The following is a 55961-nucleotide window of genomic DNA, read 5'->3' as shown; positions in this document are numbered from 1 at the left end:
GCGCTCGCGGCTTCAGGGGTCTGCTTGCCATCCTTGATCGCATCGGCGAGCAGCATCAGTTCATTGGCGATGGTGGTACCGGCACTGGCTTCCTGCGCGATGCGGATGCCGCCATTGGCCTCGGCCACCGCATCCCACTTCTGGCGCACGGCGTCCCAATACCCCTTGGTCTTGGCCCAATAGGTCTCGGCCGCGGCGACGTTGTAGCCATTGAAGCGCTCGTAGGTGTTGAGGACATATTCCTGCACCACCGGCGCGGCCTCGCCGCCGTCCTTGGGGGTCGCCATCTTGGTGTTGTCCTGCCAGTGGATCCACCCGGTCGGGGTCAATTGGTGGCGGTTGATGCCCATGTAGTGGTCGTAGACCGGATTGCGGATCGCATCGCGCCGGGCGAGCGGGCGGGCCGTCCAGTTGGAGCGCCAGCGGCGGATGCCCTGGCTCGTCTCCCACTCGCCCCACCCGGCATAGCGCGGGCTGTCATCGACCTGATACACGGTCTGCGACCAGCGCCCGGCGCGCATCTTTTCGGGGACCGGAGTCAACTCCCACGTATCGCCGCCCTTGTAGCCGAGGATCTGCGCGGGCTGATATTCCCAGTCCTGCCGCCAGTGCTTGACGACATAGGGGTTGGCCTCGTCCCCCGTTACCAGCAGGTGCTGGAGCACGATGCGGGTGCCGGTGTCCTCGATCACGCGGACGCTTTCGTACCCGCCTGAAATCTTGCGCTCTAGGGGCGTGTAGCCTTCCATCCAGGGGGTCGATTCCTGCATGTCGAAGGTCACCTTGAAGTCCCCCGCCATCGCAAGGATCGTCTGCCGATCCTCCGCGAAGGCAGCTTTGGCGGCCTCGGCGGTTTGGACAATCGGGCCATCGGCGAGCGCCGGGGCGGGGACAGCCGCCAGCGCGAGCGCGGCGATCCCGGATGCGAACAGGGTTTTGGTCAGTCGGTTCATGGTGTCCTCCATTCAGGTTCAGAAGCGGTAGCTGGCCGAGAGGCTGAGATTGCGGCCCGGCCGGGTGAAGGCATCGGCAATCCGCGCGTCCGCGACGCTGAGCCCGCGCACATCGGACCACAGGGCGTAGGTCTCGTCGGTCAGATTGAAGAGGCCGGCGCGCAGCTTCAGCCGCTCGGTCACGGCATAGAAGGCGGTGAGATCGAGGATGGTGGAGGCATCGGGCCGGACGAACAGATCGGAGCCATTGGCCGCACGCTCCAGTTCATTGGCGCCCTTTCGGGCATTGTGGGTGAGGATCAACTCACCCCCGAACCTCCCCGAAGGAGCGCGGTAGCCAAGCCCTGCGATCATGTTGAACGGGTCAATCGTGTCGAGCGGCGTGCGGCTGCCATCGGGCGCGATCACATCGCTATTGGCATAGGCCAGCGCGACCCGCGCGTTCCAGCCGCTGTCCAGCTTCACCTCGCCGCGCGCTTCCAGCCCTTCGATCTCCACGGCGTCGAAATTGACGAACTGGTAATTCGCCGGATCCTGCGGAGTGAAACTGCCGCTGACCACCTGCTGGCTGATGAAGTTGTCGTAATCGCCCTTGAAACCTGTCAGCTGGAGCGAGAACACCTCCCCAACATAGCGCGCGCCAACCTCCCAGCTTTCGCTGGTTTCGGGCCTGAGATCGGGGTTGGGGATCGAGGTGTAGCCGCCCGCGATGAGCTCGAAGAAGTTGTTCACCTGGCTTGGCGTCGGCGCGAGGAAGCCTTGCGCGTAATTGCCGAACAGGATCACCTCTGGCGCAAGCTTTACGGTGACGCCCAGCTTGGGGGAGAGGCGGCTGTCGCTCTGCCCCGAGGCGGTGAAGGTCGGGAGCAGCGGATCGTCGGTCGGGTTGAGATCATAGAAGTCGAACCGCAGCGCCGGGAACAGCGTCACCGCACCGTCCCCCACGCTGATCTCGTCGGCGATGAACAACCCGCCCAGCGTGAAATCGGTCGCCGGGAAGGCGCGGGTGGGGAACGTCTCGCCCCGCCCCGGCACTGTGCCGCTGCGCAGCCCTTCTTGCCGGGTCCAGCTGACATCGCCGCCGATTGCAATGCGATGCGCCATGCCGCCAAGGTCGAAGCCGGAGCGCAGCTCGCCCGCCGCGCCGTAAACGCGGTTTTCGAAGGTGTTGAGCCGCTCGCGATCCGGCGCTGGGGTCGCGGTGAGCGCGGTCCGCTCCTCAAACGCAAACTGCCGGTCTTCCGCATCCTGCCAATAGGCCGAAAGGAAGGCGTATTCGATCGCGTCCTCGGGCGAACCGTCATAGGTCCAGTCAAGCGAGGCGCGCAGCCGTTCGGTCGTGTCGCGGGCGTTGAGGGCGTCCACGATCCACACCGGATTGGGGCCAAAGGTGAAAGCCGGGCCGAGGCCGGTCAGCACTTCGGTCTCCACCGCGCTGTCGAGGTATTCGCCCGTCAGACGGATGCGGTGGGGGCCATTGTCCCACACCAGCTTGGCGAGCACCGCATCGCTCCGCCCATCCTGCGGGTTGGGCGCCGTGCGGGTCGGGCCCGTGCCCCCGGTCGTGCCCTGATTATCGAGTTCGCTGAAATCGCGGCGGGTATAGGCCAGCATAGCCGACCAATTGCCGGTCTGTCCGGCCAGCGTTGCGGTCTGAGCGAATTCATTGTCGTCGCTGGAATATTGCGAGGTCACGAAACCGCCGATGCTGGCGCCCGCAATAATGTCGACCGGGTCAGAGGTGACAAAGCTGATCGCGCCCGCCAGCCCGTCCGACCCATAGAGAGCCGAGGCCGGACCGCGCAGGATTTCGACCTGTTTGACCAGGCTGACATCGGCAAAACCGCCGCGTCCGGCATCCTGCGGGCCGAAGCTGAAGCCCTGCGGTGCGCGAATGCCGTCGACCTGAACCAGCACCCGGTTGCCGCCGATCCCGCGCACCGTGAAGCCTTCGTTGCGGGCGCGACCGGTCGCTCCGATTGCCGCACCAAAGCGAGCGGGCGCGCGGCGGACCGAGACGCCGGGTTCGAACCGGATCAGGTCCTTGATGTCGGTCGCGAGCTGGTCGGCGATGTCCTGGTCGGTGATGATGGTGACGGTGGCGGGGGCTTCCTCCTGCAACACCGGCGTACGGGTCGCGGTGACCGTGATCCGCCCGGTTTGCTGCTGCGCCTCAGCCTCGGCTTCCGCGGAGAGATCCTCCGCCGCAGCGGGGACGGCGAGCAGAGCGAGGGGGGCGGTGGACAGGGCAAGTTTGTTGATAAAGTACACGCGAAGGGCATCCTGCTGGGGATTGAAGGAACCCGAGCCTGATGTCCTTATTGCGAATGAGAGTCAATAAGTATTGCGAATAAGAATCGTTCGCAAATCAGACAGGGAGCTTCGCTTCCCCGGATGTCCCGCTCTTAGCCCCGCAGCACCCCCTCCGCGAGCAACCGGTTCACCCCGGCCGCCACCTCATCGGGCGACATGTCCGCTCCGCCCCACACCACGTAGCGCAGGCCGACGAAGACGTTCATTCCCATCATCGCCCATGCCTCCAGCTCGCCCAACCCGTCGCGGAACTCGCCCCCGGCGGCACCCGCCCGCAAACGGTCTGCGATGCGGGCCGCGATAGTTTCGTAGTGCTCGCGGTAGCTGGCCGGATCGACGAATTCGGCTTCATCGATGATCCGATAGACTTCCTTGTGCTCGGCCGCGAAGCGCAGGAACGCCGCCAGCGCCGCACGTTCGATCTCAAGCGGGCCCATGCCGTCATGCAAGGCTGATCGCGCGCTGGTGCGCACCTTCTCGCTCATGTCGGCGACCAGTGCGCGGAACAATCCGTCCTTGCTGTCGAAATAGGTGTAGAAGCTCCCCAGCGCCACACCGGCCCGCCGCGTGATCGAGCTGACCGAAGCTTCGTGGAAGCCTTTCTCGCCAAACTCTTCCGCCGCCGCATCCAGCAGCTTGCGCAAGGTCCGCCGCCCGCGCTCGGTGCGCGGCGTCTTGGCGTCACCGCATGCGGCATCAGCCACCCCCGATGCGACTTTGGTCGCGCTGCTCTGAGTGTTGCTCATCAGCTACTCCCTCCACGCTTTCGGTAGGCGGCACAAGACTCGTGCACAAGTCTAAACTTGAAAGGTGGTTCAACTTTCAATATTGGTGGCAGCCACAAGAGGGCCAGGAGAGGAAACACCCCATGACCATTACGCTTTACACGCGCGCATTGCTGCTCGCCGGGACTGCCGGACTTGCCACTATCGCCGCGCCGCTCGCCGCGCAGGACAGCGCTGCGGACATTGCCGCCGAAGCCGAGGCTGCAGCCGCCGAAGAAGACAACACGATCTACGTCACGGCCCGTCGCCGCGAAGAACGCCTGATCGATGTGCCCCTGTCCGTCACCGCGCTTTCGGGCGAGGATCTGGTCAAGCAGGGCGTGCAGGATCTGACGCAGATTGCGCAGCAGGTGCCCAACATCACGCTCGAAGTCAGCCGCGGCACCAACACCACCCTCACCGCCTTCATCCGCGGCGTCGGCCAGCAGGATCCGGTTGCCGGGTTCGAAGCGGGCGTCGGCCTCTATGTCGATGACGTCTACCTCAACCGCCCGCAGGCCGCCGTGCTCGATATCTATGATGTCGAGCGCATCGAAGTGCTGCGCGGACCGCAGGGCACGCTCTATGGTCGCAACACCATCGGCGGCGCGATCAAGTATGTGACGGCCGAACTGCCGGACGACACCAGCGTGAAGATCCGCGGCACTTACGGCTCCTATGATCAGGCCGATCTGATCGTCACCGCCTCGACCCCGATCACCAGCAACCTCAAGATCGGTGCCAGCGGCGCACGGCTCTCGCGCGGCGGCTTTGGTGACAACCTGACGCTCGGCACCGAGAACTACAACAAGGACGTCTGGGCCGCGCGCGGCACGATTGAATTCGACAGCGGGCCCGTGTTCGTTCGCCTGTCGGGTGATTACGTCAAGGACAGCTCCGAAGCGCGTCAGGGCCACCGCCTCATTCCCAGCCTGCTCACCAGACAGCCTGTGCTCGACAATGTGTTCGACACCCGCGCCGGGCTCAACATCGTCGATCAGGAAGTCGAAGCATGGGGCGGCGCGCTGAATGTCGCGATCGAACTGAGCGACACGCTGACCTTCAAGTCGATCACCGGCTACCGCGAGGACAAATCGACCACCCCGATCGACTTCGACAGCCTTGCCGCCGTCGATCTGGATGTGCCGGCGATCTACAATAATGATCAGCTGAGCCAGGAATTCCAGCTGCTCTATGAAGGCGACAGCCTGTCGGGCGTCGTGGGCTTCTACTATCTCGATGCCAACGCCTTCACCGCGTTCGATGTGGCGCTCTTCACCACCCTCAACGGCTTGACCGCGCAGACGCTGGGCGATGTGAACACCAAGACCTGGTCGGTGTTCGGCGACTTCACCTATGACCTGTCGGACACGATCAGCGTCTCGGTCGGCGGGCGCTACACCAATGACAAGCGCACCAGCACGGTGCTGCGCACCAGCTTCCTTGGCGGGTTCTCGAACCTGTTCGGTGGCACTGGCGCGGCCTTTGCGGTCACCAGCAACTTCAACGGCAGCGCGACCTTCAAGGACTTCAACCCGCGCGCCTCGATCAGCTGGCAGCCGAATGCCGATCACAACCTCTATTTCACCTATTCGCAGGGCTTCAAGGGCGGCGGCTTTGACCCGCGCGGCCAGACGACCGCCTGCCGTAACCCGCGCGGCGGGGCCTGTACTGCGGACGAGGTGTTCGATTTCCTCGCCTTCGATCCCGAAACGGTCGACAGCTTCGAACTGGGCTGGAAGGCCTCGCTGCTCGACAACCGCCTGAACATCAGCCTGGCGGGCTTCCTCGCGCAGTACAAGGACGTCCAGATTCCCGGCTCGGTCGGCTTCGATGGCAATGGCGACGGGGTGAACGAGAGCTTCATCGGCATCACCTCGAACGCGGCGAGCGCCGACGTCAACGGGATCGAGTTTGAAGGCAACGCGCTGGTCGGGGAAGACTTCGCGGGCGAAGGCAGCCGTTTCAGCGTCAACTGGTCGCTCGGCGTGCTTGATGCCAAGTTCAACACCTTCATCGACGCCTTCGGCAATGATGTGGCGGATCAGCGGGTGTTCCAGAACACGCCGGACATCACCGCCCATATGGGCTTCAACATGGGTGTGCCGCTGGGCGGGGGCATGATGGATTTCATCGGCCTCGCCTCGCTCCGGTCGGACGCGAGCCAGTTCGAAGTGCCCAACCCGTTCCTTGATCAGGACGGCTTCGTGCTGGTCGATGCGAGCATCATCTACACCGCCGACAGCGGGCTCTATTCAATTGGGGTCCACGGCAAGAACCTGTTCGACAAGGAGTATATCGTTGCCGGTTACAACTTCGTCGCGGGCGGGGTTGGCGGTGCGCCGTTTATCCCGACCTTGGGCCGTGAAGGCACGCTGACCGGCTTCTACGGCGATCCGCGCCGCGTGTTCGTCACGGCGCAAATCAACTTCTGAAGGCTCTTTCCCCAGGGGGCGGCGGCCTCTGAATTGCCAACGCCGCCCCTGTCTCCATGATCGGGTTACTGCTGGACGGGAGCAGGCGGCGGGGTGGGCTTGGTGGCCTGCTCCGCCGCATTCTTGTCCATGAAACGCTTGGCGACATAGCCGCCGACACCCAAAGCGACCATCGCGGGCAGGCTGACCCGCGCGATGATGAAGGGAACCGCGGTCGCCAGCACGACCCCGGTCGCCCCGCCCACGGCCGGATGCTGCTTTGCCACACGCGCACCGACTGCGGCGCCAATCAATTTACGGATCATTTTGCGATACCTCCTGTGCGACCTACCCTCCGGCACACGGGGATGTTCCATGGCGATTGCGGCTTTTCTTGCCCAGCGTGAGCGGGCATAGCGCGCCCCATGCACGATATTCGCTTGATCCGAGACAATCCCGAAGCTTTTGACGCAGGCCTCTCCCGGCGCGGCCTTCCGCCACAGGCCGCATCGCTGATCGCCCTCGACGAGGAACGCCGCGCGGCGGTGACCGAGGTGCAGGTCGCCCAGTCGCGCCGCAACGAGGCGTCGAAGCTGATCGGCGCGGCGATGGCCAAGGGGGACAAGGACGGCGCCGAGGCGATCAAGGCCGAGGTTGCAGCGCTCAAGGATCAGATGCCCGCCATGGAGGCCCGCGCGGATGAGCTGGCGGGCAAGCTGAAGGCGGCGCTGGAGATCATCCCCAACCTGCCGGGCGCGGATGTCCCCGACGGCGGTGGCGAGGAGGAGAATGTCGAAGTCAGCCGCTGGGGTACGCCCCGGGCGTTCGACTTCGAGCCGAAAGAACACGCCGACATCGCCCCCGCCCTCGGCATGGATTTCGAGACTGGCGCAAGGCTCTCCGGCGCGCGCTTCACCTTCCTGCGTGGGGGTATGGCAAGGCTCCACCGCGCGCTCGGCCAGTTCATGCTCGACGTGCAGACCGGCGAGCACGGCTATGCGGAGTGCAACCCGCCGGTGCTGGTGGGCGACGATGCGATGTATGGCACCGACAAGCTGCCCAAGTTTGCTGGAGACAGCTTCGAGACGCATCTGAATATGCAGGAAATGTTGGAGAAGCTTGCTACTGATGGTGTTGAGCAACTGAAGAGGGACGCTGCTAACGAGCTTGCGCCAAACAGCGCCTCTTTCAATGATCAACTTTTCCTGACCCTCCGTGAAACCATGATACGTCAGGCTAAAGACAAGTTCCAAAGCAGAGGAATTACCCGCCGCTGGCTCATCCCCACCAGCGAAGTCTCCCTCACCGCCAGCGTCATGGGCGAACTGCTCGACGAGAGCGCCCTTCCCTTGCGCCTCACCGCGCTCACCCTGTGCTTCCGTTCCGAGGCCGGGGCGGCGGGCAAGGATACGCGCGGGTTCATTCGCCAGCACCAGTTCGAAAAGTGCGAGCTCGTCAGCATCGTGCGGCCGGAGGACTCCGAGGCGGAACACCAGCGCATGACCCGCGCCGCCGAGACCATCCTCGAGCGTCTGAACCTCCCCTACCGCAAGCTGCTGCTGTGCACCGGCGACATGGGGTTCGGCGCGCGCAAGACCTATGACCTCGAGGTCTGGCTGCCCGGCCAGGGTGCCTTCCGCGAGATCAGTTCGTGCTCCAACACCGGCGACTTCCAGGCCCGCCGCATGAACACCCGTTTCCGGGTGGCGGGCGAGAAGCGGACCGAGTTCGTCCACACCCTCAACGGCTCCGGCCTCGCCGTCGGACGCACATTGGTGGCGGTGATCGAGAATTATCAGAACGCCGATGGCTCGGTCACGGTGCCCGAGGCGCTGCGACCGTACATGGGCGGGCTCGAGGTCATCAGACCACAGTAAAGACCTCGTCATCCTGAACTTGGTTGACCTTCGGTCAGCTTCGCTTCCAGGCTCCATCGTGCCTCAAACGATGTGCGGCGACCAAATGACAAACGGATGCTGAAGCAAGTTCAGCATGACAAAGTTAGGACAAGAATGCGCATCCTCCTCACCAATGACGACGGCATCCACGCCCCCGGCCTCAAGGTGCTGGAGGAAATCGCGCGCCAGTTCTCCGACGATATCTGGATCTGCGCCCCGTCCGAGGAGCAGTCCGGCGCGGGCCATTCGCTGACGCTGACGCGGCCCGTGCGGCTCCAGCAGCTGGGCGAGCGGCGCTTTGCCGTCACCGGCACGCCGACCGACAGCGTGATGATGGCGCTGCGCACCGTGATGCCCGAGGCCCCCGACCTGATCCTCTCGGGCGTCAACCGCGGCGCGAACCTTGCGGACGACATCACCTATTCCGGCACCGTCTCGGCCGCGATCGAGGGCGCGCTGGCAGGCGTGCGCTCGATTGCCTTCAGCCAGGTCTATGCCCGCGAAGGCATGGGCGATGACGTGCCCTTCGGCGCAGCGCGCGAGTGGGGGGCGAAGGTGCTCGCGCCTCTGATCGACGCGCCGATGGCCGAGCGCACGCTCATCAACGTCAACTTCCCCGCCGGCGCGCCCGAAGACGTCAAGGGCATCCGCGTCGTCCGTCAGGGCTTTCACGATTACCAGCGCGGCACCATCGTCGAAGGGCGCGATCCGCGCGGCTACCGCTATTTCTGGTTCGGGCTCGACCCGATCGAGCACACCATGGATCACGGCACCGACCTTGAAGCGATCGAGGATGGCTACATCGCGGTGACGCCCTTGCAGCTCGACCTGACGCATTATTCGACCATCGGCATTCTGGCGGAGCGGTTCGGCGGCTGATGGCTGAAGCGCCCAGCCGCAATCCGTTCAAGCGCAAGGCGCTGCTGGCCGACCAGTTCCAACCACTGCGCCGTCAGGTGCGGATTCCGGTGTGGGGCGATCTCGGCATCCGCATGGGCGCGGCTTTCTTGCTGATCGCCTTTGTCATCGCAGTTCACTGGTTCGATCGCGCGGGGCTCAAGGACAATCACGACAACGTCATCAGCTTCCTCGACGTCGTCTATTTCACCATGATCAGCATCACGACCACGGGCTTTGGCGACATCGCCCCGATTTCGGACCGCGCGCGGCTGATCGAAGCGGTGATCGTCACCCCCGTCCGCATCGCGGTCCTGTTCATCTTCGTGGGCGCGGCCTACGATTTCGTCATCAAGCGCAGCTGGGAGAAGTTTCGCATGGCCCGCATCCAGGAACAGCTCACCGATCACGTGGTGGTGCTGGGCTTCGGCGTCTCCGGCTCGCAGAGCGTCGGCGAGCTGATCGCGCGCGGGGTCGATCCGCGGTGCATCGTGGTGATCGACCCGTCCGAGGAACGGCTGACCGAAGCCGAGAAGCTCGGCGTCAACGTCATGGCCGCCGATGCCACCCGTGACGAAACGCTCAAGGCCGTGCGCATTGCCGAAGCGCAAAGCGTGCTGGTGAGCGCCGGGCGTGACGATACCTCGATCCTGATGGTGCTGACCGTGCGCCACCTCGCCCCCAAAGTGCCGATCAGCGTGGTGGTGCGCGCCGAGGACAATGAACTGCTGGCGCGGCAGGCAGGGGCGAACAATGTCATCAACCCGGTGCGCTTCACCGGCCTGCTGCTGGCCGGCAGCGTCAAGGGCGCGCATATCGCCGATTACCTCGCCGATCTCGCCAGCGTCGGCGGGCGGGTGCAGCTGGTCGAACGCGAGGTGACCGAGGCAGAATGCGGCAAATCGATCAGACAGCTGGAGAGCGGTGGCACGGGCCTGCGCGTCTACCGCAACGGCCGCGCGATCGGCTTCTGGGAGGACGAATGCCAGAAGCTTCAGCCCGGCGACGTGGTGGTGGAAATCGTGCCCACCGCGCCGAGCGAGGGCGGGTAGGCCCACCTGCGAAGCCACCGGTAAGCGGACAAAGCGGACACCGTGTCCGCTTTGCTATGAAGCAATATTTTGATTATTTACAGTAGTTTGCACCCGCCTGAGCGAAGCGGACGGACAAGGAATCGGGGCCTTGTTTCACGCACCGTATAGCGAAACGGCCTCGCAGGCCGGGCAGAACGATGGGAAAGAGCCGCTCGGAATCTAGCGGTGCCCAGCGTTGTAGGAAAACCTCGGCTATCGGTGGCATTCTGACGAAAGCGGCCGTCGGGGAAACGACCCCATTGTGGCCCTCACCGTCACCCCAGCGAAAGCTGGGGCCTAGGGCCTCTTAGTGCAGCGCCTGCCGCCCTGGGTCCCAGCTTTCGCTGGGATGACAAGAGTGGCAAATTTCCACCCAATTCAACACGTGCAACCCATCCCCGGCGTTCGCCAAAAGCCGTCATTCACGGCCTCAAGCACCTCATCCCCGGAACCAGACGAACACACCGCCCATCGCTGCCATGCCGGTGAGGAAATGCCCCGCGTCGATCAGGAATAACGCCAGGGGCTTGCGCTGATGCAGGTAGTTGATCCCGATCGCCGGGATCATCACCCCGACCGCAAAGCCCACCGCCATCATCATCACCACATGGGCGGGCGGGTCGGTGCGGGCCAACAGGTGCCACAGCACCATCGCGATCAGCATTTCGAAGGCGAAGGTCAGCGCGAAGATCACGCCCATGTTGCCGCTGCGCAGCTGGGTGTTCGAAAGCCCCGCCGCGCGCTGCCACGGCTTGGCAAAGATCACGCCGTACCACAGCGCGCCGACGGCAAAAAACGCTGCCGATCCGGCCAGCACGGGCCACAGGGCAAAGTCACTCATTCTTGATCTCCTTCGCCCTCGGGCCATTCGAGTTCGAGCGTGGCATTGACGGCTGCGTCCCGCCATTCTTCCAGAAAGGCGTCGAGGGCTGCGCGGATGTCACCCAACTGGGCAGGCACACCGGCGGGCGGCGGCACGCGCGAGGCTGCCCAGGCGGGCTCGGCCATCGCCATGATCGCCGCATCATCAGCCCCGCCGCTCCAGCTGGCGGCCTCGAAACATTCGACCAGCCGCTCGGCCTGGAGGAGTTCAACGATTGCCGGATCGGGCTCAGCAGCGCGCTTGGCGCTGGCATGTCCGCCAGCAAGCGCCATCGCCTGCACCGCCTCCGGCTCCATCCCGCGCGCAACCAGACCCCAGAACCCCGCCTCCATCCCGAGGCCGCGCTCGATGAAGAAGTGGAAGGCGTCGTGCGGATAGGGGCCTTTCTTGGCGAAGGCGAAGCGGGTGCACGAACCGTCGGCCCGCGTGACCGCGACGTGATCCTGCGACGTCCCTTTGGTGATCGCGATACGCATGGGGGGCATGTAACCTAGTTAACGCCCCACGTGTAGGGCGCGCGCGCTAGATCACGTAAGCGAATTCCTCGGCCTCGGGCGTCGGCTTGCGGCCGCGCATCTCGGCGTCGAGTTGCACCACGGTGCGGCTCGCGGTCTTGACGAACAGACCGGGGACGATGGCGTGGACCATGCACGCGAGCCCGCCGACCACCATGCGCCAACCGAAGCTGAGGGCGGTGCGGGCGTGCTGGCCATAGGTTTCGCCGATGGCGCGCGGATGGTCGGTGAAGAGCTTGAAGATCATGATGTTTCATGATGCCCCGCTGAGCCTGCCTTCGTCAACCCTAGCGCTGGCCCCCCACACAGTGTAGGGGGCGCGCCGCAATGAACACCCCGACCTCCATCCCCGACCAGAAGAAGATCGGCATGGTCTCGCTCGGCTGCCCCAAGGCGCTGGTCGATTCCGAGCGCATCCTCACCCGCCTACGCGCCGATGGCTATGCCTTTGCCGAGGACTATGCGGGCGCGGACGTCGTGCTGGTGAACACCTGCGGCTTCCTCGATTCCGCCAAGGAGGAAAGCCTCGCCGCGATCGGGGAGGCTATTGCCGAGAATGGCCGCGTCATCGTCACCGGCTGCATGGGCGAGGAAGCTGACGCGATCCGCGCCGCGCATCCGCAGGTGCTGGCGGTGACGGGCGCGCATCAATACGAACAGGTCGTGGAGGCGGTCCACACCCATGCGCCGCCGAGCCAAGGGCCGTTCGTCGACCTCATCCCGCAGCCCGATATCAAGCTGACGCCCCGGCATTACAGCTACCTCAAGATTTCCGAGGGCTGCAATCACTCCTGCGCCTTCTGCATCATCCCCGATCTGCGCGGCAAACTGGCCAGCCGCCGGATCGATGCCGTGCTGCGCGAGGCGGAGAAGCTGGTCGCGGCGGGGACGAAGGAACTCCTCATCATCTCGCAGGACACCAGCGCCTACGGGGTCGATATCCGTCACGAGAGCCGGACATGGAAGGGCCGCGAGGTGCGCGCCCACATGACCGACATGGCGCGCGAACTCGGCGGCCTTCGCACTCCCGAGGGCCAGACGCCGTGGGTGCGGCTCCACTATGTCTACCCCTACCCCCATGTCGATCAGGTCATCCCGCTGATGGCCGAGGGGCTGCTGACGCCTTACCTCGACATTCCCTTCCAGCACGCCAGCCCCAAGGTTTTGAAGCTGATGCGCCGCCCGGCGAACGAGGCGAAGGTGCTCGAACGGCTCAAGGCGTGGCGGGCCATCTGCCCCGACATCGCGATCCGCTCCTCCTTCGTGGTCGGCTTTCCGGGGGAGACCGAGGAGGACTTCCAGTACCTGCTCGATTGGCTGGAGGAAGCCCAGCTCGACCGCGTCGGCGCCTTCCGCTTCGAACCCGTCGAAGGCGCGGCGGCCAACGCCCTGCCCGATCAGGTGCCCGAAGCGATCAAGGAAGAACGCTATGCCCGGATCATGGAAGTCACCGAGCGCATCTCCGCGGCCAAACTCGCCGCCAAGGTCGGCCGCACGCTCCCGGTCATCATCGACGAGGTGGGCGAGCCCGACGAGGACGGCGATATCGGCGCGACCGGCCGCTCGCAGGCCGATGCGCCCGAGATCGACGGGGCGGTGTATCTGCGCAACGTGCCGGAAACGCTGGCGCCGGGCGCCATCGTCGAAGTCACCATCGAGGATGCCGACGCGCACGACCTGTTCGGGGTCATTGCGCGTTAACGCCTCTCCCCCCGCGCCGTCCCCACGAGGGACGCGCTTGGGTTAAGCGCTGGCGTGGATCGGGCTAACGGGGCATAATCGGCCTCATGATGCGGAACCTTGCTCTCACCCTCGCCCTTGTCGCGCTTCCTTTTGCCGCGGCGGCACAACCCACCGCCGGTCAGACCGGCGATGCTGCCGAGGCGGTTGCGGCGGAGGCGACCGGCACTTTCGAGCGGGTTGATCCCGATAGCGACCTGCCTTCGGCTGACGCTGCGACGGCAGCCTATGCTGGCCTTCCGCCTCTTGCGGCAGACGACGCGCCCGAGATGGTGGCCGCGCCTTCCCTCAGGCCCGAGCCTCCCCGTGGTCCGGCGGTGCGGATGATCGCCAATGAGGTCGCACAGCCGCTCCCCGCAGCCGCGCCTGCGCCTGCGCCTGCGCTCACGCCGGCGGCGCTCACGCGCAATGATCCCTTCGTCATCAAGTCGATCCTGCCGATCGAGGGCAGCATCCGCTATGGCGACTGGTTCTGGGACGAAAGCGCCGCGCCGCGCACCGGCAAGCTGGTGATCACCGTCGACCTCGAAGCGCGCGTCATCAGCGCCTTTCGTGACGGGCACGAAATCGGCACCGCCGTCGTGCTGGTTGGCACGCAGGCGCACCCCACACCGCTCGGCAGTTTCCCGATCCTGACCAAGGAGAAGGACAATGTCTCGGAGAAGTACAACAACGCCCCGATGCCGCATACGCTGCGTCTGACGTGGGACGGGATCGCGATCCACGGTTCACCGGTGATGAACGGCTATGCCAGCCATGGCTGCATCGGCGTGCCGGACGAATTCGCCGCCAAGCTGTTCGCCGCCGCCAAGCGCGGGGACAAGGTCATCATCACGCGCGGGAAGATGATCGGGATTGGCGACAAGGTGATGTAAATATCGGCGTAAGCCCCTTTCCCCGCCCCGGACTTGATCCGGGGCCCGCTTTCTCGCATTCGGAAGGAAGATAGCTGGGCCCCAAGTCAGGCCCGGGACAGGGATTACGTCAATTCACACTGCCCCGCGCAGGCTCCGGCCGGAAGCGCCAGACTCGCATGGGGACGCCGACCTTCTCCACCCGCTCCACTCCCGGCACAGCCAGCACGCCGCCCAACGACGCGTTCTCACCCGCCCAAAGCCGGTCCCATGCCCGCGCCGCCTCTGAACGGGAGGCGTGCCCGCCCAGCGCGCGGATGATCTTGCAGATCGTCTCGATGGCAATGACGCGGGGAACATTCGCACAATAGGTGTAACCGACCCCGCCCGGAGCGGAGTCATCGCGCATCACCATTTCGTGCCAGTCAAGCTCCGCATACCATTCCAGCGCCTGCCACCCTTCAGCCAGATGAGCGGCACTTGTCGCCAGCGCGACCGGATCGAGCCAGTCAGCCTCGGCAAGCTGCGCCCGCAAGCGAGCCCGGTCGAACGCCGGGTTGGTGTTGGAAGGGTCGGCGGCAGGCGTGATCCCGGCAGCCGCAACCACCGCCCCCAGCTCTGCCTTGCGCCAACTCAGCAGCGGGCGCAGCAGCGTGATCTCGCTGTCCGCGATGGTTGACCGGCCGCGCACCCCTGCCAGCCCTGCCAGCCCGCTGCCCCGGTTGAGGCGCATCAGCAGGGTTTCCGCTTGATCATCGGCATGATGGGCCGTGGCAACGGCGCCCAGCCCCTTGGCCTCCGCCCATTTCGCCAAAGCTGCATAGCGCACCGCACGGGCCTGCGCCTGAAGGTTGCCGGGGGCAAGCGTAACGGCAAGCTGCGTGAAGGGAATGCCGCGTTCCGCCGCGATCCGTTCGACCAGCGCGATTTCTCCCGCAGCCTCGGGCCGCAAGCCGTGGTCGATGCTGCACACCGCGATGGCGCCCGGCAGGGCTTCATGCGCGAGCAGCAGCAGCGCCAGACTATCCGGCCCGCCCGAGACCGCGAGACCCAGAGGGCCGTTCCGCTCATCCTCGGGCCACAGCGCCGCCAGATCGGCCGCGAAGCGCCGGAGCGCTGGGGCGCTTAGCTGCACTTCACCTTGGCGAGGCTGTTCCGGTATTCGTCAGCCAAGCGCCCGGTCGCGACCAGCGGATAGGTCTCACCAAATTCGGCGAGCGCGATGCAGGCCTTGCGGGTGTCGTTCTTCGCGATCATCGCCTTGCCGAGATAGAGCAGGCTGTCGGGCGCGCGGTCGCCCGCTTTGTTGGCCTGATAATTCCTGAGGAACCAGCGCGCGGCCTCATCCGGCAGATTGTCGTCGAGGAACGCGCGGCCCAGCAGGTTGCGGCCAAAGCTGATGCGCGGATGGTTGGGATATTGTTCGACAAATTTGGTGAGCTGCTGGCGCGCTTCGGGGTAGAACCCGGCGCTCCACAGGCGGAACCCGTAAGAATATTCGTCATCCCCGGCATCGGCCGTCTGCGGCTTCGTGATGGCCTGAACGGCGGCAAGGCGCGAAGCGCTCGGCGCGGCGACGCTGGCAGCGGGCGCAGGCGTCGGCGCGGGAGCGGTCTGTACCGGCGGGCGCACGGTGGGGACGGTGGTGGCCGGCGCACTGGTCGGGGCGGGCTGAAACGCCGGCAGGCTCGCACCAGACGGCGGCGTGGTGGTGATCGGCATGTTCGCCGCTGTCTCCAGCGCAGCGAGCCGCAGTTCCATCTGCGAGAGCGCGTTGGCCTGCTCCTCGGAACGGGCGGTCAGCCCGCGCAGCTGCGTCTCCAGCGTGTCGAGCCGCACGAGGATATCGGTCACCGCCGTGCTGGACGGGGCAGCGGGGGACGACGTCGTCGTCGTTGGCGCAGCGGGATCGCCGCCAGGGCCAATCTGCGGCTCAAAGAAGCGACCGTCCCCGCCGGGGAAGACCTTGCGCTGCAATGCACGCACTTCGGCCTCGATCTTGCGGATACGAGCGTCCGCCGTACTGTCCTGCGCGAAGGCGGGCGCGGGCGCGGTCACCACCGTCGCGGTGCCAGCGGCAATCAGCATCGCACCGGCAAGGCGCAGAGCGGGGGTTCGCAGGAGGGGGGTCATGGCGCGTCAGGCTCCCTGTCTATGGCCGCGCATCGTGACGCGGCGCACATGAACGTGTTCCGAATCCCTGCCTTGTGCAGTCCCTCAAGTCGAGAGCGGCACAGGGCCTAATCAACGGGAAAAGGGTTAACCGCGCGGAGAAGGCGCCGTTTCGCCCGCTGGCGCGGGGTTACTGGCGGCAGCGGGCGCGGTTTGCCGCATTGCCGCGACTTCTGCCGTCGCCGCCGAAGGGCTCGCTGTCGCGCTGCGTTGCGGGGCGGTGCGCCGGGGCGGAGCAGCTGTGACCGCTTGCGGCAAGGCGGCGGTCTGATCCGCCGGAGCCGCCACGCGCGCCAGCAATGCGGCAGCGGAGACTGGCACGCCCGAGATCGTCTCGGCCCGGTCGGAAATCTTGGCGACCGCCTGTCCGCCGACCGTCACCGACAGCGCATCGGGACGTCCGGTGTTGATGCGAGGATCGCTCGCCGCAGCCGGAACCGTGACCGCCTCACCCTGCTTGAGCGTGCGTTCGAGCAGTCGCTCCCCGCCCTCTTCATAAAGGCGCACCCACACGCCATCCTCCAGCGCGGTCAACACCACCGGGCCGCTGGCCGCAGGGGTTTGGGATGGGGCAGGCTTGGCCGCAATCGCCGCGCCGCTCGCCGCCGGTTCGGGCGACAGCAGCGAGCCCGGCTGGGTCCCGGCAGCGAAATAGGTGTTGAAGAACGCGAAGGCGCCGATGGCCAGGATCAGCACCGCAGCGGCCGCAGCCCAGGCGAGCCCGGACGAGGGCAGGCGCGCCGGATCGCCCGGCTCCATGTCGCCCGAGGGGACCGAACGTCGCATCGAGCCATCGGCGAGTTCAGCCCGCACGGCATCGGTGATGACCGCGGGGTCCAGGCCGACGGCCTTGGCGAAGGTGCGCGAAAAGCCGATGGCATAGGCGCGGCTGGGCAGGCCTTCAAAATTATCGTCTTCGATCGCTTCCAGATGGCGCAGCGGGATGCGGGTTTCGGCAGCGACCTGCGACAGGTCGAGCCGCAAGGCCTCTCGCGCGGCGCGCAAGGTCGCACCCGGCCCGTGAAGGGGCAATTCCGGCGCATTGCTGGCGCTGGTGTGATTTTCGCTGTCCATGACCCGGGTCCGCGCCTTCTTCTCGAGGCGTTGAGTGCAAGAGTAAGAGTGAATTGTCCTTGAACGGGACTCACCCGCTCAGGGCAGTTCTGTCAAGCATCGCCATAACACGCCAGCGCGCTTGGCGCACGCTTCTCCGCAAGGCGGGTGTCAATCGTACTCGATGTCCCGCGCATCGGCCCAGGCCGACAATTCTTTGCGCAGGTTCACCGACGGATCGGCCAGCCAGCCGGTCATTGCCGCTGTCAGTTCAGCCAGATCGACCTTGCGCACCAGTTCCTTGATCGGGCCGACGGCGGCAGGGGTGATCGAGAGACGGCGATAGCCGATGCCCATCAGGGCCAGCGCTTCCAACCGGCGCCCGCCCATTTCGCCGCAGACGCCGATATCGACCCCGCTGCCGACCGCGTTCTGCATCACCCGCCGCAGGAACCGGAGGATCGAGGTGCTGAGCCAGTCATACCGCTCGGCGAGCTTGGGATTGGCACGGTCGGCGGCGAACAGGAACTGGGTGAGGTCGTTGGTTCCGATCGACAGGAAGCTCAGCTTGGGTAGCAGCAGATCGAGCACCTCGGCCAGCGCGGGCACTTCGAGCATCGCGCCAAACAGGATCCGCTCGGGCAGCAGCTTCTTCTGGGCGCGCAGGTAGGCGAGCTGTTCATCGAACACCGCCTTGGCCGCATCGAACTCCCACGGTTCGCTGACCATCGGGAACATCACATAGAGCGACCGTCCACCCGCCGCTTCGAGCAGCGACCGCGCCTGAATCTTCATCAGGCCTTCGCGTTCCAGCGCGAGGCGCAGGGCGCGCCAGCCCATCGCCGGGTTTTCGTCCTGCGCGGCGATCTCGCTGGCGAGATAGGGCACCGACTTGTCCCCGCCGATATCGACCGTGCGGAAGATCACCGGCTTGTCTCCGGCCGCGTCCAGCACATCGCGGTAAAGCCGCGTCTGGCGCTCACGCTGCGGCAGGGTGGCAGAGACGAGGAACTGGAACTCGGTGCGGAACAGGCCCACGCCGTCCGCGCCGGTCATCGCCAGCGCGCTCATGTCATCGCGCAGGCCCGCGTTCATCATCACCTGAATGCGCGTGCCGCAGCGGGTGAAGGGTTCGACATCCCGGAGCGAGGCATAGGCCGCCTGCTTTTCGCGGCTCTTGGCGAACCGCGCCTGAAACGCATCGGCGACCTGCGGCAAGGGACGAATAATGGCATTGCCGGCGGTGGCATCGAGCAGGATCTCGTCGCCTTCGCGGATCGTGGTGCGCACGCCCTTGGCCCGCCCGATCACCGGCACATTCATCGCCCGCGCCACAATCACCACATGCGCGGTGAGCGAGCCTTCCTCAAGGATCACGCCTTTCAGCCGCCGCTTGTCATATTCGAGCAGTTCGGCCGGGCCGAGATTGCGGGCGATCAGGATCGTGTCGCGCCTCAGGCCTTGCGAGGCGGCGGTGCCGACCTGTCCCGCGACAATCCGCACCAGCCGGTTCGCCAGATCCTCCAGATCGTGCATCCGGTCAGCGAGCAGCGGATCATCGATCTCGCGCATCCGCATCCGGGTGTGCTGCTGGACGCGCTCGATCGCGGCCTCGGCGGTCAGCCCGCTATCAATCGCCTCGTTGATCCGCCGCGACCACCCTTCGTCATAGGCGAACATCTTGTAGGTTTCGAGCACCTCCTCATGCTCGCCGCCTGCGCCGAATTCGGCCTGGCTGGCGAGCGTGTCGATCTGCTCGCGCATCTTGTCGAAGGCGCGGTACACCCGTTGGCGCTCGGCCTCCGTGTCTTCGGCCATGACCTGCGTGATTTCGACGCGTGGCTGGTGATAGACCGCATGGCCTGCGCCCAGACCTTTCACCAGCGTGAGGCCGGTCAGGGTCTGCGGCCCGGTCTGTTCCTGCGTCAACCCGCGCGCTTCTTCTTCGTCGACCAGTTCGGCGTTGGCGATCAGCTCGCTCAGCACCATAGCGGTGGTCTGGAGCGCTTCGATCTCGACCTCTTCATAGCGGCGCGGCTCGACATGCTGGACGCACAGCACGCCCACCGCGCGGGCACGGTAGACGATCGGCACACCGGCGAAGGAGTGGAATTTTTCCTCGCCCGTTTCGGGGCGGTACTGGAAGTCAGGATGGGCCTTGGCCTCGGCGAGGTTCAGCGTTTCGACCTTTTGCGCAATCGCGCCGGTCAGCCCTTCGCCAATCGCCATGCGGGTGACGTGGACCGCGCTCTGGTTCAGGCCGCGGGTCGCGAACAGCTCGAGCATGCCTTCGCGCAACAGGTAGATCGAGCAGACCTCGCTCGACAGGCATTCGCCGATGATCTCCACGACCTGATCAAGCTTGGCTTGCGCGTGCATACGCGAAGCCATCACCTCGGTCAGGCGGGTCAGAATCTGGCGAGCGGCGGCTGCGGCGGTCATCACCATGCGGGTCTATTCATTCCGCACCACAATTGCAAAAGGCCTGATCGCAGCACGCCGCCCGTCAGGGGCGTCAGGTGGATAATTCGCGCCGCTCAGCAGGCGGCGATCTCTTCCTTCAATCGCAGTTTCTGCTTCTTGAGGGCCTGGATCATCGCGGTGTCGGGCACGGGCCGGGCCATTTCTTCGCGCAACCGGGCTTCAAGGCCGGCATGTTTGCTCTGAAGGGCGTGGAGGTGTGACAACACTGCGGTCGATGCCATTATGCGTTCTCCTATCCAAGCGGGGGGCTGCCCCCGGAAAGGCGACTCGGCAATCGAAGCGGCCGAGCCGCAGGTTTCATTGAAACCACAGGCAGCCTCGCTTGCAAAGCCCTCACAAATCGTAAATCGGCGCAACTGCGCTTACACGCGATGAACCGCGCGGGCGGATCACCCCAAAGCGGGGTGAAATCTGCACCTGCCATCTACCAAATCGCCGCAGGAACGCGTAGCGCACGCCGTGCATTGGACGCAGGCCAGCATGTCGGCGGCAAAGTGGAAGGATCAGGGGCGACTATGACCGAGCAGGAGCTCAGGAAAAATCTTGAGTTGCTCAAGACCGAGCATCGCGACCTCGACGCCGCGATTGCCGCCTTGACCGAGGCAGCACGGGCCAGCGCATCGGCCGACATGCTCCAGATCGCCCGCCTCAAGAAGCGCAAGCTGCGGCTGAGGGACCAGATCGCCATCATCGAAGACACGCTGCTGCCGGATATCATTGCGTGATGTGACCGCAGGTCCCTCCCCCTTCGCAACGAATGGAAAGGGACTTTGCCGCCACGTTCATGGTTAACGCGGCGGCAATTCTGTGCCCTGCCGGGACGGCGGCAAAAATTGCCGGGAAAGTAACCATAGCGATATGGCGGGGAGCCGCGCGGCGACGTAGCTTGCGGCGCACTATGGCCCGCACTACCAATCTTTCGCGCCCGATTGTCGAGGCGCTCTACACCGAGGCGCTCGTTCTGGCGGATGATGTGCGCGCGGTGTTTGCCGCTGGCACGCGCGAGCCGCTGGCAGGCGAGGACGCCTTTGTGCGTCTGGCGCTCTCGACCGAGGGGCTGAAGACCACCACCCGGATGATGCATGTGCTCGCGTGGCTCTTGAACCAGCGCGCGCTGTTTCAGGGCGAACTCAGCGAAAATCAGGTGCGTCTGCACGGGGCGCTGCCGCCGGATCGCGGCTCGGACGAGGCGCAGCTGGCGCTGCTCGAACCGGAAACCCGCGAGCTTATCGCTGACACCGAAAAACTGCACCAGCGCATCGCGCGGCTCGACGAAGCGTGGCGCCAGCATTTCGAAATGGCCTCGCCCGCGCGGGCCTTTCAGGACCGGATCGGGCGCGAACTGGGGCGGTTTGGCTAGATAGTCTCCCTCCCTGTTCCACAGGAATGCACCGCGTAGCGGTGACGGAGGGGTAACCCCTCACGCCGCCCTTACCCCTCCGACCAAGGCCTGAAGGCCTCGCCCACCTCCCATCCTTCCAGGATGGGGAGGGACGTAATCGATCACGCCGCCGCCAGCGCCTTCTTCCACCGTCCCAGCCGCGCGTCGCGCACTTCGGACTCCATCTGCGGCTCGAACGTCACCAGCCGCCCGCGCATGGCCTGCGCGGCTGCGCTCAGATCGGCGTACATCCCCACCCCGCACGCCGCCAGCATCGCCGCCCCCAAGGCAGTCGTCTCGACAAAGCCGGGCCGCTCGACCGTGATGCCAAGCATGTCGGCCAGATCCTGCGCCATCCAGTCATTCGCCGCCATGCCGCCATCGATCCTGAGCGTGTGCCACGGTGCGCCATCCTTGGTGAAGGCCGCGCACAGATCATGCGTCTGATGCGCCATCGCCTCCAGCGCGGCGCGCGCCAGTTCGGCCTTGCCGCTGGAGAAACTGAGCCCTGCGATCACCCCGCGCGCGTCAGCCTGCCAATGTGGCGCGCCAAGGCCCGACAGCGCGGGCACGATCACCACCCCGCCGCTATCCGGGATCGAGCGGGCCAGCGCCTCGGTCTCCTCCGCCACCTGCACAATGCCGAGCGAGTCCCTAAGCCATTGCACCAGACTGCCTGCGACGAACACCGAACCCTCAATGGCATAGGTGCGCTGGCCTTCAAGCTGGGTGAGCACTGTGCCGAGCAGGCGGTTGGTCGAGCGCGGAATGGTGCGCCCCTGACAGGTCAGCACGAAAGCGCCCGTGCCATAGGTCGCCTTGGTCTGGCCCGGCGCAAGGCACGCCTGCCCGATGGTCGCCGCCTGCTGATCGCCCGCGAGGCCCGTGATCGGGATCGCCCGGCCCAGCAAGCTGCGATCGGTCATGGCCAGCGGCCCGGCCATGTCGACCACGCCCGGCAAGGCGGCGAGCGGCACGCCGAACAGGTCGCACAGCCCTTCATCGAACTGCGCGTCCTCCAACCCCATCAGCAGGGTGCGGCTGGCGTTCGAGGCATCAGTGATATGCGCTGCCCCGCCGGTGAGCTTGTAAACGAGCCAGCTTTCGACTGTGCCGAAGGCCAGCGTGCCGGCCTGCGCCGCTGCGCGCACTTCCGGCACATTGTCGAGCATCCAGCGCATCTTGGTGCCGGAGAAATAGGGATCCAGCAGCAAGCCAGTGCGTTCCTGCACGCCCGCTTCGTGGCCCGCCGCCCGCAGTTCAGCGCAAAACGGCTCGGTGCGGCGATCCTGCCAGACAATCGCATTGGTGAGCGGCTCGCCCGTGCTGCGTTCCCACGCCACCACGGTTTCGCGCTGGTTGGTGATGCCGATGGCAGCAATGCTCGCCGCTCCGCCCGCCTTGGGGATCACCTCCAGCGCGCAGGCCAGTGTCTTGTCCCAGATCTCGCGCGGATCATGCTCGACCCAGCCCGATTGCGGGTAATGCTGCTCCAGCGGTGCCTGCGCCGAGGCAACCAGCACCCCGTCGGAGGCAAACAGCATCGCGCGGGTGGAGGTCGTGCCTTCATCGAGCACGAGGATGTAGTCGGACATGAAGCTCTCCCGTTTGCCGCTTCCTAGCCGGAGCGCGCGCGGGAAGTCGAGAACCTCTTCCCCGTCCCGGGCCTGACCCGGGACCCCGCTATCTTCAAGCTTGCCCCATCCGGAAAGGCAGCGGGGCCCCGGATCAAGTCCGGGGCGGGGGTTGCCGATAAGCCAGCGCAGGCCCAAATGGGGCGCATGGTCACGATCCCCGAAAAGCCCTGGCCCACGGGCCTCGCCGAAGCCGTCGAGCCGCTGGTGCTGCGCGTGCTCGCCCCCAATCCCTCGCCCTACACCTTCACCGGCACCCAGACCTATGTTGTCGGCGACCCGCAGGGGCCCGACTGCGCGGTGATTGATCCGGGGCCGGACGAGCCCGATCACATCGCCGCGATCCTCGCCGCCGTGGGAACACGAAAAATCCTCGCGATCATGTGCACCCACACCCACCGCGACCACTCGCCCGCCGCCGCGCCGCTGGCGGAGCGGACCGGTGCGCCGATCGTCGGCTGCGCGCCGCTGGTGCTGGCGGTGGACGGCCCGCGTTCGGACGAGGCCTTCGATCCCACCTACGCCCCCGACCGCGTATTGCTCGATGGCGAGGGGATGCGCGGCACCGGCTGGACGCTCACCGCCGTGGCCACCCCGGGCCACACCTCGAACCACCTGTGCTTCGCACTGGAAGAGAGCGGCGCGCTGTTCACCGGCGATCATGTCATGGGCTGGTCAACCAGCGTCGTCATCCCGCCCGATGGCGACATGGGCGATTACATGGCGAGCCTCGAAAAGCTGATGGCGCGCGATGATACGCGCTACCACTCGGCCCATGGCGCGGCGATCGAGAAGCCCAAACAGCTGGTGCGCGGCATGATCGGCCACCGCCGCCAGCGCGAGGCGCAGATCCTGCGTCTGCTGGGCGAGGAAGCGCGCCCGGTCAGCGGCTTCATCCCCGAGATGTACAAGGGGTTGGACCCGCGCCTGATCGGGGCGGCTGAAATGAGCGTGACCGCGCATCTGCTCGATCTGGAGAAGCGCGGGATGGCTGCGCGTGACGGCGCGGTCTGGCGGGTCGTGTAAAGCGCGCTTGCACCCTCGCCCATTTTGGTGTTCCTCTGCGTCGGGGCGCGACAGTGGGGGGCGGGATGGCCACTTTAGCACAAGGCGGCGCGTCGACCGAAGGGCCGCGCTTTTATACCGTCATGGCGTTCGTCATGGCGCTGGTGATCGTGGCGGGCTTCTCGCTCAATCTGGCGATGGGGCGATCAAGCTTTGCGCTGCCGGCCGCGTTCCATGTCCATGGCATGATCTTCATGGGCTGGCTCGGGCTGTATCTTGCGCAGGCCGTGACCATCGCAAGCGGCAATCGCGCCTTGCATCGCCAGCTGGGCAAGCTCGCCTACATCTTGATCCCGGCGATGGTCGCGGCTGGGGTGATGATCATCGTCGTTTCGATCCGCGGGACGGGCGGGCCGTTCTTCTTTGCGCAGAACGAGTTTTTCATCAGCAATCTGGCCGGGCTGCTGGTGTTCGGCGGGCTCGCATGGTGGGCGCTGCGGGTGCGGCGTCACACCGGCTGGCACCGCCGCCTGATGCTGGTGGCGATGAGCGCGCTGACCGGGCCCGGGCTCGGACGCCTGCTGCCGATGCCGCTGCTGATCCCCTATGCCTGGCCGATCGCGGTCGGGGCGAGCTTTGTGTTCGGCGCGGTCGCCATGCTGGTCGATTGGCGGACCAATGGCCGGGTGCATCCCGCCTATTGGTGGGGCATGGGCATCAATGTCGGCGGTTTCCTCGCCTCGATGGCGCTGGCCTATTCGCCCATCGGCTATGCGATTACCGAAGCGGTGATTGCCGGCACACCGGGAGCCGAACGGCCGATGGGCCCGTTCCTGCCACCGGGCTTCGCGATGTAGGGCGGGGCCCAAGCTTTTCGCTCGAAAATCGGGGGCGAGCCCCTATATCGGCGGTTCCTGAGATAACGGGGACTGACCGATGAGCCTCTTGACCCGCAACCCCACCGGCACCGATCTGCTGGCCGAGATCGACCGCCTCCGCAAGGAGAAGAACGCGGTGATCCTCGCGCATTATTACCAGACGCCGGATATTCAGGACATCGCCGACTTCGTGGGCGATTCTCTGGAGCTGTCGCGCAAGGCGGCGGCGACTGACGCGGACGTGATCGCCTTCTGCGGGGTCAAGTTCATGGCCGACACGGCGAAAATCCTCTCGCCCCAGAAGACCGTGATCCTGCCCGACATGGACGCCGGGTGCAGCCTTGAAGACAGCTGCCCGCCCGAGAAGTTCCGCGCCTTCCGCGAGGCGCACTCGGATCACATCGCGCTGACCTACATCAACTGCTCGACCGAGGTGAAAGCGCTCAGCGACATCATCGTCACTTCTTCCAGTGCCGAGACCATCCTCGCCCAGATCCCGCCCGAGCAGAAGATCATCTTCGGTCCCGACCGCCACCTTGGCGGCTATCTGGCGCGCAAGTTCAACCGCGAGATGCTGCTGTGGCCCGGCGTGTGCATCGTGCACGAGGCCTTCTCCGAGACCGAATTGCTCAAGCTGAAAGAGCAATACCCCGGCGCGCCCATCGCAGCGCACCCGGAATGCCCGCCGACGATCATCGACCACGCGGATTATGTCGGCTCGACCAGCGGCATCCTCAGCTTCGCCAAGACCTTCCCCGGCGACACCCTGATCGTCGCCACCGAGCCGCACATCATCCACCAGATGCAGAAGGCCCTGCCCGAAAAGACCTTCATCGGTGCCCCCGGCGCGGACGGGAACTGCTCGTGCAACATCTGCCCCTACATGGCGCTGAACACGATGGAGAAGCTCTACGTGGCGCTGCGCGACCTCTCGCCCCAGATCGAGATCGAGGAAGGCATCCGCCTGAAGGCGAAGCGCAGCCTCGACCGGATGCTCGAGATGGCGAGCGGGACCGTGGGGATGGGAGACTTGGGGAAGGTGCGGTTCAGTAGGGATTGAAGCCTCTCCCGTCACCCCAGCGAAAGCTGGGGCCTAGAGCAACTATTTGCTAAGCCTCTGATATGGAACGCGGTGGCTACGTCTATATCGTGACCAACAGGCGCTATGGCGTGCTCTACACCGGCGTCACCAGCGACCTCGCTGCCCGCGCGATGCAGCATCGCGAGGGTAAGGGCGGCGCCTTCACGTCCACGTACAAGTGCACCCGCCTGGTCTACATCGAGCACTACCCCACCATTGAAGAAGCCATAGCCCGCGAGAAGGCGATCAAGGCATGGAGGCGGATGTGGAAGATCGAGGCGATCGAGAAGCTGAACCCGTCTTGGGACGATCTCTTCCTCACGATCACCGCTTGAGGCCCTAGGCCCCAGCTTTCGCTGGGGTGACGAATTACGCCCTCGCCCGCGCCACCGCCAGCGCCGCGCCCACCAGCATCATCCCGACAATATCCAGCCCCGACAGCACTTCGCCGAATGCCAGCCAGCCGTAGATCGAGGCCACCGCCGGCTGGGTCAGCAGCGCCAGGCCCACCACCAGTGGCGGGAAATACTTGAGCGCGAACACCATCAGCCCCTGCCCCACCAGCTGGCTGAGCACGAAGAGGCCCACAATCGGTCCCCATGCCTGCGGCCATACCGGCTCGCCCAGCGCCAGCGCGATCACCAGCAGCACCGGCGCGCCGAACAGGCTCACCCACACCAGCAGGCTCCACGATCCGAACTGCCCGCGCGCTCCCTGCAAGGTCAGCAGGTACACCGCGTAAAGCAGCCCGGCGGCGACGCTGAACAGGTCGCCGATCAGGGTTTCGTTCGAAATCTCGAGACTGCGCCCCATCAGGATCGCCGCGCCCGCCAGCGCGAAGATGATCGCCAGCCACTCCAGCCGACCCGGCAGCGTGCGCGCGACGAGGAAGCCCCAGAACAGCAGCACGATCGAGCCGGCATTGCCGAACAGCGTTGCATTGCCCAGCCGGGTCATGCCGATCCCGATGTGCCAGCTGGCGAGATCAAGCGCGAAAGTCACCGCCCCCAGCGCCACCAGCGCGAGCGTGGTCGCAGGCATCCCCGTCAGCCGCTGGCCGTTTGCCCGCGCCAGCAGCACCAGAAACGGCAACGCCAGAAACAGCCGCCAGAACCCGGCGGCCACGGGCCCGGTATCGGCCAGACGCACGAACCACGGCCCGATCGCCAGCGCCACGTTCCCGCCAAACAGCGCGAGCAGCAGCAACCACGCCGCCGGTCGCGGCGGTTCACCGACAAGTTCTACTTGGGGGCGCTGCTCATTTTCCATGCTTGCGCCCTAGCCCTGCGACCCCCAATTGGATAGCCAACCGCAACCGGCTCACAAGGATTACCCACATATGCACGACGCACTGTTCCAGCCGCTCCAGATGGGGGCGCTCCATGCCAAGAACCGCATCCACATGGCCCCGCTCACCCGCGGTCGCGCGGCCGATCCGATGTTCACGCCCAACGAATTGATGGCGACCTATTACCGCCAGCGCGCGGGGGCGGGCATGATCCTCACCGAAGCGACCGGGATCAGCCGCGAAGGCCTGGGTTGGCCGAGCGCGCCCGGCATCTGGAGCGACGAGCAGACCGAAGCGTGGAAGGCCACCACTGCGGCGGTCCACGAGGAAGGCGGCCTCATCGTCATGCAGCTGTGGCACATGGGCCGCATCGTCCACCCCGTGTTCCTCGATGGCCAGCCGCCCTTCTCGGCCAGCGCCACCACCGCGCCGGGCGAGGCGCACACGCCGACCGGCAAGCAACCCTATGCGCAGGCGCGCGAAATGACGCATGAGGACATCAAGCGCACGATCAGCGATTATCGCCGCGCGGCCGAGAACGCCAAGAAAGCGGGCTTTGACGGGGTCCAGCTTCACGGTGCGAATGGCTATCTCGTCGACCAGTTCCTGCGCGACAACACCAACCTGCGCACCGACGAATATGGCGGCAGCCCCGAAAACCGCACCCGCTTCATGCGCGAAGTGCTGGAAGCGCTGATCGACGTATGGGGTGCGGACCGCGTCGGTATCCGGCTCTCGCCCAATGGCGATTCGCAAGGGGCCGATGACAGCAACCCGCCCGCAACCTTCGGCGCGGCGGCGAAGGTGTGCGAGGAACTCGGCCTCGCCTTCGTCGAACTGCGCGAGCCGGGCCCGAACGGGACCTTCGGCCAGACCGATGTGCCCAAGCAGAGCCCGCTGATCCGTCAGATCTACACCGGCAAGCTGATCCTCAACTCGGATTACACCGCCGAGGAAGCCGTCGCCGATGTGACAAGCGGCAAGTGCGATGCGGTGAGCTTTGGCCGGCCCTATATCTCCAACCCCGATCTCGAAAAGCGGATCGCAGTGGGCGCGCACTGGAACCCGAACAAGGATGTGCCCAAGAGCTGGTACTTCCCGATTCCCCAAGGCTACACCGACTACCCCACTCTGGAAGAAGAACAGGCCGAAGCGGCGGAGTAAAACAACACTGGCGGAACACCCCTTCTTCCCCCCTCCCCTTGCGGGAGGGGCCGGGGGAGGGGTGCGAGGCCGCAGGCCCCGCCACGTTGACGCTGGCGTGGAAGCCCCTCCCCCCGACCCCCTCCCGCAAGGGGAGGGGGAGGATTAGCGTTGCGGCTGATCCGGCGCGGCCGCGGCAGGGGCGGCTTCGGCCCCTTCGCTTGGTTGAGCACCGTCGATCCCCGGTACCGGAGTCACTTCGGGCTGCTCGGCGTCGATATCACCGGTCGGGATGGCCTGCCGCGGCGCGAGCGGGGCCTGCGATTCGAGCTGCTCCAACGGGATCATCGCATCGCTGATCGAGCCTGCGAGCACCTCGCCCGATGCCTCTCCCCGCTGCTCACCAGACGTGGCTGCATCCTCGGTGCAGGCCGAAGCGAGGAGAGCAAGGACAAGGATCGCGGCGCGGGTCATCGGCACGCTCTTTTCGCCGCGGCGTCCAATGCGTCAAGGAAATCATCGCTCGCAGCGATCAGCGCTGCGTCCCATTCCGGCGCCGAAACCTGCAAACCCAGCTTCGCGAGACTGGTCACGCCATATTCGGCGATCCCGCAAGGCACAATCCCGCCGAAGTGCGACAGATCCGGGTCGAGATTGACCGAAAAGCCGTGCATCGTCACCCAGCGCCGCACCCGGACGCCGATCGCGCCGATCTTGGCTTCGCGCCCGTCAATGTCCCTGGTCCAGATGCCGACGCGGCCTTCGGCCCGCCAGCTTTCCACGCCAAAGCGGGCGAGCGTAGCGATCACCCAGCCTTCAATCGCATGGACGAAGCAGCGCACATCCTTGCCGCGCTTGGCGAGATCGAGCACGAGATAGCCCACCCGTTGACCCGGCCCATGGTAGGTGTAGCGCCCGCCGCGTCCGGCTTCGACCACTTCGAAGCGCGGATCGACCAGCTCTGCCGGATCTGCGCTGGTGCCGGCGGTGTAGACCGGGGGATGTTCGAGCAGCCACACCAGCTCCGCCGCCTCACCCGCGAAGACAGCTGCATTGCGCGCTTCCATCGCCGCCAGCGCAGCCGCGTAGGCCACAGGCGCGCTCTCACGGCGCCATTCAATCGGATATGCAACGCCGGGGACAGGAGCAGTGCTTGCCATGGCGCATCGGTGGGGGCATTGAGCGGCGAGATCAAGAGGCGATTGCGCTTTGCGCGGGCTTCGGAACTTCTGGGGATCGGAACAGCGCAGATGGCACATGGCAAGCTCGATATGGGGAAGGCCTGGACACAGGCGACAGCGCTGATTGGCCTGAACCGTGACACGATCGGCGCGATTGCGGGGCTGTTTTTCTTCCTGCCCTCGATGGCCAGTGCGCTGTTCGTGCCGGTCACCGCGATCACGCCCGCTCCGCCGGCAGGATCGGGCGGCGAGGACCCGGCTGTGGTGATGCATGCCGCGGTCGATCAGATGGCGGCGCTCTACGCCGATAACTGGCCGATCCTGCTCGCTGTCTTCGCCATGCAGTTCATCGGTTCGATGAGCCTGTTTGCCCTGCTGACCGACCGCGGCAATCCCACCGTGGGCGAAGCGCTGGCGACCGGGATCAAGGGCCTGCCAAGCTATATCGCGGCGCAATTGATCACGGTGATCGGCGCGTCGCTGGCCATCGGCCTGCCGCTTGGCCTGGTGTCGGCGCTGGGCGGCGAGGCGGTGGCGCTGCTGGCGATCCTGGCCGCGCTGGTGGCGATCATCTATCTCATGGTGAAGGTCTCGCTGGCAGCCCCCGTGATCGCCATCGAAGGCCAGCGCAATCCCTTCACCGCGCTGGTGCGGTCGTGGCAACTGACCAAGGGGAACAGCGTGCGCATAGCGGTCTTCATTGCGCTGCTGGTGGTGGTGATCGGGATCATTTCGGCTCTGGTTTCCGGGATCGTCACTCTGATCCTCGCAGCGGTGGGCGGCGGCGTGGCGACCATTGGCGGGGCGGCGGTCAACGCGCTGGTCAATGCGCTGCTGACCGCGCTGTTCGTGGTGGTGACGGTGGCGATCTACCGGCAGCTGAGCGACGATCTGCCCCAGCGCGCCGCCGACGTTTTCGAATAGCGCCGCTTTGCCAAGCCGATGGCCGACCCTGACCCCAAGCTGACCTCCACCGCCCCAACCAGCGCAATCCCGCCATCGCGCATGGTGTTGCTGTTCATGGTCATGCTGGTGACAGCGGCCGGCAACACCGCCATGCAATCGGTAATGCCGTCGATTGGCACGGCGTTGCGGGTCGATGATGTGTGGATCAGCTTGGCCTATAGCTGGTCGGCGCTGCTCTGGGTGGTGTGCGCACCCTTCTGGGCGCGGCGGTCGGACCAGCGTGGGCGCAAGGCGATGATGGCGCTGGGGCTGACCGGCTTTATCGTTTCCTTCGTGCTGTGCGGCGCGGCCTTGTGGGCGGGGCTTTCGGGCGTTTTGTCCGCGGTCTGGACACTGATCGCCTTTGCAGCCGCGCGGAGCCTGTATGGCGGGTTCGGCAGCGCCGCGCCGCCGGCGGTGCAGGCCTATGTCGCCTCACGCACCCCGCGCGCGGAACGCACGCAGGCGCTGTCCCTGATCGCATCAAGCTTTGGCCTTGGCACGGTGATCGGACCGGCGCTGGCGCCGCTGATGGTGGTGCCGTTTCTCGGGCTCGGGCTGACCGGCCCGTTCCTTGCCTTTGCAGCGATTGGGGCCGTCGCGCTCGTGCTGCTGCGGCTGCGCCTGCCCAATGACGAGCCCCAATATGCCGCGCGCGGACAGGCCGTCGCCTATTCGAGCGGAACGGGCGCACCCGTCGACCCGCAGGAGACGCCCGAGCTGGAAGACGCCGCCTCCTCCGAGCCGCCGCGCCTCAGCTGGCGCGACCCGCGGCTGCGGCCCTGGGTGTTCGCGGGGTTCTTCGGCGGCCACGCGCAGGCGATGGTGCTGGGAATTTCGGGCTTTCTGGTGCTCGATCGGCTGGGCCTGCGCGAGACGCCCACCGATGGCGCCGGGCCGGTCGGGCTGGTGCTGATGAGCGGAGCTATTGCCACGCTGCTGGCGCAATGGGGCCTGATCCCGCGCTTCGATCTCGGCCCGCGCGCGGCGACCTTGTGGGGGATCACGACGGCGGCGCTGGGCACGGTCATTCTGGCGATTGCGGGCGATCTGCATCTGATCGCGTTGGGCTATGCCATCGCCTCGTTGGGCTTCGGACTGTTCCGCCCCGGCACCACGGCGGGCACCTCTCTCGCGGTCACCCGCGCCGAGCAGGGACAGGCCAGCGGTATCGTCGCATCACTGGCGGGGGCGAGCTACATCTATGCACCTGCGCTGGGCGTATGGCTCTACGGCCACTCCGACTGGCTCGGTTTCGGGCTGATCGTCGCCCTGTGCGCCATCGTGCTGGCGCACGGATGGTTCGCGCTTCAGGCCGATAGAGAGCTTACGAGAGAGCGAAGCTAGCTGCTTTCCGTTCGCCTCGAGCGCAGTCGAGAGGCCGGTTAGAAGTGTCCCGACCTCGTTCGACACGAACGGAGATCAAAGAATCTCCAAAACCACATCCTGCGGGCGGCAGAGGCGCACGCCCTTGTCGGTCTCGACCAGCGGGCGTTCGATCAGTTTGGGGTCGGCCACCATCGCCGACAGCACCGTCGCGTCGTCAGCCTCGATCAGGCCGCGCTCGGCTGCATCCGTGCCGCGCAGACGCAGCCCTTGCTGAGGCGTGATCCCCGCGTCGCGATAGAGCTGCGCGAGCTTCTCGGCCGAAGGCGGGGTCTTGAGATACTCCACCACCGTCACCTCAACCTGGCTGAGGTTTTCGAGGATCGCCAAGGTCTTCCTCGACGTGCCGCAAGCCGGATTGTGCCAGATTGTCGCCTTCATTGCCGCCATTCCTGCGATTGAACCGCCCTGTTCCTAAGCGAGCCGCGACACGAATGCCACAGCGTGTTGAGAATCACTCTCGCAAGCTGCGAGCGCTTGCAGATGCGAGTAAGTTGCAATAGCTGGCCTTCCACATTGTCTGAAAGGTACCCCATGATTCTCCGCGCCGCGCGCTGTGCCCTGTTCCTCGGCTGCGCCAGCATTGCCTTCCCGGCGCTCGCCGACACGGCCCCGGACCTCAGCGCCACCGCTGCGGCGGACAGCGCGGAGGCCGACGACACCGGAGAGCGCGGCCCCAATATCATCGTCACCGGCACCGTGCTCTATGCCGACCAGATCAACGCCCTGCGCACCCCCACGCCGATCATCGACGTGCCGCAATCGCTTTCGATCACCACCGCCGACCAGATCGTGCGGCAGGGCTTCGACAGCATCGGCGATATCGTCAACTACACCCCCGGCGTCACCAACTCGCAGGGCGAAGGCCACCGCGATTCCGTGGTGTTCCGCGGTGTCCGCTCCACCGCCGACTTCTTTGTCGACGGAGTGCGCGACGATGTCGAATACTACCGCGGCCTCTACAATCTCGAACAGGTCGAGATCCTGCGCGGCCCCAATGCCCTGCTGTTCGGCCGGGGCGGAACCGGGGGCATTCTCAACCGCGTGACCAAGAAGGGCGTGGTGGGGGAGACCTTCGGCGGCGTGCGCGCCTCGGTCGATACCTTCGGCGCTCATGACATCTGGGCCGATCTCAATCTGGCGACCAGCGACACCTCGGCGCTGCGGATCAACGCCGCCTATGAGTATCTCGACAATCACCGCGACCTGTTCGATGGCGAGCAGATCAGCATCAATCCGACCTTCCGCGCCGAACTCGGCAGTGCGACCACGATCGACCTCAGCTACGAATATCTTGATCACGAACGCTTCATCGATCGCGGCATTCCGACGGACGACAATGGCGATCCCGTGCGGGCGCTGAAGCGCATCACCTTTGGCGATCCCGACAACAATTATGCGACTTTCAAGGCGCATGTGCTGCGCGGTACGGTGCAGCACAGCTTTTCGGACAACCTCAAGGGCAACTTCACCGCTTCGTGGGGTGACTATTCCAAGGTCTACGCCAACTATTTCCCCGTCGGCTACACGCCCGCGACCAACATCGTCGCGATGGACGGCTATATCGACACCAACCAGCGCCAGAACCTCGTGCTGTCGGGCAACCTGATCGGCGAGTTTGCCACGGGCGGAATCGGCCACACGCTGATCGTCGGCGGCGAATATATCGACACCAGCAACAACAATGACCGCTTCAACGCGGTGTTCGACACAGCGGTCGCCGATGGCCGCCGCGCCGATGTCGAGTTCTTCTCGGCGGTGCGGCCCTTCCCGCTGCGCGGCGGGGTCGGCACGCTGGCCAACGGCCGCACGACGCGGGTCGGGTTCACCGCGCTCAACGATGATACCGAGGCGGATCTGACCGTCTTCTCGGCCTATATCCAGGACGAGGTGAAGGTGGCCGATTGGCTGCGGGTGGTGCTCGGCGCGCGGTTTGACAGCTTTGAAATCACCGTGCTCGACAACCGCACCGGCGCGGTGCGCACCCGCAAGGACGAGGAAGTGACGCCCCGGGTCGGGGTGATCCTCAAGCCGCAGGACAACCTTTCGCTCTACGGCAGCTATTCGGAAACCTTCCTGCCGCGCTCGGGCGATCAGTTCGCCGACATCAATCCGCCCAATGATGCGCTCGATCCCGATACCTTCTCGAACCTTGAAGCGGGCGTGAAGTGGGACATCCGCCCGGACCTCGCGCTGACGGCGGCGGTGTTCCAGATCGAGCAATCCTCACCGCAGGTGGCGGACAACAATCCCGATACGCTGGACGTGATCGATTCCCGGATTCGCGGGTTCGAGGCGCAGTTCCAGGGGCAGGTGATCCCGGGCTGGTTCCTCACCGCAGGCTATTCCTATCTCGATGGCGAACAGCAGAGCCGCACGGGCCCCACCGGGCGCCGGGTGCGCGAATTGCCGGAGCATATGTTCTCGATCTGGAACAATGTGCAGGCGACCGATCAGCTCGGTTTCGGGTTGGGCCTGACAGCGCAGGACGAGACCTTTGCCGATAATGGCAACACCGCCACCCTGCCGGCCTATGCGCGGGTCGATATGGCGGCGTTCTACGATGTGAACCCGAACCTGCGGGTGCAGGTGAATGTCGAGAACCTGCTGGACACGCTCTATTTCCCGACGGCCCACTCGGCTGACGAACTGACTGTCGCCCCGCCGATCAACGCGCGGCTGACGGTGTCGGCACGCTTCTAGGACTCTATTCCGGGGTAGTCACCCGCAGCGCCGGGACGGCCTTGGCGGCGTCCTCGGGGCTGATGCCGGGGGCAGGCGCGGCGCTGATGCGCTCCTGCCGCTGGGCCACGCGGCCCGCCTGCTCCACGGCCTTGATCAGCCGCGGGTAGACCCCGCAGCGGCAGATATTGGGAACCGCGGCGTCGATATCCTCACGGGTCGGCGCCGGGTTGCGCTGGAGCAGCGCGGCAATCGCGATGGCGATGCCGGGGGTGCAATAGCCGCACTGGATCGCCTGCTGCGCCACCAACGCCTGCTGCACGGGATGCGCACGATCGCGCGACAACCCCTCGATGGTCGTGATCAAACGCCCCTCAGCCTCGGCCAGCGTGATCGCGCAGGACCGCAGCGCAACCCCGTCGACCAGCACCATGCACGCGCCCGAACACGCCGCCCCGCCACCACAGGCCTTGGTGCCAGTGAGGTTCATCGCCTCCCGCAGCGCGTAGAGCAACGGCATGCGGGGATCGAGGTCGAACTCGACCGGCCGCTCGTTGACGGTCATGCGGGACATGCGATGGGCCTAGAGCGGGCTTACTGCCGCCAGCTATCGTCGATCTTGTCGACCCGGCGCTTCCATGCCTCGAAATCGAACAGCCCGGCACCGCCCTGCCCCGCCATCACCGACAGGTCGCGCTGGTGAACGTCGATCACCTCTTGCGGGACGAGCACGGGGTTGCCCATGCCGAGCGTCGCCACCTGAATCTCGCAGGCGCGCTGGAGCGCCCACATCTTGACGAACATCCCCTGGATGGTGCGGTCCATCACCACCGGGCCGTGGTTGCGCAGCATCAGGATCGTGTGATTGCCGAGGTTCTTGACCAGCCGCTCACCTTCTTCCGGGCGGACGGTGACGCCCTCGAAGTCGTGATATCCGATCTGGCCCTGGAAATTGCAGGCGTAGAAATTGGTCGGCAGCAAGCCGTCCTTGTGGCTCGCCACAGCCATCGTCGCGGTGGTGTGGACGTGGCAGATCGCATCGGCGCGGCCGCCCAGATGCTTGTGGAAATAGCCGTGCTGGGTGAAGCCCGCCTTGTTCACCATATAGGGCGAGCCGCCGACATTATTGCCCTCAACATCGATCTTGACGAGGTTGCTCGCCGTCACTTCGCTATACAGCAGCCCGAAGGGGTTGATCAGGAAGGTATCTTTCTCCCCCGGCACCTTCAGGGAGATGTGGTTGTAGATTGATTCCGACCAACCGAGGTGGTCGAAGATCCGATAGCAGGCCGCCAGATCGAGCCGCGCCTGCCACTCTTCCTTGCTGCATTCGATTGTCGGTTTGAGCTGGGTAGCCATGGCTGATCCTCTCCGTCTGTCCTTCGCACCAGCTATCGCACGCTGAGGGAATGCTTTGCAAGCCGCGAGGCCTGCGGCTAGGCCTTGGCGACGATGAATGCACCCGCTCTATCTTCTGCGAAACTGGTCAGCGGCAGCATTCCCGGACATCTGGTCAGTCAGACCTTGCCCGCTGTCATCGGCGTCGCCGCGATCATGTCGATCGGGATCGTCGATGCCTATTTCATCGGGCAATTGGGCAGCGCACCGCTGGCCGCGATCAGCTTCATTTTCCCGGTCACCGTGGCGAGCACCTCGTTGGGTGTCGGGGTGATGGTCGGGATCAATTCGGTGGTCGCCCGCGCCCTGGGCGAAGGCGATTTCGACCGGGCCGCGCGGCGGGCCAATTTCGGGATCGTGTTCGCGGTCCTGTGCGGGCTGGTGATGGGCCTTGGCCTGTGGCTGCTGATCGATCCGATCTTCACGGCGATGAATGCGCCGCCCGCACTCATGCCGCTGATCCGCGCCTATATGACCCCCTATGCCTGCGGCTTCCCGCTGAGCCTCGCGATCATGGGCTTCAACGGCGTGCTGCGCGGACAGGGGGAGGCCAAGCGGACCAGCACCGTCAGCATCGCCTATGCGGCGGCCAACTGGGTGCTCAACCCGATCCTGATCATGGGCGGGTTCGGGTTCGAGGGCTTCGGGATTGCAGGCTCTGCCTGTGCGACCGTGATCGGCTGGGGCATCGGCGTGCTGACCGCGCTCGTGCTGCTGCGCGGAACGCCATTGCCCTTGAACCTTGCCTTGCTGCGCGATTGCAGCCTGATCGACCCGGCAAAAGCAATCATCCGCGTCGGGCTGCCGGCGGCGTTCTCCAATGCGATCAACCCGCTGGGCCTTGCCATTCTGACATCGCTGGTGGCGCTGGAAAGCGAAGCCGCAGTGGCGGGCTTTGGCGCGGCAGGGCGCTTGCAGAGCTTCGTGATCGTCCCCCTGCTCGGCCTGTCGGGCGCGATTGGCGCGATTGTCGGCCAGAACTGGGGCGCGGGCCGCCATGACCGGGCGCGCGAGGCGGCGCTCTATGCCGCAGGCTTCTGCGTCGTGTGGGGGCTGCTGATCGCGGTCGGAATGGTGGCCGCGGGCGAACGCTTCGCCAAGGTCTTCACCGACGATCCCGCCGTGATCGCCGAATTTGCGCTCTACCTGAAAATCGCCGCCTGGGGCTATGCCGGGTTCGGGCTGCTGATCGTCGGCAACGGGATCATGAATGCGGTCGACAAGGCGGGCTTTGCACTGGCCCAGTCGGTCGCTCGGGTGTTTCTGGTCATGCTGCCGGTGGCACTGGTTTTGCAGCCTTGGATGGGCAGCGCAGCGATCTACACCGCAGAGCTTGCCGCCAATCTCTTCGGGGCGGTTTCCGCCGTGATGCTGGTGCGGCATATCTTTGTCAGAAATTCCGCAGCTTGGGTGCGACGCTAGGCGCTTGTTAACCAACGCTGGCGCATAGCCCTGCCCATAAGGGCTAAGAGGTTGCGCACCTGATGGACGATCTGCTGGCGGATTTCATCGCCGAGACCCGCGAAATGTTGGAGGCTTCCGGCGGCGAGCTCGTCGCCTGGGAGGCGGATCCGGCTGACCGCGCGCGGCTCGATAGCATCTTCCGCTTCGTCCATACCGTGAAGGGCAATTGCGGCTTTTTCGACTTCCCGCGCCTCGCCAGCCTCAGCCATGCGGCCGAAGACGCGCTGGCCGATTGCCGCGCCGGACGGCGCGAGCCGGACCAGCAACTGGTCTCCGCTGTCCTCGCCATCATCGACCGGATCGCCCTGATGATCGACGCGATCGAAGCGGGCGACGAATTTCCCGAAGGCGGAGACGACGCGCTGATCGCTGCGGTCGATGGGTCCCATGAAGCGGCCTCCAGTGCCAGCCCGACAGAGGTCAGGGAGGGGGCCAACCCGCCGCTGCACGCACCGGCTGATGCGCTGCTTGCCACCGCAGAGGAGCAGATCGCGCCCTATCGCCGCGCCGATTCCGCCGCTGCCCAGCGCACCATCCGCTTACCGGTCGATCTGCTCGACCGGGTGATGAGCGGGGTTTCCGACATGGTGCTGGCGCGCAATGATCTGGCGCACCGGCTGCGGCAGGCGGGCAATCAGCCCACCATCGACGGCCCGTTCGAGCGGCTCACCACGATTCTGTCCGATGTGCGCGATGCGATCACCCGGATGCGGATGCAGCGGATCGAGACGCTGTTCGGCGCCTTGCCGCGGCTGGTGCGCGATCTCAGCGCCGAACTCGGCAAGCAGGTCATGGTCGATCTTGATGGCGGTGATGTCGAACTCGACCGCGAGATGATCGAGACGATCCGCGATCCGCTCACCCACCTGATCCGCAACGCCGTCGACCACGGGATCGAGCAGCCCTCTGCCCGCCTTGCCCATGGCAAGCGCGAGATCGGTCTGCTGGCCATCGCCGCGCGGCAATCGGGCAACACCATCAGCATCGCGATCTCCGACGACGGGCGCGGGCTGGACGAGGACCGCATCGCCGCCAAGGCGATCGCCACCGGCCTCATCACCGCGTCCGAGCGGCAGACGATGAGCCGGGACAAGATCCTCAACCTGATCTTCGAGCCCGGCTTCTCCACCGCCGAGACCGTCAGCAATGTCTCGGGCCGCGGCGTGGGCCTCGATGTGGTGCGCCAGAACCTCGAAAAGGTCGGCGGCAGCATCAAGGTCACCAGCGTTCCGGGACAGGGCACGCTGTTCAGCCTGCAAATCCCCCTCACCCTCAGCATCATTGCGGGCCTCACGGTCGAGGTCGGTGGGCATCGCTTCGCCATCCCGCAAAGCTATGTCGAGGAAATCGTCCAGGCCTCGGCCCGCGCGCTCGATTTTACCCGGATGGGCGAAACCGCGCTGGTCACCTTCCGTGGCGACCGGGTGCCCTGCCTGATGCTGGGCGAGGTGCTGGGCCTCAACACGTGCGAGATTACGGCGCGGGAACCGACGCTGGTGATGCTGCGACTCGCCAGCGGCGATCTGTTCGCGCTGGCGGTGGAAGGGATCCACAATCATGGCGATCTGGTGGTCAAGCCGCTTGCGCCTGCGGTGATGCGCTCGGGCCTTTATGCTGGATCGACCCTGCTCGATGATGGCCAGCCGGTGCTGTTGCTCGATGTCGCCAACATCGCCAGCCAGCACAACCTGATGTCCGATACCCGGGTGCGGGCGATAGGGCCGCTGGACGGCGAGACCACTGTCACCACCGAAGTGCCGCGCGCGATGCTGTTTACCGATTTTGCCGGACGCCGCTCTGCCGTTCGCCTCGAACTGGTGCAGCGGATCGAGACGGCGCCGGCCTCGGCCATTGATCGGTCCGCCGCCCGCCCGCGGGTGGTGATCGACGGGTTGATCCTGCCGTTGATCGGCCTACCCGAAGACGCCTTGACCCTGCCGCGTGTGCGCCTGCTGCGCCTGTCGGACGGAGCGTGCGAACTGCTCTATGCGGTGCGCGAAGTCGAAGACGCGGTCGAGCTCAAGGACGCGCTGCACCCGGTGCCAGAAGATCCGCTGGCCGAAGCCATGACGCTGATCGGGGAGCACCCGGTCACGCTGATCGATGCCCACGCGCTGTTTGCGCTGCATGGCGAGCCGCCGCAGGCCGCCGCCCGCCCACGCTGCGTGCTGCCCGAAGGCGAATGGGCGCGCACCATCCTCGCCCCGCTGGTCGCCAGCGCCGGGTACGACATCCTGCCCGAAGGCACCACTGACCCCGCCGCGATCGGGATCGTGTTCGATGATGTATTCGAAGTGGCCGAAGCGCTGGGCTTCGCCCTGCCGACGCGGGTGATTCGCCTGCGCGATCAGCCCGACGCACCGCCGGATTGCGAGACGATCTACCGCTATGACCGCGAAGGCCTGCTCGCGGCGCTGGCCGAAGCCAACCGCGCCGCCCGCGTCGAAGGAGTGGCTGCATGACCGGAGAATTACTCGTCATCGCCCAGATCGCGGGTCGCCGCTGCGCGCTCTCCGCGCTCGACGTGAAATCCGTGATCGAGATCGGCACCATTACCCCGATCCCGCGCGCGCCGGCCTGGATTGCGGGGATTACCGCGCTGCGCAGTCAGGCGCTGACGGTGATCGATTGCCGCCGCGCGCTCGGCTTTGGCGGCGGGGCCGACGACACGGACTGGCCGACCGACCACCGCGCTGCCGTGGTGGCGGATGGGGGCCATTCCTACGCGCTGATGGTCGATTCGATCGAAGACATCACCACGGCCGCAGACGAAGCGGGGCAGGTGCCGGGCGGGTTCGGGCCGGAATGGTCGCGCGTTGCCACCGGGATGATCGAGACCATGGCGGGGCCCGCCTTGATGCTCGATCTGGCCGCCCTGCTGGCCGGTCCTGAAACCGCAAGACACGAAATCGAAGCCGCAGCTTAATCCTATGCTTACCAAGTGCGCCTAGTTTCAGGGTTCAAACCGCAGGAACGCCCATGAAAACATGCCTCATCGTCGATGATTCCCGGGTCATCCGCAAGGTTTCGAGGCATATCCTCGAGACCCTCGGCTTTGCCGTGGAAGAAGCCGAAAACGGCAAGCTGGCCTTGGACGCCTGCGATGCGTCGATGCCCGATGTGGTTCTGCTGGACTGGAACATGCCGGTGATGACGGGGATCGAATTCCTCGTCCACCTGCGCCAGCGTCCCGGCGGTGAGCGGCCCAAGGTGGTGTTCTGCACCACGGAAAACGACGTAGCTCACATCCGCGAGGCCATTCAGGCGGGGGCGGACGAATATGTCATGAAGCCGTTTGATCACGAGACGCTCCAGATCAAGTTGCAGCTTGTCGGGTTTGCGTGAACCGCTCCTCATTCATTCCCCGGACGCCCCCGCCAGCCTCCGCTGACGGGAGCGGTCGCCGCCCCTTCGCCCGCGCCGGTGCAGCCGCCGCGATCCGGGTGATGATCGTCGACGATTCGCTGACAGTCCGCACGATCTTCAAGCGGATGGTGGACAGCGATCCCGCGCTGATGATTGTCGGCACCGCCAGCAGCGCCGAACGCGCCATCGCCCAGCTGGCCGCCGAGCCGGCCGATGTGGTGCTGCTCGATCTCGAAATGCCCGGCATCGGCGGATTGGACGCCCTCCCCGCAATCCTCGCCACGCCCGGCCGCCCGCAGGTGCTGGTCGTATCGTCGCTGACGATGGACGGGGCCGAACACACGCTCGCCGCCTTGCAGATGGGCGCGGCGGACACGCTGCTCAAACCGCGCCCCGGCGGCTTTACGGATGAGTACCGCGCGCAATTGCTTGGCAAGATCCGCGCGCTGGGTAGCCGCCTCGACGATAGTGACCGACTGCCCGCCCGCCTTGCCGAACCGAGCTTCGCACGCCCCGGTTATTCCCGCCGCAGCTTGCGGCCCGAGGCCATCGCGATCGGCGCGTCGACAGGCGGGATCCATGCCCTCGGCCTGATGCTGCGGCAGCTTGGCCCGGATTTCGATCTGCCGATCCTGATCACCCAGCACCTGCCCGCATCATTCATGCCGGTCTTCGCGCGGCAGATTGAGTCTGCATGTGGGCGTGCTGCCGATATTGCCGCTGATGGCCTGATCCTCAACCCAAGGCGGATTCTGATCGCGCCCGGCCATGGCCATATCGTGGTGCGCCGCAAGGGCACCGCCGGTCTCACGGTTCAGGTCAGCACGGCACCTGCGGCCAGCGGCTGTATGCCTTCGGTCGATCCGATGCTGACCAGTCTTGCCGAAGCTTGCGATGGCCGCGCGCTGGGCGTGATCCTGTCGGGCATGGGCCGCGACGGGGCGCTCGGCGCCAAGGACCTCGTCGATGCCGGCGGGATGATTTACGCGCAGGATGCCGATTCGAGCGCGGTATGGGGCATGCCGGGCGCCGTCGCGCGGGCCGGGCTGGCCAGCATGATTGCACCGCCCGACCAGCTTGGCGATGCAGTGATGGCTCAGGCCGCCACACCTGCTTCCTCGGCGCTGCGGTAGGCCGCGCGCGTGATTGAAGTCAGCGAAGCCTCCCATCAGATCATCGCCGATCTGCTCGAAGCACGTACCGGCCAGCACTTGACGGAAAGCCGTCGCTGGCGGGTCAATTCGGCGCTTGCGGGGATTTTCCGTGCGCACGGGATCAACAATGTCGATCAGCTGGTGTGCCTCCTCGCCGCGCCTCCGGGCGGCCCGGAGACCCCCGACCTGTCGCAGGAAGTGGTCGAGGCGCTGCTCAACAACGAGACCTATTTCTTCCGCGACAAGCCGACCTTTGACCAGCTGCCGGGTGAAATCCTTCCCGAGCTCGCCCACCGCCGCCGCGATGTGCGGCGCCTGTCGATCTGGTCGGCGGGCTGTTCGACAGGGCAGGAGGTCTATTCGCTCGCCATGCTGTTCAACGAACAGGCGGAACGGTGGCAGGGCTGGACGATCGATATTCTCGGCACCGACGTCTCGCACCGCGCGATCAACGCGGCGCGCAGCGGGTGCTACAGCCAGTTCGAAGTGCAGCGCGGGCTCGGCGTGACCCAGATGCTGCGCCACTTCGACGAGACCCCGCGCGGGTGGCAGGTGCGCGAGGATGTGCGCGGCAAAGTGCGGTTCCACCAGCACAATATCCTCGGCCCCTTCCCCGGACGGATGCCCTTCGATCTGGTGCTGTGCCGCAACGTGCTGCTCTATTTCGACCGACAGGTCCGCACGCAGGCCTTCGCCCGCCTATCAAGCGCGGTGATGCCAGACGGATTCCTGATGCTCGGCGCGGGCGAGACAGTGGTGGGCCAGACGGACCGCTTCGTTCCCTCCGCCCGGCGCGCGAGCTTTTTCGAGCCCGTCGGCTTGCCCGCGACACTTCAGAAGATCGCGTAACCCCGCGGCCGGCGCGGTCGCGGGCTTTACCCTTCCTTAGCCGCTTCTGTTTAGCATGATCGCATAACAGCACGCCACACGGCGTGCCTATCGGGAAACCTGATCGTGTTGACGGCGAAGCAACCCTTGCATCTGACCTCGGTCGGACTGGTGCTCATTCCTATCGGAGTGGCCAGCGTCATGACCGGCGCACTGGTGCTGGCGGTCAGCTTCAGCGATTACTGGGTCATCGGATCGCATAGCGGCCTGCTGATTGCCGCGATCCTGATCTATACCGCCACGCTGTTCTTCCTTGGCCGCAGCGGCATAGCCGGCGTCCGCGGATTGGAACTGCGCGCCAACACCGACGTGCTAACCGGCCTGCCCAACCGGCATGCGCTGCACGAGGACATTCTCCATATCTCCAACGGGAACGAAGAAGTCGCGCTGGCGATGATCGATCTCGACAGCTTCAAGCAGGTGAACGACCACTATGGCCATGCGGTCGGCGATCAGCTGATCGAGCTGTGCGCGCAGCTGATCCGCGACGTCTGCGGAGAGGAAGCGCGCTGTTACCGGCTTGGCGGAGACGAATTTGCGGCCGTGATGGCGGGCAAGGTCTCGGGCACAATCCTTGAGGGGATGTGCCGCACGCTGCTCGAACGGCTGGGCACGCCGGTCACGCTCGGTCACCGCCAGATCGCGGTCGGCGCAAGCATCGGTCTGACCCGCTCGACCGCCGATCATCGCGTGCCCTCATCCGAAATGCTGCGCCGCGCCGATGTGGCGATGGACATGTCCAAGCGCGGCGGAAAGATGCGCTGCACCTGGTTCAACGAGAGCTTCGACCGCCGCCGCGAACGCCTGCGCGAGATCGAGGACGAGATTCGCAGCGGTATCGCCACGGGCGAATTCAACCTGGCCTATCAGCCGCTGGTCAGTGCCGATGATGCGCGGATCGTCGCGGTCGAGGCGCTGCTGCGCTGGGATCGGGGCAATCGCCCGCCGCTTGGCCCCAATGTCTTCGTGCCGGTGGCCGAGGATTCGGGCCTGATCAACCCGCTCGGCCTGTGGGTGCTGCGTCAGGCGGTGTGCGATGCATTGCGGTGGGGCGACATCACGCTGTCGGTCAATATCTCCGCCGCCCAGCTGCGCAATGCCGAATTCCCGATCAAGCTCGGCGAAGTGCTGGAGGAAACCGGCTTCCCGCCCCACCGGCTCGAACTCGAGGTGACCGAAACCTGCCTGGTGCTCGACCCCGTCGTCGCCGAACGCACGCTTGATGTGATTCGCAGCTTCGGCGTGCGCATCGCACTGGACGATTTCGGCACCGGCTATGCCTCGATTGGCTTCCTGCGGCGCTTCCGCTTCGAAAAGCTGAAGCTTGACCGCAGCCTTGTGGAACTTGCGGGCGTCGATGAAGGCAGCCGCGCGATGATGCTGTCGAGCATTGCTCTGGCCCGCGCGCTCAACATGGGCGTCACGGCCGAAGGCGTCGAGACCGAAGAGCAGGCCGAACTGGTGCGCCTTGCCGGGTGCGACCAGATTCAGGGCTGGCTGTACTACCGCGCCCTGCCCGCCGCCGAAATCGACCGGCTGATGGCTGAACAGAACCGCGCCGACACACAGGTCACCGGGCCGGACAAGAAGGACGAACACGCGGCATGAGCGCGCTCCAGGATATTGCCCTCAACCTTGATGCCGAACAGGCCGCGCACGAGCACAGCGCGCCCGCGAGCCGGGTGGGCCGCGCGCAGCGCTGGTTCGCCACGCTTTCGATCGGCAGCAAGATCACCCTGTTCTTCAGCTGCAACCTCGCTTTCGCGCTGCTGGCCGGGCTGTTCGTTGTCGGCGGCTATGTTGAACTCGGTCAACGCGGGGAGCGGATTCGCACCACCCACGAAGCCGCGCTCAAGGCCGAACGGCTGCTGGTCCAGCTGACCGAAGGGCAGCGCCATGCCGAATTGCTGGTCGCCGATGGCGACGCGGCGCGCGCCCGCGCCGCACGCGAAGCCTTTGAACAGGCGGCGGCGAGCGTTGCGGCGCTGGCCGAACGAGCCGATGCAGCCGGGATCGACGCGCAGGACCGGCTCGCTCTGATCCGCGAAGGGGTGGCCGATCTGGGCGGTCAGGTCGCCGCCTTTGATGGTGACGCCGCCGATGCCACCACCCGCCGGAGCCAGGCCGCCGCGATTGCCGCCACCAGCAGCACCGTGCTCGAAGCGGCGCGCGCGATGACCGTGACGCTCGGCGACGAGGCCAACTCCATGGCTGATAACGGCGCGGCGCTGATTTCGCGCCTCTTGGTGATGTGGATTGCGCTCGCCACCATCCTCACGCTTATCACGCTGTTCGCCCAGCGCTATTTCAACCGCACCGTGGGCGCGACGCTGAATGCGATCGCCCAGCAGATGAGCCGCATCGCCGCCGGCGAGCGCGATGTCGCGATCAGCGGCAAAGACCGGCAGGATGAAATCGGCGAGATGGCGCGCGCCACCGAAGTGTTCCACCGCGCCGGAATCAGGCTCGAACGCCTGAGCCGCGAGCGCGCCGAGCGCGCCAAGGCCGAGCTTGACGAACAGGCCCGTCAGCAAGTGCTGCGTGAAGAAGCGCGGCTTGAGCGGGAACGGGTGCTGCAAGGCATCGCCGACCAGTTCGAACGCACGGTGGGCGAAGTCGTCACAGGAGTCGTCACCGCTTCCAGCCAATTGCAAGCGACCGCCACCCTGATGGCGACAACCGCTGAAGACGCCAGCGCCCGAACCGGCGAGGCATCCTCCGCCATGCAGGAGGCCAATCTCGGCGCAACGGCAGCCGCCGCCGCCAGCGATGAATTCGCCATGTCGATCGGGGAGATCAGCCGTCAGGCCGCCTCGTCTGCCGAGCTTGCCCGCGAGGCGAGCATTTCCGCGCGGCGGGCAGACAGCACCATCAGTGCCCTTTCGGCGTCCGCGCAGGAGGTCGGCCAGATTGTCGAACTGATCCAGACCATCGCCCAGCGCACCAATCTGCTCGCCCTCAATGCCAGCATCGAGGCGGCACGCGGCGGCGAGGCGGGCCGGGGGTTCGCGGTGGTGGCAAGCGAGGTCAAGGAACTCGCCAACCAGACCAGCCGCGCCACCGAAAAAGTGGCCGATCAAATCCGCGCGATGCAATCCACGACCGGCGCCAGCGTCAGTGCGCTGCGCGACATCGCGGCCCAGATCGAAAGTCTCGAAACCACGGCAGTGTCCATCGCCAGCGCGGTCGATCAACAATCGGTTGCCGGCCATGATCTGGCCCGCAGCATCGATCTTGCCGCGCGCGGGACCGAGAAGGTTGCCGGCCACGTCGAAAACGTTCGTGCCCTGTCGCTTTCAACCGGGGCTGCGGCGAGCCAGGTGCTTTCCAGCGCCACCAGCCTCGAATCGCAGGCCGCGACCCTGCGAACGCAGGTCCAGAGCTTCCTGTCGCGGGTTCGCGCAGGCTAATCGCCAATAAATCCACGTGACTCAAGCATTTGGAAAGGATTTTCCTTCACAATTGCTTGAAAGAGGACCCTGGGGAATTGCGGCATGAACATGATGAGCTTGCAGGAGCGACGCGAGGAACAGGCTGTTCCCGACTTCGTGCGCCAGATGATAATGGAAGAGAACTTCGACCCTAGCGATGTGGCTGGGACCGCACCTCCCGCCGCGCCACGCGCGACGCTGCTGGAGCGGATCGACTGGTTCCGCGACCTCTCGCTCTCGGGCAAGATCAACGCGATCTTCGGCACCTTTCTTGCCACCGGCGTGCTCATGGTGCTGGTGCTGGGCGCCGGCCTCGGTGAACTCTGGAACCGCTACAACGCTTCAGCGCGGGTGCAGGAAACGCTGGTCGCCGCCGGGCAGCTGCAATCGACCGCGGGCGAACTGCGCTATCATTCGGTGCGAGTGCTGTATGACCGCAATCCCGAACTTCGCGAACAGCAGCGCAAAGGCGAAAGCGCGCTGTTGTCGCAAGTGACCGCGATCGAGGCTGCGCTGGCGAAGGATGCTCCCGAACTCGCTCCGCGCGTGGTGACCCTGCGCGAAGAACTCAGCCAGTTCGAAAGCACCTTCGACAGCGCCAGTGAAGCCGTGCGCGGCGGGGCCGATACCAACGCCGCGGCCGAGAAGGTCTCGGCCCAGGGCAGCGCATTGATGGGTGCCAGCGCGCAGCTTTCCGCCGAACTGTCAGCCCGCAGTGAGACACAGGAAGCCACCGGCATCGGCTATTTCTTCAACATGATCCTGATTCTCGCCGCGTTGGCCTTTGTCGGCGGCGCGGTGCTGCTGCTGGGACTGGCCTATCTGTCGCGCGATTTCTCACGCAAGATCGTCGAGATCACCGACGCCATGACCCGGCTGGCCGATGGTGACCGCAACTTCGCCATCGAAGGCGAGGATCGCAAGGACGAGATCGGCGCAATGGTCCGCGCGCTCGAGCTGTTCAAACGCGCGAGCAAGCGGCTGGAAACCTGGGCGCGCGAACGCTCGGAGAAGGCCGAGCAGGAATTGCAGCTGCAACAGGATCGCGAGCGCGAGCGGCTTGAAGGCGAAGCGCGCAAGGCTGCGCTGCTTGATGAAGTCGCGCGTCAGTTCGAACGCACCGTCGGCGAAGTCGTGAATGGAGTCGCCGCCGCTTCGAGCCAGCTCCACACCACAGCGACCCGCATGGCATCCAGCGCCGAGGAAGCCAGCCGCCGCACCGGTGAGGTCGCCCTGTCGATGGAAGAAGCCAACGCCGGCGCCACAGCGGCTGCGGCTGCGAGCGATGAATTTGCGCTGTCGATCAGCGAGATCAGCCGTCAGGCGGCGTCTTCGAGCGAACTCGCACGGCTTGCCACGGTGGCCACCGGCGAAGCGGATGAGACCATCTCGGCCCTGGCTGCCTCCGCAGACGAAGTCGGCCAGATCGTCGAACTGATTCAGACCATCGCTCAGCGCACGAATTTGCTCGCCCTCAACGCCTCGATCGAAGCGGCGCGCGGCGGCGAGGCAGGGCGCGGCTTTGCCGTGGTCGCCAGCGAGGTCAAGGAACTCGCGATGCAGACCAGCCGCGCGACCGAGAAGGTCGCCGACCAGATCCGCGCCATGCAATCCACGACCGGTGCCAGCGTCAAGGCGCTGCGGGCAATCGCCGGACAGGTGAAGGAACTGGAGTCCACCGCCGTCTCGATCGCAACAGCGGTCGATCAGCAATCCGTCGCCGGGCGCGATCTGGCGCAGAGCATTGATCTGGCCGCACGCGGAACCGAGAAGGTTTCCGGCCATATCGAGGATGTTCGTCAGCTGTCGCTCTCGACCGGCGCCGCCGCCTCTCAGGTCCTGCTGAGCGCGAACGAGCTGGAGGCGCAGGCTTCGCACCTGGGCGAACAGGTTCGCGGGTTCTTGCGAACGGTGCGGATGGGATGATCCCCCTGTCGCGGCGGACCATGCCGCGGCCGTCACGGCTAATCGAACCGGCGTCGCAGGGCATCTGGGAGCAAAGCCAAGCCTGATCAGTATGTCGCAGGCGGGTTGCGCCAAAGGCGCCCTGCTTGGCGGCCTTGTGGGACCGAGCCGCGCGTGCAATAGGCGCCGCCCCTTCGGTCATGCGCAATTGGAAAGGCTCGGCCCCGTGACAGGAATTGCGCCGACAGCGCTCGGCCTCGACTTCGGCACAACGAATACCGTTGTTGCGCTCAGCGGCGGCGGAGACACGTCTCAGCTGATTGCCTTTGATGGTGAGGAGGCGACAGGCGAGATTTTTCGGTCGGCGCTATGTTTCTGGGAAGAAGGCAGTGGACCGAACGACATTGCCAGCGAGGCCGGTCCGTGGGCCATCGCCGAGTATCTTCAGTCGCCGCTCGACAGCCGCTTCGTGCAATCGTTCAAGACTGTTGCCGCCAGTGCGATCTTCGAACGGGCGCAAATCTTCGGACGGTCGTTCCGGTTCGAAGATTTCGGACAGCTGTTTCTGCAAAAGCTCCGCGATCATGCGGGCGGCCAGCTTGCAAGCTTGCCGCCGCGCATCGTTGTCGGCCGGCCGGTCGAATATGCCGGCGCGCGTCCTGATCCCGCCTTGGCGCGACAACGCTACGATCTGATGTTCGCGCAATGGGGTTCGCAGCTCCATTATGTGTACGAGCCGCTGGGTGCCGCCTTCAGCTTCGCCTCACGGCTTGATCGGCCGGCGACCTTGCTGGTCGCTGATTTCGGGGGCGGCACGACCGACTTTTCCGTGGTTCGCGTGGCAGAGCCCGGCAGCCGCCGCCGGTGCCAGCCCTTGGCCTCGTCCGGCGTCGGCATCGCGGGTGATCTGTTCGACAAGCGGATCGTCGACCATCTCGTCCTGCCGCTGCTCGGCAAGCGCGGGCTGTATCGGTCCTTCGACAAGATCCTCGAAATACCCGGTGGCTATTTCAACGACTTTGCCGATTGGTCCCGGCTGGCGCTGATGCGCAACAAGCGCACGCTGGAGGAGCTTCGCAAGCTGCAACGCAACGCGGTCGACCCTGCGCCGATCGGACGCATGATCGCTCTGATTGAGCATGAACAAGGCTTTCCGCTCTACGAAGCTGTTGGCCGGACAAAGCGCGCGCTATCGAGCGGTGACGAAGCGCAGTTCGTGTTTTCTGGCGGCGGCGTTGCCATCAATGCGGTCGTCAGCCGCCGAGAGTTCGAACAGTGGATCGCCGAGGATCTGCGCCGGATCGAGGCCGCCATGGATGCCGCACTGGCGCAAGCCGGACTGGAGCCTGCCGCCATCGACCGCGTTTTCCTCACTGGCGGATCGTCCCTTATCCCGGCGATCCGTGCCTTGTTCGAACGGCGATTCAGGCCTGAGCAAATTGCAACCGGCGGGGAGCTGACGTCGATTGCGCATGGTCTTGCGCTGATTGGCAATGATCCCAATCCGGCTGAATGGAGCGTGTGACGATTTTGCTCTCAGAGGTCGTCGGGATGAGCAATCGGCGGGGTCTTGCAGAGGATGTCGTGCAATACTCATCAGTGAAAGACGCATAAGGTCGGCACCCGACACTGGCCTGCATATTGAGACCCCAATGACTGAAATCTATTTGATCCGGCACGGAGAAACGGAATGGAATGTTCAGGGCCGTTTTCAGGGAAAGCTGGATTCAGCCCTTACTGACACTGGCGTCAGGCAAGCCGAGGCTATCGGCAGACGCCTCGCTGGATTGGACCTCTCAATCGATGCGTTCGTCTCTAGCCCGCTGAGAAGAACGCGTCAGACAGCAGCAATCATTGCTGGCAGCGCGAATCTTCCTGCCGTTCAGTGTGATGATCGTCTGGCCGAGGTGTCTTTGGGTTCATGGGATGGTTTGACCCACATCGATATCGACGCACAATGGCCGGGGTTGCTGGATGGCTCGACACCCTTCGATTGGTTTTTCAGGTCGCCTGACGGAGAGAGCTACGACGCCGCTTTCCTGAGAATTGAAAGCTGGTTGCGCGAACGGCAGGGTGTGACGGTCGCCGTATCTCACGGGCTGGTTAGCCGGATCATCAGAGCCGCATATAGCGGGCTGTCCAAAGCAGAAGCATTGAGCCTGCCCGTGCCCCAGGACGTTATCTGGAGACTTTCCAACGGTCGGATTGAGCCACTATCCGTCAGCTAAGCATCGGCGCAATTGGGCAAACAGGCTCTATCCCATTAGCCCTTGCACTCGCCTGTGCGCTCGCTGGTCAGACGCATTTCCATATTGGCCTTGCCGCCGGGCAACTTGTCGTCGGTGATCTCGCCCGCCAAGACCATTGTCACCTTGTCGGCGCTGTAGGTTCCGGTCATTGCCATTGTCGGCGCGCCGAAACCGCCGCCCGTGCCCTTGCACACCATCGTGCCCGACATGGTGCCGCCACCCTGCTGGAAATTGTCCATCGTGCAATCACCCTGCTGCATCGCGTTTGACATCGAGCGCACCCCGGCCTTGGCCTCGGCCTCGCTCATGCACGCCTCGGTGGTCTGGCTTTGGCCGAGCATGGCCTTGGCTCGCTCTGCGACTTCGGGGGGCGCGCCGGGGATCTCGAACTTGCTCATGGCCATCGTACTTTTCCAGTTGCCCGGATTAAGCTCTCCGTCGGCCTGCCCGCAGGCACTCAGAAGGGCGATCAGGGGCAAGGCAGCAAGCGATTGTTTCATAGCGGTTTCCTCCTTGAATTGAGCGGGCTTCAGTCGAGGCAGCCGCAGGGGATGTATCCGGGGGTGAAATTCACCGAGAGCCCGCCGGGCGCATAGGTGCCGCCGCCGGCATAGGATTCGGTCACGGTGTGACGGTGTGCCGCGCAATATTTCGCGCCGCGGGACATGATCGTCACGTCGGTCGCGCGTTCGATCGGCACGCTCGTCAGTTCATTGACGGTGATTTTCCATTCGCGCCCCACCGCGACCGCTTTGACCGGGGTTAGATCGGCCCAGTCCCAATAGCGCTTGGCTTCGCTCAGCGCGCGCGCCTCGGTCGCGGCGGTTCCGGCCCCGCCGCGCCCCGGACCGCAGACGGCGGTGTTGCCCGCCTTGAAGATGCCGGGCGGGACGCGCAACGTGAAGCTACCTTTGGCAACGACATCCGCCTTCAGCTTGGTCTGCGCCTCGGTATTTGTCTGGGGGATCACCTCCATGGTCACCGTGTGCGTTCCCGGATTCAGCACGCCGGCCATGGTCGCGCGCGAGAGCATTTCGAGAAAGGCGTCGGTCCCCGGGGTCAGCTGTGCGTTGCCGGGATTGACGAACTGTCCACGCCAGGTGGTCCAGGTCTCGTGATCCTTGCGATTACCCCAGGGGAAGATGTCGGTGTCGAAGGTCTGCCCGCCCACCGTGAAGCGGGCGATGTAGTGGACGCCGTCGGCATAGACATCGCGCGCGCCCATGCTGTTGGCGGCGGCGATGGCGTTGACGGCGGATGTCTCGGTGAAGACGCGGAAGTACATTGGCTCGCCCAGCGTGAAATCGCTGGCGATATCGCCCTCGGTGATTGCGCCGATGCCAAGATCGCGGCGGGTGAACACGATCTCGCTCTGATGGGCAGCGTGGACGGCATTGTGGACGCCCTGATCGGGAATGGTGCCGCTGCTTTGCGAGGACGACGCCTGCGCCGGACCAATGGCGGGCTGCGGGAGCGGGCGGCGCGTGGGCCTTTCCCGCGCGGGGGCGGCGGGCTTGCCGATCACGTCACGCAACCGCTTGAACGGATCCTGCCCAGCGGCTTGCGTCCCGGCCAGCGCCGTGCACCCCAATGATAAAGCTGCGATCCAGACCGTGCGCATGATGCCCTCCCCGTGTGGCTTTGACGCGCCCATGATGCGGCGATGACGGCGGGCGGGCGATCCCCTCATCTGGCGGGGATGAGATTGCGGCCGGGCAAGGCGATAGTGCCACCGGAGAGTGGACAAGGCCCGGACCTCAGGGCACCACGAGCAACACCATGGCGCAAGGCACCCAGCATCCCGCCCCCGAGGCACCGCCGCGTCCGGCCCGCGTCATCATCGTCGAGGATGACGAGCGGCTGCGGAGCTATGCCAAAGGGGCGCTGGCGGCGGCCCCGGATATCGCGGTGGTGGGCGATGCGGGCACGCTGGCCGATGGCTTGCTGCTGGTCGATCTGATGCCCGATCTGGCGCTGCTTGACCTGGGCCTGCCCGATGGCAACGGAATCGCTGTGATCGAGGCCATCCGCACCACGGTGCCGGCCTGCCGCGTGCTGGTCTTTACCGTGTTCGAGGACCGGGCAAGTGTGCTCGGCACGTTGAAGGCCGGCGCGGATGGCTACATCCTCAAGGATACCAGCGCCGATATGGTGCTGGCCCATGTCCGGGCGACGCTGGCGGGCGAGACCCCGATCAGCGCGCGCGCCGCAAGCCATTTGCTGAGCCTTGTGCGCGATGAACCCGCCGCGGACACTGCCGGACCGGATGCACCGCACCTGTCCCCGCGGGAACGCGAGCTGCTGGAATATCTCGCGCGCGGGTTGAGCCGCAAGGAAGCGGCGCGGGTCATGAACCTTTCGCCCTATACGGTCGCCGAATATGTGCAGGGCATCTACCGCAAGCTGCATGTCAGATCGCGCGGCGAGGCGGTGTTCGAAGCGATCCAAGCCAAATTGATCCGCTTCGACCGCGAATAGGCGCGGCCGCGCCACCCCCTCAGATGGAGGGAATGCGCCGCTCTCGGCCCAAAGAGTAAGTCTGCCCGGGTCACTATCTGACAGGGGGACGTCGTATGAATGCCATTGCCCGGCCGTGGATTGGCCTCGTCTTCAAATGCTGCGCGGCGCTCGCGCTGATTGTCGCCTTCGTGTTCTTCATGCGGATGCAGGAGGACCAGTCCTTCATCGACCGCTACCGCGCTGACGGCACGGTGTCGCGCGCGGTGGTGATCGGGATGGAGCGAGATACGCTGACCACCACCACCCGCAAGGGCCGCTCGCGCCGCACCGACATCCAGATGCTGACAGTGCGGTTCAACCCCAAGTCCGGTATGAAATATGCCGATTACACCGGACAGGCCGACATTCCCTCGGCCCCGCCACCGACCGGTAATCCCATGGCGGATTCGGAGTTCAGCGAGGTGATCTGGGTATCCAATGCCGCATTCGAAGCGACCAAGGTGGGGGACAGCTTTGTGGTGGTGGACACGCCGTACAGCGGCGACGGGCCCGAACTGTTTGATGACATCCGCGATTTCGACCCTGCCAGCTATTACCCTGGCATGGCCCTGTCGCTGGTGGCGATGCTGGTATTGGCCGCGGTGGGCTGGCGGATCAGCCGCGACTCAGCCATGCGCGGGGTGGCGGAGGTGTTGCCCCTCCCCCTGCCTGGCGCTGGAAGATGAAGGGCGGGAACTTCACGCTTCCGGCGCGCAGCCGGGACAGGCCGGGCGAGTTGACGCTGATGATCGGTCTGGCGCTGTTCCTGATCGCGCCTTTTGTGCTGGTGATCATCCACACCGAAGCCGACGAGCTCGCCCTGCTCAAAGCCAATGGCGTGGTCGCCGAAGGGGAGATCATATCTCACGACAGCCGCGAAAACAGCAGCACCAGCCGCAAGGGTCGGGACCGATCGACCACCTCCTACCTCCTCGAAGTGCGTTTTGATGTCATGGCACGCACGCCCTATGCCGATTGGGCCACGGAGGCGGAACTGGCCCGTTCGCGCTTTCCCGCGCTGTCGACGACGACCTTTGAGGTCTCTCAGCCCGAACAGGCGGCGAGCCCGGTCGGTTCTCGCCAGACGGTCACCTTCCTGCCGCGCGATCCGAGCACAATGAAGCTGGTCTCGACCGTCGAGGCGCAGACTTCGGCGATCTATTTCGCTCAGTATTATGCCGCGATGGCGGCGATGATGCTGGCTGGCGCTTGGCTGATGCGGCGCGGCTGGCGGCAACGCAGGGAGGGCCGTGGTTAGCGCCTTGCCCCATGCCCTTCTCTGCATCGCGCTTGCGCGCTGCAACCCGCTTCGCCGACGGGAACTGCCGGTAGCGCCAGCGCTGGGCGTGGGCGGGCCGGGTGTTTGAAATGGTCGGCGCGGATGAAACGCCGATCTGTTACGGAATACCCGTGCATCAATGGCTCCAGACCTGCTGGACCATACAGGCTTAGCACAAAAAATCGCGTCGCAGGTGCCGGGGGGCAAGGACTGGTACAGAAGGGCGCAGGATAATCGGGGGGAAGTGGCGGGTGGCAATCTGGCTGAACCGGTTGAAGGCGGGCTTGGCGCTGCTGGCGGTGCTCGCCGCGTTCTGGGGCGCGCTTTACTGGGGTGAGAGCGCCGTGCGGCCAGCGGGCATGGCCCCGCCGCCCAGCCTCGCCTTCGTGCCTGTCGATGCCGCGGGCGCGCCCCTTCCGGGCGCAAAGCCGCGCCGGGCCGACTATCAGGAAAATCCCATCTACCGCGCGCTGGTGGATGAAGGCGGGCCGCGAGTGGAGTTCTTGATCCCCTTCGAAGCGCGCCACAATGTCGAGGATCTGGCCTTCTATCTGGGGGCGACGCCGGGTCTTCAGCAAATCACGCTCAACGGCACGGTCATTCAGCCGAACATCCCGCTCGATACGCTGCGCGGCGCATCGGACGGGACCGCGCTCTATTATGTCATGCCGCCCGCACTGCTGCGCGACGGCGATAATCTGATCGAGGTGCTGGTTGAAACTCAAAGCAGCGTGCTTGCCCTTGCGCCGTTCCACATCGGGCCCGCGGGTGAGGCAGCCCGCGCCGCCGCCGCGGTGGATCTGATCACCGACATCATCCCGATCATCGCCATTTCGGTGCTCGCATTTGCGACCCTGCTGTGCCTTGTCATCAACTGGCCCTCTGAAGACCGTGCGCGCATCCGCAGCCTCATGCTGTTGATGGGCGTGTGGGGCTTGCGCACCTATGTCATCTCGTTTCAGACACCTGTCGAAGTGCCGTTCCTGATAACGGCTTTCCTCTACTATCTGCTCGATTTTTCGATCATCATCGCCTTTGCGCGCCATCTGCTGGCGGGCGAAACCGGCACAGAGCGCTGGCAGCACTGGCTCGGCTGGCTGTGGGCAGCACTGCTGCTCTATCTGGTGGTCGTGACCGGGGCGGGCTTTGTGGTGGGGCCCGCGATCATGCCATGGTTCGAATATCTGGCGATGGGCAATGCCGCGATGCTCCTGGTGCTCGCGCTCGGCGGGATGGCGGTGCTCGCGTGGGGCGTGGCTGTGCGACGCGACGGGCGCTGGCTGGAGCGGATCGCCCTGATGTTCTGCCTGCTGGCCCTGTCGGTCGATGCGGCCGACACGGTGTTCGACCTTGCCCTGCCCTTCGCGCAAAATCTCGCGCTCACCTTCTACGCTTCCGCGCCTGCAGGACTGCTGCTTGGACTCGGGGTGGTCGCGTCAATCGCGCGCGAGGCGAGCGAGGCGCGACGCACCGTTGTCCGCTCAAATGAGATCCTCGCTGCCCAGCTGACCGAACAGACCGCCAAGCTTGAACGCAGCTATGATGCGCAAAAGCAGATGCTTCAACGCGAGGTCATGTTGGTCGAGCGCCAGCGCATCGTGCGCGATATGCATGATGGGATCGGGGGGCAGTTGCTCGGGCTGATGATGCAGGTCAGGAGCGGCGGGGCCAGCGCAGTTGAGGTCGAGCAGGGCTTGCAGACCAGCATCGC

Annotated in this window: 51 protein-coding genes and 2 pseudogenes (2 of these 53 running past the window's edge); 32 read left to right on the top strand and 21 right to left on the bottom strand. The window is 65.5% G+C overall.

The window, feature by feature from the left end:
* From ACLBKT_RS01095 to ACLBKT_RS01085, 3 genes are all read right to left on the bottom strand, one after another.
* Positions 1–953, bottom strand: the 5' portion of a protein-coding gene (locus ACLBKT_RS01095) for a DUF6607 family protein (RefSeq protein ID WP_410181145.1). Its footprint begins 49 nt before the window's first position; 953 of the gene's 1002 nt are visible here — the first part of the coding sequence; the start codon lies at positions 951–953; its stop codon lies off the left edge, out of view.
* 18 nt (positions 954–971) lie between these two features.
* A complete protein-coding gene (locus ACLBKT_RS01090; RefSeq protein ID WP_410181144.1) occupies positions 972–3224 on the bottom strand; it encodes a TonB-dependent hemoglobin/transferrin/lactoferrin family receptor in 2253 nt (750 codons plus the stop codon).
* A gap of 134 nt (positions 3225–3358) precedes the next feature.
* Positions 3359–4012, bottom strand: a complete 654-nt coding sequence (locus tag ACLBKT_RS01085) for a TetR/AcrR family transcriptional regulator (protein WP_410181143.1) — start codon at positions 4010–4012, stop codon at positions 3359–3361.
* Between the two features lie 122 nt (positions 4013–4134).
* Here ACLBKT_RS01085 and ACLBKT_RS01080 point away from each other — a divergent pair, with 122 nt between their 5' ends.
* Positions 4135–6465 carry a TonB-dependent receptor gene (locus ACLBKT_RS01080; RefSeq protein WP_410181142.1) on the top strand — a complete coding sequence of 777 codons (2331 nt, stop codon included), beginning with the start codon at positions 4135–4137 and terminating at the stop codon, positions 6463–6465.
* Positions 6466–6530: 65 nt separating this feature from the next.
* Here ACLBKT_RS01080 and ACLBKT_RS01075 read toward each other — a convergent pair whose 3' ends face one another.
* A complete protein-coding gene (locus ACLBKT_RS01075) occupies positions 6531–6770 on the bottom strand; it encodes a hypothetical protein (protein ID WP_410181141.1) in 240 nt (79 codons plus the stop codon).
* A 99-nt stretch (positions 6771–6869) separates the two neighbouring features.
* Here ACLBKT_RS01075 and serS point away from each other — a divergent pair, with 99 nt between their 5' ends.
* The 3 genes from serS to ACLBKT_RS01060 all read left to right on the top strand — a co-directional run bounded on the left by serS (position 6870) and on the right by ACLBKT_RS01060 (position 10291).
* Positions 6870–8321 (top strand): serine--tRNA ligase, encoded by a 1452-nt coding sequence (gene serS, locus ACLBKT_RS01070; RefSeq protein ID WP_410181140.1) that lies wholly within the window; start codon positions 6870–6872, stop codon positions 8319–8321.
* A gap of 135 nt (positions 8322–8456) precedes the next feature.
* On the top strand, positions 8457–9221 hold the full coding sequence (gene surE / locus ACLBKT_RS01065; RefSeq protein ID WP_410181139.1) for a 5'/3'-nucleotidase SurE: 765 nt from the start codon (positions 8457–8459) through the stop codon (positions 9219–9221).
* Positions 9221–10291, top strand: a complete 1071-nt coding sequence (locus ACLBKT_RS01060; protein WP_410181138.1) for a potassium channel family protein — start codon at positions 9221–9223, stop codon at positions 10289–10291. Before surE ends, ACLBKT_RS01060 begins: the two co-directional genes overlap by 1 nt.
* A 460-nt stretch (positions 10292–10751) precedes the next feature.
* Here ACLBKT_RS01060 and ACLBKT_RS01055 read toward each other — a convergent pair whose 3' ends face one another.
* From ACLBKT_RS01055 to ACLBKT_RS01045, 3 genes are read right to left on the bottom strand one after another with little or no spacing between them, the layout of a single operon-like run.
* Positions 10752–11153, bottom strand: coding sequence for a DUF1761 domain-containing protein (locus ACLBKT_RS01055; RefSeq protein ID WP_410181137.1), 402 nt, complete (start codon positions 11151–11153; stop codon positions 10752–10754).
* On the bottom strand, positions 11150–11671 hold the full coding sequence (locus ACLBKT_RS01050; protein WP_410181136.1) for a hypothetical protein: 522 nt from the start codon (positions 11669–11671) through the stop codon (positions 11150–11152). Before ACLBKT_RS01050 ends, ACLBKT_RS01055 begins: the two co-directional genes overlap by 4 nt.
* Positions 11672–11717: 46 nt before the next feature.
* Positions 11718–11957, bottom strand: coding sequence for a DUF6356 family protein (locus ACLBKT_RS01045; protein ID WP_410181135.1), 240 nt, complete (start codon positions 11955–11957; stop codon positions 11718–11720).
* A gap of 80 nt (positions 11958–12037) precedes the next feature.
* On the opposite strand from ACLBKT_RS01045, the gene rimO reads away from it, so the two are divergent.
* Complete coding sequence (rimO, locus tag ACLBKT_RS01040) at positions 12038–13411, top strand: 30S ribosomal protein S12 methylthiotransferase RimO (protein WP_410181134.1); 1374 nt, start codon at positions 12038–12040, stop codon at positions 13409–13411.
* Positions 13412–13497: 86 nt separating this feature from the next.
* On the top strand, positions 13498–14325 hold the full coding sequence (locus tag ACLBKT_RS01035; protein WP_410181133.1) for a L,D-transpeptidase family protein: 828 nt from the start codon (positions 13498–13500) through the stop codon (positions 14323–14325).
* A gap of 109 nt (positions 14326–14434) precedes the next feature.
* Here ACLBKT_RS01035 and tilS read toward each other — a convergent pair whose 3' ends face one another.
* Both tilS and ACLBKT_RS01025 read right to left on the bottom strand, forming a co-directional pair.
* The gene (gene tilS, locus ACLBKT_RS01030; protein ID WP_410181132.1) at positions 14435–15439 is read right to left on the bottom strand and encodes a tRNA lysidine(34) synthetase TilS; all 1005 of its coding nucleotides are present in this window, start codon (positions 15437–15439) and stop codon (positions 14435–14437) included.
* A complete protein-coding gene (locus ACLBKT_RS01025; RefSeq protein ID WP_410181131.1) occupies positions 15430–16437 on the bottom strand; it encodes a tetratricopeptide repeat protein in 1008 nt (335 codons plus the stop codon). Before ACLBKT_RS01025 ends, tilS begins: the two co-directional genes overlap by 10 nt.
* Positions 16438–16603: 166 nt before the next feature.
* Between ACLBKT_RS01025 and ACLBKT_RS01020 the strand changes: the two are divergent.
* Positions 16604–16747: pseudogene (locus ACLBKT_RS01020) on the top strand (hypothetical protein); the annotation flags it as partial.
* A gap of 92 nt (positions 16748–16839) precedes the next feature.
* Here the strand turns inward: ACLBKT_RS01020 and ACLBKT_RS01015 are convergent.
* From ACLBKT_RS01015 to ACLBKT_RS01005, 3 genes and pseudogenes are all read right to left on the bottom strand, one after another.
* A pseudogene (locus ACLBKT_RS01015) lies at positions 16840–17550 on the bottom strand (helix-turn-helix domain-containing protein); the annotation flags it as partial.
* A 150-nt stretch (positions 17551–17700) separates the two neighbouring features.
* Complete coding sequence (gene ptsP / locus ACLBKT_RS01010; RefSeq protein WP_410181130.1) at positions 17701–19971, bottom strand: phosphoenolpyruvate--protein phosphotransferase; 2271 nt, start codon at positions 19969–19971, stop codon at positions 17701–17703.
* A 95-nt stretch (positions 19972–20066) separates the two neighbouring features.
* Entirely contained in the window at positions 20067–20234 is a 168-nt protein-coding gene (locus ACLBKT_RS01005) for a YdcH family protein (protein ID WP_410181129.1), read from the bottom strand.
* A gap of 294 nt (positions 20235–20528) precedes the next feature.
* Here ACLBKT_RS01005 and ACLBKT_RS01000 point away from each other — a divergent pair, with 294 nt between their 5' ends.
* Positions 20529–20738, top strand: a complete 210-nt coding sequence (locus ACLBKT_RS01000; protein ID WP_410181128.1) for a DUF465 domain-containing protein — start codon at positions 20529–20531, stop codon at positions 20736–20738.
* Positions 20739–20911: 173 nt separating this feature from the next.
* Positions 20912–21373: a DUF1465 family protein gene (locus ACLBKT_RS00995; RefSeq protein ID WP_410181127.1), complete on the top strand. Its 462-nt coding sequence runs from the start codon at positions 20912–20914 to the stop codon at positions 21371–21373.
* 143 nt (positions 21374–21516) lie between these two features.
* Here the strand turns inward: ACLBKT_RS00995 and glpK are convergent, their stop codons facing one another.
* Complete coding sequence (glpK, locus tag ACLBKT_RS00990; RefSeq protein ID WP_410181126.1) at positions 21517–22989, bottom strand: glycerol kinase GlpK; 1473 nt, start codon at positions 22987–22989, stop codon at positions 21517–21519.
* 186 nt (positions 22990–23175) lie between these two features.
* On the opposite strand from glpK, the gene ACLBKT_RS00985 reads away from it, so the two are divergent.
* From ACLBKT_RS00985 to ACLBKT_RS00970, 4 genes are all read left to right on the top strand, one after another.
* Positions 23176–24054, top strand: coding sequence for an MBL fold metallo-hydrolase (locus ACLBKT_RS00985; RefSeq protein ID WP_410181125.1), 879 nt, complete (start codon positions 23176–23178; stop codon positions 24052–24054).
* Between the two features lie 65 nt (positions 24055–24119).
* A complete protein-coding gene (locus tag ACLBKT_RS00980; RefSeq protein ID WP_410181124.1) occupies positions 24120–24890 on the top strand; it encodes a hypothetical protein in 771 nt (256 codons plus the stop codon).
* Positions 24891–24969: 79 nt separating this feature from the next.
* The gene (gene nadA, locus ACLBKT_RS00975) at positions 24970–25971 is read left to right on the top strand and encodes a quinolinate synthase NadA (RefSeq protein ID WP_410181123.1); all 1002 of its coding nucleotides are present in this window, start codon (positions 24970–24972) and stop codon (positions 25969–25971) included.
* A 62-nt stretch (positions 25972–26033) separates the two neighbouring features.
* Positions 26034–26327, top strand: a complete 294-nt coding sequence (locus ACLBKT_RS00970) for a GIY-YIG nuclease family protein (protein WP_410181122.1) — start codon at positions 26034–26036, stop codon at positions 26325–26327.
* A 34-nt stretch (positions 26328–26361) separates the two neighbouring features.
* Here the strand turns inward: ACLBKT_RS00970 and ACLBKT_RS00965 are convergent, their stop codons facing one another.
* A complete protein-coding gene (locus ACLBKT_RS00965) occupies positions 26362–27261 on the bottom strand; it encodes a DMT family transporter (RefSeq protein ID WP_410181121.1) in 900 nt (299 codons plus the stop codon).
* A gap of 70 nt (positions 27262–27331) precedes the next feature.
* Between ACLBKT_RS00965 and ACLBKT_RS00960 the strand changes: the two genes are divergently transcribed.
* On the top strand, positions 27332–28444 hold the full coding sequence (locus ACLBKT_RS00960) for an alkene reductase (RefSeq protein WP_410181120.1): 1113 nt from the start codon (positions 27332–27334) through the stop codon (positions 28442–28444).
* Between the two features lie 144 nt (positions 28445–28588).
* Here ACLBKT_RS00960 and ACLBKT_RS00955 read toward each other — a convergent pair whose 3' ends face one another.
* Positions 28589–28897 (bottom strand): hypothetical protein, encoded by a 309-nt coding sequence (locus ACLBKT_RS00955; RefSeq protein ID WP_410181119.1) that lies wholly within the window; start codon positions 28895–28897, stop codon positions 28589–28591.
* Positions 28894–29583 carry a lipoyl(octanoyl) transferase LipB gene (gene lipB, locus ACLBKT_RS00950; protein WP_410181118.1) on the bottom strand — a complete coding sequence of 230 codons (690 nt, stop codon included), beginning with the start codon at positions 29581–29583 and terminating at the stop codon, positions 28894–28896. The genes ACLBKT_RS00955 and lipB overlap by 4 nt, the downstream gene beginning before the upstream one ends.
* 90 nt (positions 29584–29673) lie before the next feature.
* On the opposite strand from lipB, the gene ACLBKT_RS00945 reads away from it, so the two are divergent.
* The gene (locus ACLBKT_RS00945; protein WP_410181117.1) at positions 29674–30528 is read left to right on the top strand and encodes a glycerophosphoryl diester phosphodiesterase membrane domain-containing protein; all 855 of its coding nucleotides are present in this window, start codon (positions 29674–29676) and stop codon (positions 30526–30528) included.
* 18 nt (positions 30529–30546) lie between these two features.
* Entirely contained in the window at positions 30547–31896 is a 1350-nt protein-coding gene (locus ACLBKT_RS00940; RefSeq protein WP_410181116.1) for an MFS transporter, read from the top strand.
* Between the two features lie 75 nt (positions 31897–31971).
* On the opposite strand, the gene arsC is transcribed toward ACLBKT_RS00940, so the two are convergent.
* Positions 31972–32316 carry an arsenate reductase (glutaredoxin) gene (arsC, locus tag ACLBKT_RS00935; RefSeq protein ID WP_410181115.1) on the bottom strand — a complete coding sequence of 115 codons (345 nt, stop codon included), beginning with the start codon at positions 32314–32316 and terminating at the stop codon, positions 31972–31974.
* A gap of 153 nt (positions 32317–32469) precedes the next feature.
* Between arsC and ACLBKT_RS00930 the strand changes: the two genes are divergently transcribed.
* Entirely contained in the window at positions 32470–34638 is a 2169-nt protein-coding gene (locus ACLBKT_RS00930) for a TonB-dependent receptor (RefSeq protein WP_410181114.1), read from the top strand.
* Positions 34639–34642: 4 nt separating this feature from the next.
* Here the strand turns inward: ACLBKT_RS00930 and ACLBKT_RS00925 are convergent, their stop codons facing one another.
* Together ACLBKT_RS00925 and ACLBKT_RS00920 are read right to left on the bottom strand one after the other, a co-directional pair.
* On the bottom strand, positions 34643–35191 hold the full coding sequence (locus ACLBKT_RS00925) for a (2Fe-2S)-binding protein (RefSeq protein ID WP_410181113.1): 549 nt from the start codon (positions 35189–35191) through the stop codon (positions 34643–34645).
* Between the two features lie 20 nt (positions 35192–35211).
* Positions 35212–35976, bottom strand: coding sequence for a class II aldolase/adducin family protein (locus ACLBKT_RS00920; RefSeq protein WP_410181112.1), 765 nt, complete (start codon positions 35974–35976; stop codon positions 35212–35214).
* Between the two features lie 93 nt (positions 35977–36069).
* Between ACLBKT_RS00920 and ACLBKT_RS00915 the strand changes: the two genes are divergently transcribed.
* From ACLBKT_RS00915 to ACLBKT_RS00865, 11 genes are all read left to right on the top strand, one after another.
* The gene (locus ACLBKT_RS00915; RefSeq protein WP_410181111.1) at positions 36070–37437 is read left to right on the top strand and encodes an MATE family efflux transporter; all 1368 of its coding nucleotides are present in this window, start codon (positions 36070–36072) and stop codon (positions 37435–37437) included.
* A 62-nt stretch (positions 37438–37499) separates the two neighbouring features.
* Positions 37500–39941 (top strand): chemotaxis protein CheA, encoded by a 2442-nt coding sequence (locus tag ACLBKT_RS00910; RefSeq protein ID WP_410181110.1) that lies wholly within the window; start codon positions 37500–37502, stop codon positions 39939–39941.
* Positions 39938–40405: a chemotaxis protein CheW gene (locus ACLBKT_RS00905; protein WP_410181109.1), complete on the top strand. Its 468-nt coding sequence runs from the start codon at positions 39938–39940 to the stop codon at positions 40403–40405. The genes ACLBKT_RS00910 and ACLBKT_RS00905 overlap by 4 nt, the downstream gene beginning before the upstream one ends.
* Before the next feature lie 53 nt (positions 40406–40458).
* Entirely contained in the window at positions 40459–40824 is a 366-nt protein-coding gene (locus tag ACLBKT_RS00900; protein ID WP_166546160.1) for a PleD family two-component system response regulator, read from the top strand.
* On the top strand, positions 40821–41978 hold the full coding sequence (gene cheB, locus ACLBKT_RS00895) for a chemotaxis-specific protein-glutamate methyltransferase CheB (protein WP_410181108.1): 1158 nt from the start codon (positions 40821–40823) through the stop codon (positions 41976–41978). The genes ACLBKT_RS00900 and cheB overlap by 4 nt, the downstream gene beginning before the upstream one ends.
* 9 nt (positions 41979–41987) lie before the next feature.
* A complete protein-coding gene (locus ACLBKT_RS00890; RefSeq protein ID WP_410181107.1) occupies positions 41988–42848 on the top strand; it encodes a CheR family methyltransferase in 861 nt (286 codons plus the stop codon).
* 105 nt (positions 42849–42953) lie between these two features.
* Positions 42954–44495: a putative bifunctional diguanylate cyclase/phosphodiesterase gene (locus ACLBKT_RS00885; protein WP_410181106.1), complete on the top strand. Its 1542-nt coding sequence runs from the start codon at positions 42954–42956 to the stop codon at positions 44493–44495.
* Positions 44492–46297, top strand: coding sequence for a methyl-accepting chemotaxis protein (locus ACLBKT_RS00880; protein ID WP_410181105.1), 1806 nt, complete (start codon positions 44492–44494; stop codon positions 46295–46297). Before ACLBKT_RS00885 ends, ACLBKT_RS00880 begins: the two co-directional genes overlap by 4 nt.
* An 84-nt stretch (positions 46298–46381) precedes the next feature.
* Positions 46382–48244, top strand: a complete 1863-nt coding sequence (locus ACLBKT_RS00875; RefSeq protein WP_410181104.1) for a methyl-accepting chemotaxis protein — start codon at positions 46382–46384, stop codon at positions 48242–48244.
* Between the two features lie 205 nt (positions 48245–48449).
* Entirely contained in the window at positions 48450–49748 is a 1299-nt protein-coding gene (locus ACLBKT_RS00870; protein ID WP_410181103.1) for an Hsp70 family protein, read from the top strand.
* 127 nt (positions 49749–49875) lie between these two features.
* Entirely contained in the window at positions 49876–50451 is a 576-nt protein-coding gene (locus tag ACLBKT_RS00865) for a histidine phosphatase family protein (RefSeq protein WP_410181102.1), read from the top strand.
* Between the two features lie 35 nt (positions 50452–50486).
* Here ACLBKT_RS00865 and ACLBKT_RS00860 read toward each other — a convergent pair whose 3' ends face one another.
* Positions 50487–50972: a DUF3617 domain-containing protein gene (locus tag ACLBKT_RS00860; protein WP_410181101.1), complete on the bottom strand. Its 486-nt coding sequence runs from the start codon at positions 50970–50972 to the stop codon at positions 50487–50489.
* Between the two features lie 29 nt (positions 50973–51001).
* Positions 51002–52093 carry a hypothetical protein gene (locus ACLBKT_RS00855; protein WP_410181100.1) on the bottom strand — a complete coding sequence of 364 codons (1092 nt, stop codon included), beginning with the start codon at positions 52091–52093 and terminating at the stop codon, positions 51002–51004.
* Positions 52094–52251: 158 nt separating this feature from the next.
* On the opposite strand from ACLBKT_RS00855, the gene ACLBKT_RS00850 reads away from it, so the two are divergent.
* The 4 genes from ACLBKT_RS00850 to ACLBKT_RS00835 form a co-directional block, all read left to right on the top strand.
* Positions 52252–52950, top strand: a complete 699-nt coding sequence (locus ACLBKT_RS00850) for a response regulator (protein WP_410181099.1) — start codon at positions 52252–52254, stop codon at positions 52948–52950.
* Positions 52951–53045: 95 nt separating this feature from the next.
* Positions 53046–53657 carry a hypothetical protein gene (locus ACLBKT_RS00845; protein WP_410181098.1) on the top strand — a complete coding sequence of 204 codons (612 nt, stop codon included), beginning with the start codon at positions 53046–53048 and terminating at the stop codon, positions 53655–53657.
* Positions 53654–54229: a DUF3592 domain-containing protein gene (locus ACLBKT_RS00840; RefSeq protein WP_410181097.1), complete on the top strand. Its 576-nt coding sequence runs from the start codon at positions 53654–53656 to the stop codon at positions 54227–54229. The genes ACLBKT_RS00845 and ACLBKT_RS00840 overlap by 4 nt, the downstream gene beginning before the upstream one ends.
* 272 nt (positions 54230–54501) lie before the next feature.
* Positions 54502–55961: the 5' portion of a sensor histidine kinase gene (locus ACLBKT_RS00835; protein ID WP_410181096.1), read on the top strand. Its footprint extends 451 nt past the window's final position; only the first 1460 of its 1911 coding nucleotides appear in the window; it begins with the start codon at positions 54502–54504; its stop codon lies beyond the right edge, outside the window.

It is taken from the genome of Erythrobacter sp. W302b (assembly GCF_046452395.1).
Classification (GTDB): domain Bacteria; phylum Pseudomonadota; class Alphaproteobacteria; order Sphingomonadales; family Sphingomonadaceae; genus Erythrobacter.
The sequence above is the reverse complement of the archived record's forward strand: the minus strand, read 5'-3'. Positions and strand labels throughout refer to the sequence as shown.

Excerpts from the sequence above, each read along its gene's own strand:
- ACLBKT_RS01085 (WP_410181143.1), bottom strand. The coding sequence starts at position 4,012 with ATGAGCAACACTCAGAGCAGCGCGACCAAAGTCGCATCGGGGGTGGCT.
- ACLBKT_RS01080 (WP_410181142.1), top strand. The coding sequence starts at position 4,135 with ATGACCATTACGCTTTACACGCGCGCATTGCTGCTCGCCGGGACTGCC.
- ACLBKT_RS01075 (WP_410181141.1), bottom strand. The coding sequence starts at position 6,770 with ATGATCCGTAAATTGATTGGCGCCGCAGTCGGTGCGCGTGTGGCAAAG.
- serS (WP_410181140.1), top strand. The coding sequence starts at position 6,870 with ATGCACGATATTCGCTTGATCCGAGACAATCCCGAAGCTTTTGACGCA.
- surE (WP_410181139.1), top strand. The coding sequence starts at position 8,457 with ATGCGCATCCTCCTCACCAATGACGACGGCATCCACGCCCCCGGCCTC.
- ACLBKT_RS01060 (WP_410181138.1), top strand. The coding sequence starts at position 9,221 with ATGGCTGAAGCGCCCAGCCGCAATCCGTTCAAGCGCAAGGCGCTGCTG.
- ACLBKT_RS01055 (WP_410181137.1), bottom strand. The coding sequence starts at position 11,153 with ATGAGTGACTTTGCCCTGTGGCCCGTGCTGGCCGGATCGGCAGCGTTT.
- ACLBKT_RS01050 (WP_410181136.1), bottom strand. The coding sequence starts at position 11,671 with ATGCGTATCGCGATCACCAAAGGGACGTCGCAGGATCACGTCGCGGTC.
- ACLBKT_RS01045 (WP_410181135.1), bottom strand. The coding sequence starts at position 11,957 with ATGATCTTCAAGCTCTTCACCGACCATCCGCGCGCCATCGGCGAAACC.
- rimO (WP_410181134.1), top strand. The coding sequence starts at position 12,038 with ATGAACACCCCGACCTCCATCCCCGACCAGAAGAAGATCGGCATGGTC.
- ACLBKT_RS01035 (WP_410181133.1), top strand. The coding sequence starts at position 13,498 with ATGATGCGGAACCTTGCTCTCACCCTCGCCCTTGTCGCGCTTCCTTTT.
- ACLBKT_RS01025 (WP_410181131.1), bottom strand. The coding sequence starts at position 16,437 with ATGACCCCCCTCCTGCGAACCCCCGCTCTGCGCCTTGCCGGTGCGATG.
- ptsP (WP_410181130.1), bottom strand. The coding sequence starts at position 19,971 with ATGACCGCCGCAGCCGCCGCTCGCCAGATTCTGACCCGCCTGACCGAG.
- ACLBKT_RS01005 (WP_410181129.1), bottom strand. The coding sequence starts at position 20,234 with ATGGCATCGACCGCAGTGTTGTCACACCTCCACGCCCTTCAGAGCAAA.
- ACLBKT_RS01000 (WP_410181128.1), top strand. The coding sequence starts at position 20,529 with ATGACCGAGCAGGAGCTCAGGAAAAATCTTGAGTTGCTCAAGACCGAG.
- ACLBKT_RS00995 (WP_410181127.1), top strand. The coding sequence starts at position 20,912 with ATGGCCCGCACTACCAATCTTTCGCGCCCGATTGTCGAGGCGCTCTAC.
- glpK (WP_410181126.1), bottom strand. The coding sequence starts at position 22,989 with ATGTCCGACTACATCCTCGTGCTCGATGAAGGCACGACCTCCACCCGC.
- ACLBKT_RS00985 (WP_410181125.1), top strand. The coding sequence starts at position 23,176 with ATGGTCACGATCCCCGAAAAGCCCTGGCCCACGGGCCTCGCCGAAGCC.
- ACLBKT_RS00980 (WP_410181124.1), top strand. The coding sequence starts at position 24,120 with ATGGCCACTTTAGCACAAGGCGGCGCGTCGACCGAAGGGCCGCGCTTT.
- nadA (WP_410181123.1), top strand. The coding sequence starts at position 24,970 with ATGAGCCTCTTGACCCGCAACCCCACCGGCACCGATCTGCTGGCCGAG.
- ACLBKT_RS00970 (WP_410181122.1), top strand. The coding sequence starts at position 26,034 with ATGGAACGCGGTGGCTACGTCTATATCGTGACCAACAGGCGCTATGGC.
- ACLBKT_RS00965 (WP_410181121.1), bottom strand. The coding sequence starts at position 27,261 with ATGGAAAATGAGCAGCGCCCCCAAGTAGAACTTGTCGGTGAACCGCCG.
- ACLBKT_RS00960 (WP_410181120.1), top strand. The coding sequence starts at position 27,332 with ATGCACGACGCACTGTTCCAGCCGCTCCAGATGGGGGCGCTCCATGCC.
- ACLBKT_RS00955 (WP_410181119.1), bottom strand. The coding sequence starts at position 28,897 with ATGACCCGCGCCGCGATCCTTGTCCTTGCTCTCCTCGCTTCGGCCTGC.
- lipB (WP_410181118.1), bottom strand. The coding sequence starts at position 29,583 with ATGGCAAGCACTGCTCCTGTCCCCGGCGTTGCATATCCGATTGAATGG.
- ACLBKT_RS00945 (WP_410181117.1), top strand. The coding sequence starts at position 29,674 with ATGGCACATGGCAAGCTCGATATGGGGAAGGCCTGGACACAGGCGACA.
- ACLBKT_RS00940 (WP_410181116.1), top strand. The coding sequence starts at position 30,547 with ATGGCCGACCCTGACCCCAAGCTGACCTCCACCGCCCCAACCAGCGCA.
- arsC (WP_410181115.1), bottom strand. The coding sequence starts at position 32,316 with ATGAAGGCGACAATCTGGCACAATCCGGCTTGCGGCACGTCGAGGAAG.
- ACLBKT_RS00930 (WP_410181114.1), top strand. The coding sequence starts at position 32,470 with ATGATTCTCCGCGCCGCGCGCTGTGCCCTGTTCCTCGGCTGCGCCAGC.
- ACLBKT_RS00925 (WP_410181113.1), bottom strand. The coding sequence starts at position 35,191 with ATGTCCCGCATGACCGTCAACGAGCGGCCGGTCGAGTTCGACCTCGAT.
- ACLBKT_RS00920 (WP_410181112.1), bottom strand. The coding sequence starts at position 35,976 with ATGGCTACCCAGCTCAAACCGACAATCGAATGCAGCAAGGAAGAGTGG.
- ACLBKT_RS00915 (WP_410181111.1), top strand. The coding sequence starts at position 36,070 with ATGAATGCACCCGCTCTATCTTCTGCGAAACTGGTCAGCGGCAGCATT.
- ACLBKT_RS00910 (WP_410181110.1), top strand. The coding sequence starts at position 37,500 with ATGGACGATCTGCTGGCGGATTTCATCGCCGAGACCCGCGAAATGTTG.
- ACLBKT_RS00905 (WP_410181109.1), top strand. The coding sequence starts at position 39,938 with ATGACCGGAGAATTACTCGTCATCGCCCAGATCGCGGGTCGCCGCTGC.
- ACLBKT_RS00900 (WP_166546160.1), top strand. The coding sequence starts at position 40,459 with ATGAAAACATGCCTCATCGTCGATGATTCCCGGGTCATCCGCAAGGTT.
- ACLBKT_RS00880 (WP_410181105.1), top strand. The coding sequence starts at position 44,492 with ATGAGCGCGCTCCAGGATATTGCCCTCAACCTTGATGCCGAACAGGCC.
- ACLBKT_RS00875 (WP_410181104.1), top strand. The coding sequence starts at position 46,382 with ATGAACATGATGAGCTTGCAGGAGCGACGCGAGGAACAGGCTGTTCCC.
- ACLBKT_RS00865 (WP_410181102.1), top strand. The coding sequence starts at position 49,876 with ATGACTGAAATCTATTTGATCCGGCACGGAGAAACGGAATGGAATGTT.
- ACLBKT_RS00860 (WP_410181101.1), bottom strand. The coding sequence starts at position 50,972 with ATGAAACAATCGCTTGCTGCCTTGCCCCTGATCGCCCTTCTGAGTGCC.
- ACLBKT_RS00855 (WP_410181100.1), bottom strand. The coding sequence starts at position 52,093 with ATGCGCACGGTCTGGATCGCAGCTTTATCATTGGGGTGCACGGCGCTG.
- ACLBKT_RS00850 (WP_410181099.1), top strand. The coding sequence starts at position 52,252 with ATGGCGCAAGGCACCCAGCATCCCGCCCCCGAGGCACCGCCGCGTCCG.
- ACLBKT_RS00845 (WP_410181098.1), top strand. The coding sequence starts at position 53,046 with ATGAATGCCATTGCCCGGCCGTGGATTGGCCTCGTCTTCAAATGCTGC.
- ACLBKT_RS00840 (WP_410181097.1), top strand. The coding sequence starts at position 53,654 with ATGAAGGGCGGGAACTTCACGCTTCCGGCGCGCAGCCGGGACAGGCCG.